Source organism: Thalassococcus arenae (genome assembly GCF_019104745.1).
GTDB lineage: Bacteria > Pseudomonadota > Alphaproteobacteria > Rhodobacterales > Rhodobacteraceae > Thalassococcus_B > Thalassococcus_B arenae.
Map to the genome: position 1 here is coordinate 1 of NZ_JAHRWL010000001.1, position 57037 is coordinate 57037.

Annotated in this window: 50 protein-coding genes and 1 tRNA gene (1 of these 51 cut by a window edge); 21 read left to right on the plus strand and 30 right to left on the minus strand. The window is 64.7% G+C overall.

The features are described from left to right. The first annotated feature begins 131 nt into the window (after positions 1-131). The 6 genes from KUH32_RS00005 (at position 132) to KUH32_RS00030 (ending at position 6890) form a co-directional block, all read left to right on the plus strand. Entirely contained in the window at positions 132-812 is a 681-nt protein-coding gene (locus KUH32_RS00005; RefSeq protein WP_217778185.1) for an adenylate kinase, read from the plus strand. A gap of 59 nt (positions 813-871) precedes the next feature. Beyond that, positions 872-1150: a DUF4212 domain-containing protein gene (locus KUH32_RS00010; protein WP_217776030.1), complete on the plus strand. Its 279-nt coding sequence runs from the start codon at positions 872-874 to the stop codon at positions 1148-1150. Positions 1151-1154: 4 nt separating this feature from the next. Next, positions 1155-2936 carry a sodium:solute symporter family protein gene (locus KUH32_RS00015; protein WP_217776031.1) on the plus strand — a complete coding sequence of 594 codons (1782 nt, stop codon included), beginning with the start codon at positions 1155-1157 and terminating at the stop codon, positions 2934-2936. A 136-nt stretch (positions 2937-3072) separates the two neighbouring features. Further along, positions 3073-4896 (plus strand): DUF294 nucleotidyltransferase-like domain-containing protein, encoded by a 1824-nt coding sequence (locus KUH32_RS00020; RefSeq protein ID WP_217778187.1) that lies wholly within the window; start codon positions 3073-3075, stop codon positions 4894-4896. A gap of 82 nt (positions 4897-4978) precedes the next feature. Continuing rightward, on the plus strand, positions 4979-5479 hold the full coding sequence (locus KUH32_RS00025) for a hypothetical protein (protein ID WP_217776032.1): 501 nt from the start codon (positions 4979-4981) through the stop codon (positions 5477-5479). 1 nt (position 5480) lies between these two features. Beyond that, entirely contained in the window at positions 5481-6890 is a 1410-nt protein-coding gene (locus KUH32_RS00030; protein WP_217776033.1) for a 3'-5' exonuclease, read from the plus strand. A 6-nt stretch (positions 6891-6896) separates the two neighbouring features. Here the strand turns inward: KUH32_RS00030 and KUH32_RS00035 are convergent, their stop codons facing one another. Genes KUH32_RS00035 through KUH32_RS00060 form a run of 6 tightly spaced genes read right to left on the minus strand, consistent with a single transcriptional unit; the run spans position 6897 to position 16679 of the window. Further along, positions 6897-8543 carry a thiamine pyrophosphate-binding protein gene (locus KUH32_RS00035; RefSeq protein WP_217776034.1) on the minus strand — a complete coding sequence of 549 codons (1647 nt, stop codon included), beginning with the start codon at positions 8541-8543 and terminating at the stop codon, positions 6897-6899. A 59-nt stretch (positions 8544-8602) separates the two neighbouring features. Then, positions 8603-9424: a metallophosphoesterase gene (locus KUH32_RS00040; RefSeq protein WP_217776035.1), complete on the minus strand. Its 822-nt coding sequence runs from the start codon at positions 9422-9424 to the stop codon at positions 8603-8605. A gap of 10 nt (positions 9425-9434) precedes the next feature. Continuing rightward, positions 9435-10973: a trimethylamine methyltransferase family protein gene (locus KUH32_RS00045; protein ID WP_217776036.1), complete on the minus strand. Its 1539-nt coding sequence runs from the start codon at positions 10971-10973 to the stop codon at positions 9435-9437. Further along, entirely contained in the window at positions 10970-11800 is an 831-nt protein-coding gene (locus KUH32_RS00050; RefSeq protein ID WP_217776037.1) for an isocitrate lyase/PEP mutase family protein, read from the minus strand. The genes KUH32_RS00045 and KUH32_RS00050 overlap by 4 nt, the downstream gene beginning before the upstream one ends. Further along, on the minus strand, positions 11797-14235 hold the full coding sequence (locus KUH32_RS00055) for a GcvT family protein (protein WP_217776038.1): 2439 nt from the start codon (positions 14233-14235) through the stop codon (positions 11797-11799). Before KUH32_RS00055 ends, KUH32_RS00050 begins: the two co-directional genes overlap by 4 nt. After that, positions 14232-16679, minus strand: a complete 2448-nt coding sequence (locus tag KUH32_RS00060; protein WP_217776039.1) for a GcvT family protein — start codon at positions 16677-16679, stop codon at positions 14232-14234. Before KUH32_RS00060 ends, KUH32_RS00055 begins: the two co-directional genes overlap by 4 nt. A 105-nt stretch (positions 16680-16784) precedes the next feature. Between KUH32_RS00060 and KUH32_RS00065 the strand changes: the two genes are divergently transcribed. After that, complete coding sequence (locus tag KUH32_RS00065) at positions 16785-17642, plus strand: LysR family transcriptional regulator (RefSeq protein WP_217776040.1); 858 nt, start codon at positions 16785-16787, stop codon at positions 17640-17642. A 23-nt stretch (positions 17643-17665) separates the two neighbouring features. Here the strand turns inward: KUH32_RS00065 and KUH32_RS00070 are convergent, their stop codons facing one another. Continuing rightward, complete coding sequence (locus KUH32_RS00070) at positions 17666-18610, minus strand: NAD(P)-dependent oxidoreductase (RefSeq protein WP_217778189.1); 945 nt, start codon at positions 18608-18610, stop codon at positions 17666-17668. 225 nt (positions 18611-18835) lie between these two features. Between KUH32_RS00070 and KUH32_RS00075 the strand changes: the two genes are divergently transcribed. Then, positions 18836-20233: a selenium-binding family protein gene (locus KUH32_RS00075; RefSeq protein ID WP_217776041.1), complete on the plus strand. Its 1398-nt coding sequence runs from the start codon at positions 18836-18838 to the stop codon at positions 20231-20233. Positions 20234-20314: 81 nt separating this feature from the next. Further along, positions 20315-20896: a hypothetical protein gene (locus KUH32_RS00080; protein ID WP_254899023.1), complete on the plus strand. Its 582-nt coding sequence runs from the start codon at positions 20315-20317 to the stop codon at positions 20894-20896. Positions 20897-20928: 32 nt separating this feature from the next. On the opposite strand, the gene KUH32_RS00085 is transcribed toward KUH32_RS00080, so the two are convergent. From KUH32_RS00085 to KUH32_RS00095, 3 genes are all read right to left on the minus strand, one after another. Beyond that, entirely contained in the window at positions 20929-22320 is a 1392-nt protein-coding gene (locus KUH32_RS00085) for a UbiD family decarboxylase (protein WP_217776043.1), read from the minus strand. Then, positions 22307-24754: an efflux RND transporter permease subunit gene (locus tag KUH32_RS00090; protein ID WP_217776044.1), complete on the minus strand. Its 2448-nt coding sequence runs from the start codon at positions 24752-24754 to the stop codon at positions 22307-22309. The genes KUH32_RS00085 and KUH32_RS00090 overlap by 14 nt, the downstream gene beginning before the upstream one ends. A 77-nt stretch (positions 24755-24831) precedes the next feature. Continuing rightward, positions 24832-25728: an outer membrane lipoprotein-sorting protein gene (locus KUH32_RS00095; RefSeq protein WP_217776045.1), complete on the minus strand. Its 897-nt coding sequence runs from the start codon at positions 25726-25728 to the stop codon at positions 24832-24834. A gap of 379 nt (positions 25729-26107) precedes the next feature. Between KUH32_RS00095 and trpF the strand changes: the two genes are divergently transcribed. Genes trpF through KUH32_RS00120 form a run of 5 tightly spaced genes read left to right on the plus strand, consistent with a single transcriptional unit; the run spans position 26108 to position 30897 of the window. Continuing rightward, positions 26108-26773 (plus strand): phosphoribosylanthranilate isomerase, encoded by a 666-nt coding sequence (gene trpF, locus KUH32_RS00100; RefSeq protein WP_217776046.1) that lies wholly within the window; start codon positions 26108-26110, stop codon positions 26771-26773. Next, entirely contained in the window at positions 26773-27585 is an 813-nt protein-coding gene (gene trpA, locus KUH32_RS00105) for a tryptophan synthase subunit alpha (RefSeq protein WP_217776047.1), read from the plus strand. The genes trpF and trpA overlap by 1 nt, the downstream gene beginning before the upstream one ends. Continuing rightward, positions 27582-28442: an AfsA-related hotdog domain-containing protein gene (locus tag KUH32_RS00110; protein ID WP_217776048.1), complete on the plus strand. Its 861-nt coding sequence runs from the start codon at positions 27582-27584 to the stop codon at positions 28440-28442. Before trpA ends, KUH32_RS00110 begins: the two co-directional genes overlap by 4 nt. Then, positions 28442-29749 (plus strand): protoporphyrinogen/coproporphyrinogen oxidase, encoded by a 1308-nt coding sequence (locus KUH32_RS00115; protein ID WP_217776049.1) that lies wholly within the window; start codon positions 28442-28444, stop codon positions 29747-29749. Before KUH32_RS00110 ends, KUH32_RS00115 begins: the two co-directional genes overlap by 1 nt. Further along, entirely contained in the window at positions 29746-30897 is a 1152-nt protein-coding gene (locus tag KUH32_RS00120; RefSeq protein WP_217776050.1) for an MFS transporter, read from the plus strand. The genes KUH32_RS00115 and KUH32_RS00120 overlap by 4 nt, the downstream gene beginning before the upstream one ends. Before the next feature lie 70 nt (positions 30898-30967). Here the strand turns inward: KUH32_RS00120 and KUH32_RS00125 are convergent, their stop codons facing one another. The 18 genes from KUH32_RS00125 to KUH32_RS00210 form a co-directional block, all read right to left on the minus strand. Beyond that, positions 30968-31315, minus strand: coding sequence for a response regulator (locus KUH32_RS00125; protein ID WP_217776051.1), 348 nt, complete (start codon positions 31313-31315; stop codon positions 30968-30970). Positions 31316-31389: 74 nt separating this feature from the next. Then, positions 31390-32097, minus strand: coding sequence for an indole-3-glycerol-phosphate synthase (locus KUH32_RS00130; RefSeq protein WP_217776052.1), 708 nt, complete (start codon positions 32095-32097; stop codon positions 31390-31392). Then, the gene (locus KUH32_RS00135) at positions 32094-33137 is read right to left on the minus strand and encodes a hypothetical protein (RefSeq protein WP_217776053.1); all 1044 of its coding nucleotides are present in this window, start codon (positions 33135-33137) and stop codon (positions 32094-32096) included. Before KUH32_RS00135 ends, KUH32_RS00130 begins: the two co-directional genes overlap by 4 nt. 32 nt (positions 33138-33169) lie before the next feature. Beyond that, entirely contained in the window at positions 33170-33427 is a 258-nt protein-coding gene (locus KUH32_RS00140) for an acyl carrier protein (RefSeq protein WP_217776054.1), read from the minus strand. 46 nt (positions 33428-33473) lie between these two features. Next, complete coding sequence (locus KUH32_RS00145; protein ID WP_217776055.1) at positions 33474-35009, minus strand: AMP-binding protein; 1536 nt, start codon at positions 35007-35009, stop codon at positions 33474-33476. Between the two features lie 16 nt (positions 35010-35025). Continuing rightward, the gene (locus tag KUH32_RS00150; RefSeq protein ID WP_217776056.1) at positions 35026-36207 is read right to left on the minus strand and encodes an acyl-CoA dehydrogenase family protein; all 1182 of its coding nucleotides are present in this window, start codon (positions 36205-36207) and stop codon (positions 35026-35028) included. Further along, the gene (locus tag KUH32_RS00155) at positions 36207-37427 is read right to left on the minus strand and encodes a beta-ketoacyl-[acyl-carrier-protein] synthase family protein (protein ID WP_217776057.1); all 1221 of its coding nucleotides are present in this window, start codon (positions 37425-37427) and stop codon (positions 36207-36209) included. The genes KUH32_RS00150 and KUH32_RS00155 overlap by 1 nt, the downstream gene beginning before the upstream one ends. Beyond that, positions 37424-38350, minus strand: a complete 927-nt coding sequence (locus KUH32_RS00160; protein ID WP_217776058.1) for a beta-ketoacyl synthase N-terminal-like domain-containing protein — start codon at positions 38348-38350, stop codon at positions 37424-37426. Before KUH32_RS00160 ends, KUH32_RS00155 begins: the two co-directional genes overlap by 4 nt. Before the next feature lie 51 nt (positions 38351-38401). Next, on the minus strand, positions 38402-38782 hold the full coding sequence (locus tag KUH32_RS00165; protein ID WP_217776059.1) for an ectoine synthase: 381 nt from the start codon (positions 38780-38782) through the stop codon (positions 38402-38404). A 296-nt stretch (positions 38783-39078) separates the two neighbouring features. After that, complete coding sequence (locus KUH32_RS00170) at positions 39079-39771, minus strand: transglutaminase-like domain-containing protein (protein ID WP_217776060.1); 693 nt, start codon at positions 39769-39771, stop codon at positions 39079-39081. 1 nt (position 39772) lies between these two features. Further along, entirely contained in the window at positions 39773-41080 is a 1308-nt protein-coding gene (locus KUH32_RS00175) for a sensor histidine kinase (RefSeq protein WP_217776061.1), read from the minus strand. Further along, positions 41077-41784: a response regulator transcription factor gene (locus KUH32_RS00180; protein WP_217776062.1), complete on the minus strand. Its 708-nt coding sequence runs from the start codon at positions 41782-41784 to the stop codon at positions 41077-41079. Before KUH32_RS00180 ends, KUH32_RS00175 begins: the two co-directional genes overlap by 4 nt. A 51-nt stretch (positions 41785-41835) precedes the next feature. Further along, complete coding sequence (locus KUH32_RS00185; protein ID WP_217776063.1) at positions 41836-43359, minus strand: hypothetical protein; 1524 nt, start codon at positions 43357-43359, stop codon at positions 41836-41838. A 49-nt stretch (positions 43360-43408) separates the two neighbouring features. Beyond that, positions 43409-44200: an outer membrane lipoprotein-sorting protein gene (locus KUH32_RS00190; protein WP_217776064.1), complete on the minus strand. Its 792-nt coding sequence runs from the start codon at positions 44198-44200 to the stop codon at positions 43409-43411. A 100-nt stretch (positions 44201-44300) separates the two neighbouring features. Further along, positions 44301-45683 carry an ABC transporter permease gene (locus KUH32_RS00195; protein ID WP_217776065.1) on the minus strand — a complete coding sequence of 461 codons (1383 nt, stop codon included), beginning with the start codon at positions 45681-45683 and terminating at the stop codon, positions 44301-44303. A 5-nt stretch (positions 45684-45688) separates the two neighbouring features. Next, on the minus strand, positions 45689-46435 hold the full coding sequence (locus tag KUH32_RS00200) for an ABC transporter ATP-binding protein (protein WP_217776066.1): 747 nt from the start codon (positions 46433-46435) through the stop codon (positions 45689-45691). A 254-nt stretch (positions 46436-46689) separates the two neighbouring features. Continuing rightward, on the minus strand, positions 46690-47205 hold the full coding sequence (locus KUH32_RS00205; protein ID WP_217776067.1) for an anthrone oxygenase family protein: 516 nt from the start codon (positions 47203-47205) through the stop codon (positions 46690-46692). Between the two features lie 249 nt (positions 47206-47454). Continuing rightward, complete coding sequence (locus KUH32_RS00210) at positions 47455-48219, minus strand: response regulator transcription factor (protein WP_217776068.1); 765 nt, start codon at positions 48217-48219, stop codon at positions 47455-47457. A 201-nt stretch (positions 48220-48420) separates the two neighbouring features. Here KUH32_RS00210 and KUH32_RS00215 point away from each other — a divergent pair, with 201 nt between their 5' ends. Then, positions 48421-49041, plus strand: coding sequence for a UbiX family flavin prenyltransferase (locus KUH32_RS00215; protein ID WP_217776069.1), 621 nt, complete (start codon positions 48421-48423; stop codon positions 49039-49041). Between the two features lie 41 nt (positions 49042-49082). Here KUH32_RS00215 and KUH32_RS00220 read toward each other — a convergent pair. Beyond that, positions 49083-49172: transfer RNA gene (locus KUH32_RS00220), tRNA-Ser, on the minus strand. Positions 49173-49387: 215 nt separating this feature from the next. On the opposite strand from KUH32_RS00220, the gene KUH32_RS00225 reads away from it, so the two are divergent. Genes KUH32_RS00225 through KUH32_RS00240 form a run of 4 tightly spaced genes read left to right on the plus strand, consistent with a single transcriptional unit; the run spans position 49388 to position 53285 of the window. Continuing rightward, positions 49388-50305, plus strand: a complete 918-nt coding sequence (locus tag KUH32_RS00225) for an SPOR domain-containing protein (protein WP_217776070.1) — start codon at positions 49388-49390, stop codon at positions 50303-50305. Between the two features lie 30 nt (positions 50306-50335). Beyond that, the gene (locus tag KUH32_RS00230) at positions 50336-51508 is read left to right on the plus strand and encodes a D-alanyl-D-alanine carboxypeptidase family protein (protein WP_217776071.1); all 1173 of its coding nucleotides are present in this window, start codon (positions 50336-50338) and stop codon (positions 51506-51508) included. Next, positions 51505-52131, plus strand: a complete 627-nt coding sequence (gene tmk / locus KUH32_RS00235) for a dTMP kinase (protein WP_217776072.1) — start codon at positions 51505-51507, stop codon at positions 52129-52131. Before KUH32_RS00230 ends, tmk begins: the two co-directional genes overlap by 4 nt. Continuing rightward, complete coding sequence (locus KUH32_RS00240; RefSeq protein ID WP_217776073.1) at positions 52128-53285, plus strand: DNA polymerase III subunit delta'; 1158 nt, start codon at positions 52128-52130, stop codon at positions 53283-53285. Before tmk ends, KUH32_RS00240 begins: the two co-directional genes overlap by 4 nt. A gap of 57 nt (positions 53286-53342) precedes the next feature. On the opposite strand, the gene KUH32_RS00245 is transcribed toward KUH32_RS00240, so the two are convergent. After that, positions 53343-54404 carry an Mrp/NBP35 family ATP-binding protein gene (locus KUH32_RS00245; RefSeq protein ID WP_217776074.1) on the minus strand — a complete coding sequence of 354 codons (1062 nt, stop codon included), beginning with the start codon at positions 54402-54404 and terminating at the stop codon, positions 53343-53345. Between the two features lie 108 nt (positions 54405-54512). Between KUH32_RS00245 and KUH32_RS00250 the strand changes: the two genes are divergently transcribed. Next, entirely contained in the window at positions 54513-54839 is a 327-nt protein-coding gene (locus tag KUH32_RS00250; RefSeq protein ID WP_348541063.1) for a DUF1127 domain-containing protein, read from the plus strand. A 400-nt stretch (positions 54840-55239) separates the two neighbouring features. Continuing rightward, positions 55240-57037: the 5' portion of a valine--tRNA ligase gene (locus KUH32_RS00255; protein WP_217776075.1), read on the plus strand. Its footprint extends 1268 nt past the window's final position; only the first 1798 of its 3066 coding nucleotides appear in the window; the start codon lies at positions 55240-55242; its stop codon lies off the right edge, out of view.

Below are 57037 nucleotides of genomic sequence, written 5' to 3' on the forward strand. Positions count from 1 at the left end.
AAGATCATGCGCCGCATCCTGCGCAAGATCGCCGAAAACGACTACGGCGCCCTCGGAGACACCTCGACACTCGCCGAACCCGCCGTCGTCGACGACCTCATCGAAAACAGAATGAACAGGGGCGAGGCATGATGGACGGCGCCGACACCCCTGCCCCCGTGCTGATCCTGCTGGGGCCTCCGGGCGCCGGCAAGGGCACCCAGGCGCGGATGCTGGAAGAGGCTTTCGGCCTTGTCCAGTTGTCCACCGGCGATCTGCTGCGCGCAGCCGTCGCCGCCGGCACCGAGGCCGGCCGGCAGGCCAAGGCGGTGATGGAAGCGGGCGACCTGGTCAGCGACGAGATCGTCATCGCCATCCTGCGCGACCGGCTGGCCGATCCCGATTGCGCCGGCGGCGTGATCCTGGACGGATTCCCGCGCACCACGGTGCAGGCGCAGGCGCTGGACGCGCTGCTGGCCGAGACCGGGCAAGCCATCAACGCCGCGATCAGCCTGGACGTGGACGATGCCGCGATGGTCACCCGCATCTCGGGCCGGTTCACCTGCGGCAATTGCGGTGAAGGTTATCACGACACGTTCAAGGCGCCGGCCAAGCCCGATGTCTGCGACAAGTGCGGCGGCACCGAGATGAAGCGCCGTGCCGATGACAACGCCGAAACCGTGGCATCGCGGCTCGAGGCCTATCACGCGCAAACCGCGCCGCTTATCGATTACTACGCCCGGACCGGCGCGCTGAAGCGCGTCGATGCGATGGGCGCCATCACCGACATCGCCGCCGAACTCGGCTCGATCGTTCGCCAGGCCACGGCCTGAGCGGGAGGGAACCGCCTGCCCGACGGGCAGGCAAACGGAGGAAGAGGAGGACCCGCGACATGGCGGACCAAACATCTCAAAGCGCAAGCGCCGAGTCCGACAAGGGCTATTGGGCGGCCAACGTGCGCATCATCGTCATCAGCCTGATCATCTGGGCGCTGGTGAGCTTCGGCTTCGGCATCCTGCTGCGGCCAGTGCTGTCCGGCATCAGCGTGGGCGGCACCGACCTGGGCTTCTGGTTCGCCCAGCAAGGCTCGATCATCGTCTTCCTGGCGCTGATCTTCTTCTATGCCTGGCGGATGAACAAGCTCGACAAAGAATACGGCGTCGAGGAGTAACGTCATGGATCAGTATACCCTTAACCTGCTGGTCGTGGGCGCCACCTTCGCGCTCTATATCGGCATCGCGATCTGGGCCCGCGCGGGTTCCACGTCGGAATTCTATGCCGCCTCGCGCGGCGTGCACCCGGTCACCAACGGGATGGCCACCGCGGCCGACTGGATGTCGGCGGCCTCGTTCATCTCGATGGCCGGCCTGCTGGCCTTCGGTGGCTATGGCGCGTCGTCCTTCCTGATGGGCTGGACCGGCGGCTACGTGCTGCTGGCGCTGCTGCTTGCACCCTACCTGCGCAAGTTCGGCAAGTTCACGGTGCCGGAATTCATAGGCGACCGGTTCTACAGCCCGACCGCGCGCATGGTGGCGGTGATCTGCCTGATCGTCGCCTCGGTGACCTACGTGATCGGCCAGATGACCGGTGTCGGCGTGGCGTTCTCGCGCTTCCTCGAAGTCGAGGTGTCGACCGGTCTGTTCATCGGCGCGGCCGTGGTGTTCATGTATGCCGTCCTTGGCGGCATGAAGGGCATCACCTACACCCAGGTCGCCCAGTACGTGGTGCTCATCACCGCCTACACGATCCCGGCGATCTTCATCTCGCTGCAGCTGACCGGCAACCCGATCCCGGGTCTCGGCCTGTTCGGCGACCACACCGCGTCGGGCCAGCCGCTGCTGGAACGTCTCGACCAGGTGGTGCAGGATCTGGGCTTTGCCGCCTACACCGTTCAGGATGGCACCCCGTCGGCCGTCATCAACATGACGCTGTTCACCTTCTCGCTGATGATCGGCACCGCGGGTCTGCCGCACGTCATCATCCGCTTCTTCACCGTGCCGCGCGTGGCCGATGCCCGCTGGTCCGCCGGCTGGGCGCTGGTCTTCATCGCGCTGCTTTACCTGACCGCCCCGGCGGTGGGCGCGATGGCGCGGCTGAACATCATGGACACGCTCTGGCCGAATGGCGTTCAGGGCGAAGCCATGGCGATCGAGGAAGCGCCTGACTGGATGGAAACCTGGGCCACCACCGGCCTGCTGGGCTGGGAAGACAAGAACGGCGACGGCCGCATCCAGTATTACAACGACGCCAATGCCGACATGCAGGCGGTGGCGGCCGAGCGCGGCTGGCAGGGCAATGAACTGACCAACTTCAACCGCGACATCCTGGTTCTGGCCAACCCCGAGATCGCACAGCTTCCGGGCTGGGTGATCGCGCTGGTGGCGGCGGGCGGCCTTGCGGCGGCGCTGTCGACGGCGGCGGGCCTGTTGCTGGCGATCTCGTCGGCGATCAGCCACGACCTGATCAAGGGTCAGTTGAACCCCGGCATCTCGGAAAAGGGCGAGCTTCTGGCGGCGCGGATCTCGATGGCGGTGGCCATCGGCGTGGCGACCTATCTGGGGCTCAACCCGCCGGGCTTTGCCGCGCAGACCGTGGCCCTGGCCTTTGGCCTGGCAGCGGCCTCGATCTTCCCGGCGCTGATGATGGGGATCTTCTCGACCCGCATCAACAACAAGGGTGCGGTCGCGGGGATGCTGGCCGGCCTGGTCTTCACGCTGGTCTACATCTTCCTGCACAAGGGCTGGTTCTTCATCCCCGACACCAACAGCTTCCCCGACACGATCTCGGGTTCGTTGCTGGGCATCCAGTCCACGGCCATCGGTTCGGTCGGCGCGCTGATCAACTTCGCGGTCGCCTACTTCGTGTCGAACGCGACCGAGGACACGCCGCAGGAGATCAAGGACCTGGTCGAAAGCGTGCGTATCCCGCGCGGTGCCGGCGCCGCGGTGGATCACTGAGACCCGCATGCCCCGGCTTGGTGCCGGGGCAACGCATCAACACCGGGCGGGGCGTCGCTGCGACGGCCCGCCCTCTTCATTTCACCACCCATCACGGGATAGGACGATGACGACGCGCCTTGATCCGGGGATTGCCATGCCTCTCGACCTGCCCGCCCTCAGCCGTTTCCTGAGCAGCGTTCACCCCTATGACGCGCTGCCCAGTGAAACGCTGGACAGGTTGTCGCCGCTATTCGAATCGCGATCCGTCGCGGCGGGCGATCCGATTTATCCGCTGGGCCAACCGCTCGAAGGGCTGTTCCTGATCCACGAGGGCCAGGTCGAGGTATCCGACGAGAACGGTGTGCCCGTCTCGATCCTGGGCGCCCGCAATTCCTTTGGCGAACGCGGCCTGATGCGCGACGGCCTGGCCATGACCTCGGCCCGTGCCCTCGCAGATACCCGGCTGCTGCTGCTGCCGGCCGCCGCGTTCCACGATCTGGTCGGCTCGGAACCCGCGGCGCGGCGCTTTTTCGACCGCACCCGCACGCCCAAGCCGCAAAAGGCCGACCTGACCACGACGCGGGTCGAGACACTGATGGCCGCCGATCCGCTGACCTGCCGGCCCGACACCCCGGTACAGGAGGCCGCGCGCAAGATGCGCGATCGCCGTGTGTCGTCGATCTGCGTGACCGAAGACGGCCGCTTGCGCGGCATCGTCACGATCCGCGATCTTTCGGGCAAGGTGGTGGCGGACGGGCTTTCGCTCAACACCGCCGCCGCCCAGATCATGACGCCCGATCCCGTCACCCTGCCGCCCTCGGCCATCGGCTCGGACGTGTTGCACATGATGATGGAGCGGCGCATCGGCCATGTTCCGGTGACCGAGGCCGGCAGGCTGGTGGGCATCGTCACCCAGACCGACCTGACCCGGTTCCAGGCGGTCAGCTCGGCCGAACTGGTGCGCGATATCGCGCGGGCCGGCACCGCCGAAGACATGGCCAAGGTCACGGCGCGCATTCCCCAGCTGCTGGTGCAGCTGGTCGGCGGCGGCAACCGGCACGAAGTGGTGACGCGGCTGATCACCGATGTCGCCGACACGGTGACGCGGCGCCTGCTGGCCCTGGCCGAAGCCGAGTTCGGCCCGCCGCCGGTGCCCTATCTGTGGCTGGCCTGCGGCAGCCAGGGGCGGCAGGAACAGACCGGCGTCAGCGACCAGGACAACTGCCTGATCCTGTCCGACGACCACCAGCCGGAGCATGCGGGCTATTTCGAGCGACTGGCCAATTTCGTCTGCGACGGCCTGAACACCTGCGGCTACGTCTTCTGCCCCGGCGACATGATGGCCAGCAACCCGCGCTGGCGTCAGCCGCTGCGGGTCTGGCGCAAATACTTCGCCGGCTGGATCGCCAAACCGGACCCCGAGGCACAGATGCTGGCGTCGGTGATGTTCGACCTGAGGCCGATCGGCGGCGCGATGGCGCTTTGGGGCGATCTGCAGGCCGAAACACTGGCCGCGGCCTCGAAGAACTCGATCTTCGTCGCACACATGATATCGAACTCGCTCAAGCACACACCGCCACTGGGGTTGCTGCGCGGGTTCGCGACGATCCGGTCGGGCGAACACAAGAACCAGCTCGACCTCAAGCATAACGGCGTGGTGCCGGTGGTCGACCTGGGCCGGGTCTATGCGCTGCAGGGCCGTCTGGCCGAGGTCAATACCCGCGCCCGGCTGCAAGCGGCCGTCGCCGCCGGGGTGCTGAGCGGATCGGGCGGACAGGATCTGCTGGATGCCTACGACCTGATCGCCGAAACCCGGCTGGAACACCAGGCGACGCAAATCAGGGCCGGCCGCGAGCCGGACAATTTCCTGGCGCCCGCCGATCTGTCGGATTTCGAACGCAGCCATTTGCGCGACGCCTTCGTCGTGGTCAAATCGCTGCAATCGGCCGTCGGTCACGGGCGCGGAATGCTGAGCTGAAGCCGCAAATTCCTGGGGAGGAATTTGCAAAACTCTTGCAAGAGTTTTGCGGACGGCGCGGGAAGGAATGGGAGGAGGAGCGATGCTTTTCGAATTGATCGGCGTATTCGTCGCAGGCTTTGCCGGGGCCGGCGCGATGATGCTCTTGCTGCGTCTGACGCGCAACCGCCTGCCCCGTTGGCTGATCCCGGTCGGCGCGGGCGCCGCGATGCTCGCGGCGACGATTTCCAGCGAATACAGCTGGTATTCCCGCACCTCGGCCGCTTTGCCGGACGGGCTGGTCGTGGCGCAGTCGATCGCCGACAGCGCGCCCTGGCGGCCCTGGACCTATGCCGTGCCGATGGTCGACCGTTTCGTGGCCGTCGATCTGGACCACCTGCGGCCCAACAGCCAGACCGAGGGGCTGTTCCTCGCCGATCTGTATTTCTTCGGACGCTGGAAACCGGTCCAGTCCGTCGAGGTCATGGTGGATTGCGCCGGCCTGCGCCGCGCCGATCCCGCGCTTGGCGACGGATCCGAACCGGTCTGGCGCGATGTCGGCGGCGACGATCCGGTCGTCGCGGCGGTCTGTGCGGAGGTCTGACATGATCACCCGTCTCAGCCTGCGTCTTCGCATCTTCCTGTTCTTCGTCCTGTTGGGACTGGGCGGCACGGCTGCGGCGCTGCTGGCGTTGTGGTTCGGCCATGCCCGCGCCCTGGACACCGGCGTCACGAACGGCTTCACCTTCGCTGCCGTGCTGTCGGCCCTGTTCATTCTCGCGCTGACCACCGGCGTCTGGCTTTTGTTCGACGAGAACGTCGCGAAGCCGATCGAGAAGCTGGCCACCGGAATGCGGGCCCGCGCCCATGCCGGGGTCGAGGCCAAAGTCGACACCCATGCCGCGCGCTACCTGGGCGATCTTGCGCCGGCGGCCTCGGCCGTATCGCGGCAATTGTCGGACAGCGCGATGGAGACCGCTCGGCGGGTCGCGCAGGAAACCGCGCGGCTGACATCCGAGCGCGAACGATTGACCGCTCTGCTGACCGAAATCCCCGTCGCGATCCTGATGATCGGTCCGGACGGGCGGATCGTGCTTTACGACGGTCAAGCCGCCGAGGTCTTGTCGCAGATCGGGGTGCCGCGTCTGAACGCGCCGCTGGTCGAGTATTTCGAGCCATCCAGCCTGGAGCCCGCGTTCGAGAAGCTGCGCAAGACCGGCAGGGAAGTCGCCTTTACCGCCGTGGGCGTGGATCACGCCCAGCACTACGGGGCCCGGCTGAAGCCGCTCGAGGATGGCGGCGCGATGATGGTGATCGACGACGCCGTGGCCGATATCGCCCCCGCCGCCGCGCGCCCGCTGGTCTACGATTTCGACCTGCTCGACCGCGCCGCCCCTGCCGCCATGGAAGACACTGCGCTGCGCAACCTCATCTTTTCGGTCTTCGACACCGAGACGACGGGCCTGCTGCCGCACAAGGACGAGATCGTCCAGATCGGCGCGGTGCGCGTGCTGAACGGGCGCATCGTTCCGGGCGAGATCATCGACCAGCTGGTCGATCCCGGCATGCCGATCCCGCCCGCCTCGACCGCGGTGCACAAGGTGACCGATGCGATGGTGTCGGGCCAGCCGGACATCGCGGTGGCGGCGCGGCGCTTTCACCGGTTTTGCCAGGATGCGGTGATCGTGGCGCATAACGCGCCGTTCGACATGGCGTTTCTGCGCCGTCATCAGACCCGGTCGGGCGTCACATGGGAACACCCGATCCTCGATACCGTGTTGTTGTCGGCGGTGATCTACGGCACCACCGAGAAGCACACGCTGGATGCGCTGTGCGAGCGGCTCGACGTCACCATCCCGTCCGAGCTGCGCCACACCGCCCTGGGTGACGCCCGGGCCACCGCCGAGGTTCTGGTGCGGCTGATCCCGATGCTCGAGGCCAAGGGGCTGGACACTTTCGGGAAGGTGATCGAGGAAACCCGCCGCCACGGGCGGTTGCTCGAGGACCTGAACTAGCCCCGGTTATCCGCCGGCCCGGATCTGGCTCAGCGTGGCGCGTGGGGTCAGCGCCTCCTTGTCCACGACCAGGTCAAGCAGCGCACCGTTCGGCGCCGCCAGCGCACGGGCGAAGGCATCGGGAAAATCCGCGGTGGCCTCGACCCGTTCGGCTTCCAGCCCATAGGCGCGGCCCAGCCCGACGAAATCGGGATTGACGATCTCGGTGCCGCTGATCCGGCCGGGGTAGTGGCGTTCCTGGTGCATGCGGATCGTGCCGTAGGTGCCGTTGTTGACGACCAGCACGACCGGCGCGGCGCCGGCCTGTGTGGCCGTTGCCAATTCCTGCCCGGTCATCTGGAAATCACCGTCTCCGGCAAAGCAGATCACCTGACGATCGGGGAAATTGACCTTGGCGGCGACCGCGGCGGGCACGCCATAGCCCATCGCCCCGGCCTGCGGTGCAAGCAGGCGGTGTTTGTGGCCGAAGCGAAAGAACTTGCCCGACCAGATCGCGAAATTGCCCGCGCCGTTGGTCAGGATCGCGTCGTCGTCCAGAACGGTGCGCAGATGCGCCATGACCGCGGCCATATCGACCGGGCCGGGCTGCGCCGGCACATCGAAGAACGCGTCATAGCCGGCCCGGGCCGCGCGGCACCAATCCTGCCAACCGCCCCGCACCCGTTGCGGCAGCGCCCGGGCAAAGGCGTTGGACCCCGCGTGAATGCCGATCGCGGGCTTGTAGACCTTGCCCAATTCGCGGTCGCTGACATGGACGTGGATCAGGTTTTGCCGCGGTTCGGGGACGTCCAGCAAGGTGTAGCCATCGGTGACGTTTTCGCCGAACCGCGTGCCGATGGCCAGCAGCACATCGGCCTCGCGCATCAGCCGTTTCACCTGGGGCGACATGCCGACGCTGGCATCGCCGGAATAGACCGGTGAGTGGTTATCGAACATGTCCTGATAGCGGAACGCCGCGATGACCGGGATGTCGCTGGCTTCGGCAAAGCCCTGCAGCGCCGCCTTGCCGTCTTCGGACCAATCGGCGCCACCGATCAGGATCAGCGGGCGTTCGGCCCGTTCCAGAAGCGCGACCGCTTCGGCCATGGCCGCCGGATCGGGTGACGGTGCGGCGATGCGCGGCGGTCCGGACAGGGGCACGGCCTCGGTCGCGGCGACAAGCATGTCTTCGGGCAGGGCCACGACCACCGGGCCAGGCCGTCCGGTAACGGCGGTGGTCCAGGCCCGCGCGACGATCTCGGGAATGCGCGCCACGTCGTCGATCTCGACCACCCATTTCGCCATGGTGCCGAACACCGCGCGGTAATCCAGTTCCTGGAAAGCCTCGCGCCCCTTCATCCCGGTCGCGACCTGGCCCACGAAAAGGATCATCGGCGTGCTGTCCTGCATCGCCGTATGCACACCGATCGCGGCGTTGGCGGCACCGGGGCCGCGGGTGACGAAACAGATGCCGGGCTTGCCCGTCAGCTTGCCCTCGGCCGCGGCCATGAAGGCGGCGCCACCTTCTTGCCGGCACAGCACGAAATCCAGCTTGCCCGCCCGGTCGTGCAGCGCGTCCAGCACTGCCAGATAGCTTTCCCCCGGTACTCCGTAGCCCCGTCGCGCGCCAAGCGCGATCAGGCAATCGGCCAGCAATTCCCCTCCGGTGCGCATTCAATCCTCCCCGACTGCGTCGCCTCTTGTCCCGCGAAGCGCGCACAGGCGCAAGCCAGTCAGTCGGCCGGTTTTGCCCAGGCGTCCCAATTGTTGGCGTGCTGCGTGACATGACCGTCGAAGGCGAAGGGAAACTGGTGCACCACCACGTCCTCGCCCCGCAGCAGCAGCACACGGTAGGACGGCTCGAGCGCCGCCATCGGGGATGTGTCGGACGGTGCGAGGCTGGGCAGGGTCTGGTGCAGCGTCGAAGGCACGCCGGAAAACGCGATACCGGCCAAGGTGCCCGACAGCGGTTCGTGCACATGGCCAAAGCACAGATGCACGATCTTGTGCGCATGGGTGATCAGGATCGTGCGCAACGCGGCCTGGTCGGCGTCGTTCAGCGACAGCATGTCCGTGGACGGGTCGCCCAGATGCAGCGGGTTGTGGTGGAAAAAGACCAAGGCCCGATCGCATCCGGCCAATTGATCGGCAAGCCAGTCGCGGCGTTGCGCGCAGAAATGGCCGGCATGGGTGCGCGGTTCCACCGTGTCGCAATAGATCAGCCGCAGCCCGCCCAGATCCTCGGCATGGTTGACAAAGCCCGCCCGGTCGCGCGGTTGGTCCGGGAAGGCGTTCAGGAACGTGGCGCGGTCGTCGTGGTTGCCGATCATCAGCCGCACCGGAACCGGAAAGCCGGTCAGCGCGGCATGCAGCGCATCATAGGCGGCGGGATCGCCCCAATGCGCCAGATCGCCGGTGATGACCAGCCGGTCGGCAACTGCATGGTGGTCGGCGATATGGCGCAACGCCTGCGCCAGCCGCGCATGGGGATCCAGCCCTTCGACCAGCGCGCCGGGCGGGCCGAGATGCAGGTCCGACAGATGCACCAGCCGCATCGCGCCCGGCTTAGAAATGGATCGGCCAGCGGGCGCGGATCGCGCGGTCCAGTTCGCGCGGCATCAGCGATCCGGTGCTGTCCAGGATCGCCTGCTTGCGCGCCACCGCATTGGCCAGCAGATCGGGCTTTTTCGCTTCCTCCCATTCCTTGGGGCTCATCCGGTTGCCGAGTTTGGGATAGGTATATTCGGTCTGCATCAGCGCCAGGGTCTGATCGGTGCCCAGGTAATGGCCCGGACCGCCAAGGCAGACCGCCTTCATCGCATCCAGGCTCACGCTGTCCTCGGTCACGTCGATGCCGCGCACCGCGCGCAGCGCCTGGCCCAGGATGTCGTCGCCCAGCACCAGGCTTTCCAGGCAGAAGCCCAGCAGCGAGGCATGCATGCCGACGGCCTCGTAGACCATGTTGAGCCCGGCCAGCCCCGCCATCACGTTGGTGATGCCCTGTTCCCAGCCCGCCTGCATGTCCGGCAGCTTGCTGTCGGAAATGCCGGCCGCCGCGCCTCCGGGCAGACCGTAGAACCGGTGCATCTGCGCGCAGCCCGCGGTCAGCAGCGCCTGTTCGGCCGACCCGCCCGACATCGCCCCGGTGCGCAGGTCGCTGACGAAGGGCCATGTGCCGAAGATCGCAGGGTGGCCCGGCGCGATGGAATTGACATAGACCACGCCGGCCAGGCATTCGGCCACCGCCTGCACGATGGCCAGCGCGATGGGCGCGGGCGCCGTCGCCCCCGCCTGCCCCGCCGACAGCAGCAGCACCGGCATGCCCGCGCGGATGCAGTGTTCCATCGCGACGCAGCTTTCCTCGGCGAATTTCATCGGCGGCACGACGAAGCAATTGGAATTCGAGATGAAGGGGCGTGCCCGCCAGGCATCCTCGCCGCCCGCGATCTCGTGGATCAGGTCCATGCAGGGTGCCACATGGGACGGCTCGGAAAAGGATGTGCCGATGTGTTTCGACGTGCCCGAGACACAGGCATAGACGGTGTTGAGGTCCATCTGCAGGTTGTCGGTGATGTCCCGGGCGACCATGCAGCGCTGAAAGAAATGCACGTTGTCCAGTTGTTCGACGATGCGCGCGGCATCGTAGAGATCCTGGATCGTGCTGTCGCGGTAGGTGCGGTTGATCGGATCGACCAGGTGCACGGCCGCGCCGGCGGTGCCGAAATAGACGCGGTTCTCTTCGAGCAGCAGGTCGTGCTTTGGGTTGCGGGCGTTCAGCGTGATGTTGCGCGCCGCCTTGGCCAGCATGTCCTCGACCAGCGCCCGGGGAAAGCGCAGACGGCCATCATCGCCCTGGATCGCGCCCGCCGCCGTCATCGCCTCGACGCCGGATTGCGGCGCCTGGCTCAGGCCGATCTCCTCGAGCGCCTGCAACGCCGCCTCGTGGATGCGGGCGACCTGGGCATCGGTCAGGGGCTTGTATTGCCCGCCCTTCATGCCCGGGCGGATGGGCCGGATCTCTTCGGCCAGCGGCGCGGCGCGCAAGGCGACGCGGGCGGACCGACCGCCCGAGCGGCGGGATTTCTGTTCGGTGGATATGTTCATGTCGGGCCTCCCCCCGTCAGAAACGCGTCGATCTCGTCGGAGCTGGCGCCTGCCTTCAACCCGGTGAAATCGCCTTGACCCAGGATCGTGGCCATCACGTCGCGAATGGCGGCATGGGTCACGTGTGCCATCTGGCTGCCCAGTGACACGCGACGCACGCCCAGCGACCGGAACGCGTCCAGCGGCAGGTCGCGCAGCGGCCCGGCGGCCAACGCGTTGACCGGCGCATTCACAGACTGGACGACCTTGGCCAGTTCGGCGCGCCCGGGCGGCACCGGCAGATAGAGACAATGCGCCCCGACAGCCTCGAAGGCTTGCAGGCGTCGGATGCCTTCGTCGAGATCGTAGACCTCGTTCATCACGCCATCGGCGCGCGCGGTCAGCACGAAGGGACGCCCGAGCGCCCGCGCCGCCGCGACCCCGGCGCGGATGCGCTCGACCGCAAGATCGAAATCATAGGCCGCCAGGTCGCCTTCGGCGCGGATGTCCTCGATCCCGCAACCAGACAGGCCGATCTCTCCCGCCAGCCGCACGGTTTCGGCCACGTCCTCGGGCGCGTCGCCGAAACCGTTTTCGAAATCCCCCGAAACCGGCAATGGCGTGGCCGCCAGGATTGCGGCGGCATGCGCCAGCGCTTCGTCGCGCGTCACGCCCCCCATGTCCAGCCGGCCAAGGGTAAAGGCATGCGCGGCCGACGATGTCGCCAGCGCTTGGGCGCCGAGAGCGGCCATCATCTTTGCCGAACCCGCGCACCAGGGGTTGGGCATCACGAAACAGCCCTGCCCGTGCAAGGTGGCAAAGCGGTCGTGGCGATCGGCAAGTGTCATGTCCGGATCCTTTCGGCCCTCGGATCGTAGAGCGGTTTCAGACTGGCCCTCGCGGCGTGCCGCACACCCGCCACCTCGATTTCATAGGTCGCGCCGAGAACCTCTTCGGCGCTCTGCCCCTCGCAAGGCACATAGCCCAGCCCGATCGCGCCTCCGAGCGCGTGGCCGTAATTGCCCGACGTGGTGATCCCGATGATCTGCCCGTCGCGCACCAGTGCCTCGTTGTGGAACAGCATCGGCGCGGGATCGTGCAGCTGGAACTGCACAAGGCGCCGCGCCGGGCCGGTCTGTTTCTTGCGCAGAAAGGCCTCGCGCCCGATGAAATCACCCTTGTCGGGTTTGACCGCGAAACCGAGACCGGCCTCGAGCACATGGTCCTCGTCGGTGATGTCGTGGCCGAAATGGCGGAACGCCTTTTCGATGCGGCAACTGTCCAGCGTGTGCAGGCCGCACAACGTGATCTCGGGCGCGGCCTCGATCAGCGTCTCGAACGCGTGGGCTGCCATGTCCGTGGAGACGTAAAGCTCCCAGCCCAGTTCGCCGACATAGGTCACGCGGTGGGCCCGCACGAGACCCAGGCCCAGTTCGATCTCGCGCGCCGTTCCGAACGGAAAGGCGTCATTGCCGAAATCGTCGGGGCTGACCTTTTGCATCACCGCGCGCGCTTGCGGCCCCATCAGGCAGAACACCGACTCGGCAGTGGTCATGTCGGTGATGACGGCGAACGCGTCCCCGACATGCCGTCGCAGCCAGGCCAGGTCGCGTTGCACCGTGGCGGCGGGCACGACCAGCAGGAACGCCGTTTCGGACAGGCGCGTCACGGTCAGGTCGCATTCGATCCCGCCCCGGTCGTTCAGCATCTGGGTATAGACGATGCGGCCCGCATCCACGTCCATGTCGTTGGCGCAGACCCGTTGCAGAAAGGCCAGCGCATCGCGCCCTTCGACGCGGATCTTGCCGAACGATGTCATGTCGAACAGGCCGACGCCTTGGCGCACTGCCATGTGTTCGGCGCGGTGGTTGTCGAACCAGTTCTGGCCGTTCCAGTCATAGCGGTATTCCCGCTCTTGCCCGTCGCGGGCGAACCAGTTGGCGCGTTCCCAGCCCGCCACCTCGCCGAAGACCGCGCCGCGCGCCTTGAGGTGGTCGTGGATCGGCGACCGGCGCACGCCGCGCGCGGTTTCGACCTGGCGATAGGGGTAATGGTCGGCATAGAGCAGGCCCAGGGTTTCGGTGACGCGCTCGCGCAGGTAGCGGCGGTTGCGCTGGAACGGCTGGGCGCGGCGGATGTCGACATCCCACAGATCGAAGGGCGGTGTGCCTTCGTCCATCCATTGGGCCAGCGCCATGCCCGCGCCGCCCGAGGATACGATGCCGATCGAGTTGTAGCCCGCCGCCACCCAGTAGCCCGACAGTGCCGGGGCCTCGCCTAGGTAATACCGGTCGTCGGGGGTAAAGCTTTCGGGACCGTTGAAGAAGGTGTGCACACCCGCGGTCTCGAACAGCGGCATGCGGCGCGTGGCCATGTCGAGGATCGGCTCGAAATGCTCGAAATCCTCGGGAAGGCTATCGAATTCAAAGGTTTCCGGGATGCCGTTCATACCCCAGGGCTTGGCCTTGGGCTCGAACGCGCCCAGCATCATCTTGCCGGCGTCGGATTTGTAATAGGCGCATTCGTCCGGCACCCGCAGAACCGGCAGATGTCCAAGCCCGTCAATGGGTTCAGTGACGAGGTAGAAGTGTTCGCAAGCGTGCAGCGGCAGCGTCACACCCGAGGCGGCGGCCAGGTCGCGCCCCCACATGCCGCCGCAATTGACCACAAGACCCGCCGTTATGTGGCTGATTTCACCGTTCATTTCGACATCGACGCCAGTCACCGCGCCGCGATCGTCGGTGACGCGGACAACCTTGGCGCCCTCGACGATCTGCGCGCCCTTCATCCGTGCACCCTTGGCGAGCGCCATGGCGATATTGGCCGGATCGCATTGGCCGTCGCCGGGCAGATGCACCGCGGCGACCACGTCATCCACATTCAGATGCGGATACATCGCCTTGACATCGCGGCTTGATACCTCGTCCACGGCAACGCCGAAGGCACGCGCCAGCGAAGCCTGGCGCAGGATTTCCTCGCGCCGGTGTTCGGTCAGGGCGACGGTCAGCGAACCCACCATGCGCATGCCGGTGGCGACGCCGGTTTCTGCCTCCAGTCGCTGGTAGAGTTCGGCCGAATACTTGGCCAGGCGCGTCATGTTCTGGTTGGCGCGCAGTTGTCCGATCAGTCCGGCAGCGTGCCAGGTGGTGCCGCAGGTCAGCCGCTTGCGTTCCAGCAGCACGATGTCGGTCCAGCCGCGCTGCGCCAGGTGGTAGGCCACCGAACAGCCCGAGACACCGCCGCCGATGATGACGACGCGGGCTTCACGCGGAAGCGCGGTCATGCCCGCAGCCTTTCGTTCTGCGGATCCCAGATCGGGCCGTCCGGCAGGATCTCGGCCTGGCGACGTTCACCGAAGATCTCGACCTCGACCGATCCGCCCGGTACGGCCAGGTCCGGCCGCAGCATGGCCAACGCGACCGAATGCCCGACCCGGTAGCCCCAGGCGCCCGACGTGGTTTCGCCCACCACGCTGCCATTGTGCCACAGTGTCGACATGTAGGGGGCATCGGCAGCGCCCGCGTCGACCTTGAGCGAGACGAAGCGCTTTTTCACACCACGCTGCTTTTCGGCCAGCAGCGCCGCCTTGCCGGGGAAATCCTGCGGCTTGTCGAAGCGGATGAACCGGTCGAGACCGCCCTCCAGCAGGGTATAGTCGGTCGACAGATCGCCTTTCCAGGCGCGGTAGCCTTTCTCGATCCGCAAGGCGTTCAACGCGTACATGCCGAAGGGCACGGCGCCGGCGCCCAGAACCGCCTCGTACAGTGCCGGGATGTCGGCATTGGCCGCGTGGATCTCCCAGCCCAGTTCACCGGCGAAGGACACCCGCGCCAACCCGCATTCCACCCCGCCGATCCGCGCGGTCTGCACCGACAGCCAGGGCAGCGACAGGTCGGCCTGGGTTCCGATGGCTTCGAAAAGCGTGCGGGATTTCGGTCCGGTGACGATGAGCGTCGAGAAGTCGCGCGTGCGGTCGGTGATCGTGACGGCGTCGGGCTTGTCGGCCAGCAGGATGTCGCGGTCGTGCCATTGCGCGGTGGCGGCGGTGATCAGCATGTAGTGATCGTCGCCATGTGCCATCACGCTCATCTCGGTCAGGATCCGGCCGCGGCTGTCGGGGAAATAGGCCAGCGTCATCCGGCCGGGTTTCGGCAAGCCCCCGGCGATCTTGCCCAGCAGCCAGTCGGCGGCGCCCGGCCCCCGAACGTCGAAACGCGAAAAACCCGGCAGGTCCAGCACGCCCACCCCGTCGCGCACCGCCTCGCATTCCTCGCGGATGCGGGCTTCCCACGGTCCCGCGCGATCCCAGGTCTGGGTCGCCTCTTCGGAGGTATCGTCGCCCGGCCTGGCGAACCAGTTGGCGCGTTCCCAGCCGTTATAGGCGCCCATCACGCCGCCCAGTTCCAGCACCTTGTCATGCACCGGCGACAGCTTGCGGTCGCGCGCTGCGGGCCATTCATGGTGCGGGAAATGCATGGCGTATTCGTGGCCATAGACCTCGATGGCCTTGTCGATGCAGTATTGCTGGTCGGTGTAATCGGTATACCGGCGCGGATCGGTGGCCCACATGTCCCACTCGGTCTCGCCTTGGGTGACCCATTCCGCCAGCACCTTGCCCGCGCCGCCCGCCTGGGTGATGCCGAAGGTGAACACACAGGCCTCGTAGGCGTTGGGCACCCCCGGCATCGGGCCAAGCAGCGGCAAGCCGTCCGGCGCGTAGGGGATCGGGCCGTTGATCACCCGGCCCACACCAGCCGTGCCCAGGATCGGGACGCGGGCCATGGCGTCTTCGATATACCATTCCAGGCGTTCGAGGTCGTCTGGGTATAGCTGGAAGCTGAAATCCTCGGGCATCGGATCATCGGGCGTGATCCAGTGCGCCTTGCAGTTTCGTTCATAGGGGCCAAGATTCAGGCCGTTCTTGTCCTGGCGCAGGTAATACGAGCTGTCGACATCGCGCAGCAGAGGAACCTTGCGGCCGTTTTCCCTGGTCCAGGCTTGCAGTTCGGGGATTTCCTCGGTCAGGAAATACTGGTGCGACATCACCGCCATCGGCACGGTGCGGCCGCCGAAGGGCTTGAACCACTCACCGACCCGCTGGGCATAATAGCCCGCGGCGTTCACGACCTTTTCGCAGCGGATATCGCCCTTGTCGGTATGCACGATCCATTCGCCGCCCTCGCGGCTGATGCCGGTGGCGCCGCAGAAGCGTTCGATATGCGCGCCCATCTGGCGCGCGCCCTTGGCAAGGGCCTGGGTCAGCTGGGCCGGGTCGATATCGCCATCGTCGGGATCCCACAGCGCGCCCGCGAGGTCGTGGGTTTCGAGGAACGGATAACGATCCTTGAGATCGCCGACCTGCATCATCTCCAGATCAAGCCCCTGGTAGCGACCCATCGACCGCGCGCGTTCGAATTCCATCATCCGCTCTCGCGTATGACCCAGGCGGATCGATCCGGTGACATGGTAGTTCATCGGGTAATCGACTTCGTCGGCGAGCCCCGCATAGAGCCGCAGCGAATAACGCTGCATGTTCATCACCGCCCAAGAGGTGCTGAAGGACGGGCAATTGCCGGCGGCGTGCCAGGTGGACCCCGCGGTCAGTTCGTTCTTTTCGATGAGGACGCAATCTGTCCAGCCCATCTTGGCCAGATGATACAGGCTCGACGCGCCCACCGCGCCCCCACCGATGATGACCACGCGCGCCGTACTGGGCAATCCCGCCATTGCGTCTCTCCCTGTTGGTTGTCGCGATATCTTTCCGCCCTTCCGCGCGCCGTTCAATTCAGTAGACTGGCGGTCATTGATCGGATTATCCGATTAGGAGCCGCGATGCAGATCGAGTTGATCGACACCTTTCTGGACCTGTGCGAGACGCGCAGCTTCAACCGGACCGCCGAACGGCTGGGGGTGACGCAGTCCACCGTTTCGGGGCGGATCAAGGCGCTGGAGCGGGCGGTGGGCGAAAGCCTGCTCAGCCGGTCGCGGGCGGGGACCGAGCTGACCACGGCGGGGATGCGGTTTGCGCCGCACGCGCGCCACGTCCGGCTGCTGTGGACCGAAGCGCTGCATGCCACGCGGCAAAGGGATGGCGGCGCGCTGACCATGCGCATCGCCATCCAGCACGATCTGATGGAGAACCACATCGCCGACTGGATCACCGCGCTGCGCGACAGCCTGCCCGGCAGCGCCTTTTACGTCGAAGCCGACTATTCGGTGCAGATGTGCCGCGACATGGTGTCGGGCGATCTGGACCTGGGCATCCTGTTCACCCCCTCGGGCCATCCCGACCTGCATTTCGAAAGCCTGGGCGAGGTGGTCTATCGCATGGTGTCGACCGACACCGACACGCTGGTCGGGGTTAAGGGCAATCGGTATATCCTGCCCAACTACTCGCCTGCCTTCGCCCACAGCCATGCCGAATTGCTGCCCAGGCTGTCGCGCGGCGCGGTGTCGAGCGGACAGGGCGGGGTGATCCGCGGACTTCTCAGCGCGCTTGGCGGCAGCACCTACCTGCTGGATGAGACCGCCCGCGCGCTGGTGGCATCGGGCGAGGCGCGGTTCGTCTCGGACGCGCCGCGCATCGCGCAAAGTGTCTATGCCGGCGCGCATCTGCGCTATCGCCACCGCCCGGCCTATCGCCGGATGATCCGGGTGCTGCGCGGTCAGGTCCGGTCGGATACAGGCTAGGCGGGCTTTTCCGCCCGACCGTCTCAGCGCCGTACCACCACCTCGTAACCCGGTTCCTCGGGTTCGTCGTCGACCAGTTCCATCGGAAAGCCCGGCGCGGTGACCGACAGGCCCGTCGCCTCTTCCAGCCGTTCTATCATCCGGTCCGATTGCGCGCGGTCGCCATAGCGTTTCTGGCCATCGCTCATCATCGCGATCATCAACGGCGAAATCTCCAGCGGCACGCCGCGCGCATCGGCGAGTTTCTGGAACAGGCCGATATCCTTCTGCACCAGGTCCATGGTGAAATTCACGTCGCGCGAGCCTGACAGGATCAGCTGGCTTTCGGTCTCGTGGACAAAGGAATTGCCGGAACTGAGCTTGATCGCCTCGTAGGTCGTGGCCAGGTCGATCCCCTCGGCCGCCATCACCGTCAGCGCCTCGCACAGCGTCAGCAGATGTGCGGTGGCCAGGTAATTGGTCATCACCTTGAGCTTGGATGCCGTGCCGAAAGGCCCGGTGTGCAGGATGCGGCGGCCAAGCTTCTGCATGAGTGGAAAGACATGATCGAACGTCGCCCGGTCACCGCTGACCAGAATCGAGATGTTGCCGGTGTCGGCACGGTGACAGCCGCCCGAGACCGGGCATTCCGCCGCCGCGCCGCCGCGTTCAGCGACCTGCGCGGCCTGGCGCTGGATCAGGTCGGCATCGGTGGTCGACATCTCGATCCAGGTCTTGCCAGGTCCGATCTCGGGCAGCATCTGGGCCAAAACCGCGTCCGAGGCTGCCGGGTTGGGCAAACAGGTGATGACGGTGTCACAGGCCCGCATCAGGGCCGCGGGGCTATCGGCCCGCCCGGCCCCGCGCGCCACGAAATCCGCAACGCGCCCGGCATCCAGATCGAACACCGTCAGGTCCGTGTCATTCCGCAAAAGGCTACCCGCCAGCTTGCCGCCGACGCTGCCCAATCCGATGAAGCCCACTTTCATGATCGTCACTCCGAAGTTTCCGTCACCGTGGCGCAGCATCGCCGTCATGCAAAGACCCTGGGGCGACAGATCGCGTCGCAAACGCGCATGGTTGCGCAGGCGAACGCGCGCGCGCCTTGAAATGTCTGCGCGGGTTTTCTTGCTCCGAATCTCATTGTTTGCCACCGTCGCCCGGTGCGCAGAACAAAATTCCAATCGCACAATCATATCAGGGAGGAAGTACTTATGAACCTAAGGCCCGACCCGACATTCTATCCCACGCCGAAAATCGCCATGGAGGCCCCGCCCGAGACGCTGGCCTTTACGTTGATGCTGAGCCCCGATGGATCGCAACCGGATGGATTGGCGGTGGTCGACGTGAACCCGAAATCCGAAAGCTATGGCAAGATCGTCCACCAGGTCATCATGCCGAACAAGGGCGACGAGTTTCACCATTTCGGATGGAACGCCTGTTCATCCTCGCTGTCGCCGCTGTCGGGCCATGCCTTTCTCGAACGGCGGTACCTGATCATCCCCGGCATCCGGTCCAGCCGCATCTACGTCATCGACGTCAAGGAACCGCTCAAGGCCAAGATCCACAAGATCATCGAACCCGAAGAAGTCTTTGCCAAAACGGGCTATTCCCGCCCCCATACGATTCATTGCGGCCCCGAGGGCATCTATGTCAGCACGCTGGGCGGCGGCGGCAAGGACGGCATGGACGGCCCCCCGGGCATCTTCATCATGGATTGCGAAACCTTCGAGATCCTGGGCCGCTACGAGATGGACCGGGGGCAGCAGGACAAGCACTACGATTTCTGGTGGAACCTGCCGCGCGACTACATGGTCAGCTCCGAATGGGGCCTGCCGCCGCAATTCGAGAACGGGATCGTGCCCGAGGATCTGTTGTCGAACAAATACGGCCACAAGATCCATTTCTGGAACCTGCGCCAGCGCAAGAACGTCCAGACCATCGACCTTGGCGAAAACCACCAGATGGCGCTGGAAATCCGGCCCGCGCATGACCCGGCCAAGGATTACGGTTTTGTCGGCGTGGTGGTGGACACGACCAATCTGCAAGGGGCGATCTTTACCTGGTGGCAGAAGGATGACGGCACCTTCGAGGCGAAGAAGACCATCACGATCGACCCGCAGCCGGCCGATGCCGACGATTTGCCGGACCTGCTCAAGGGTTTCGGCGCGGTGCCGCCGCTGGTGACGGATATCGACCTGAGCCTGGACGACAAATATCTTTACGTCGCCTGCTGGGGCCAGGGCGAGATGCATCAATACGACGTGTCGGACCCGATGAACCCGAAACTGGCCGGAAAGGTCGAAATCGGCGGTATCGTCAAGAAGACCAAGCACCCCAACGGCAAGGAGTTCGGCTATGGGCCGCAGATGGTCGAGATCAGTCGGGACGGCAAGCGGGTCTACTGGACCAACTCGCTTTATTCGACCTGGGACGACCAGTTCTATCCGGGCGACCGCGGCGCGGCGATGGTGATGGCCCGGAACGAGGGCGGCAAGTTCGCACTGGATCCCGATTTCTGGGTCGAATTCCCCAAGGGTTACCGCAGCCACCAGATCCGCCTGGAAGGTGGCGACTGTTCGACCGACAGCTTCTGCTATCCCTCCGTCTGAGGCGTGCAGGACGTGACATCGGCGACAGCCCTTTGGTGGGCTGTCGTCGCTTCGGGCATCTACCATGGCGTCAATCCCGGCATGGGCTGGCCGCTGGCGGTATCGTCGGCGCTGATGGAGCGCAGCCGCGGCGCGCTTTACAAGGCGCTGGCGGCGCTGGCGGCGGGACACATGCTGGCGATGGCGGCGATCCTGTTCCCGTTTGCCGTGCTGTTCGTGCTGGTCGACTGGCAGCGCGAGATCCAGATCGGCGCAGCGCTGCTGGTGATCGGGCTCGGCCTCTACCTGCTGGTCAACCGTCGTCATCCGCGTTTTCTGGCCCGCGTGCCGCCGTCGCGACTGGCGCTGTGGTCGTTCCTGGTGGCGATGGCGCATGGCGCGGGGCTGATGCTGGTGCCGATCTACCTGGGCATTTGCGCCACCGTCGAAACCGATGCCGGCCATGCCGCAGCCGATGCCCTGATCGGCGGCAACGCGGCAGTCGCGCTGGCCGTCGCGCTTGTCCACACGGCGGCCATGGCGCTTTCGGGCGGAATCTTCGCCGCCGGTGTGTACCACTGGCTGGGTTTGAAATTCCTGTCCCGCAGCTGGATCAACCTCGATGTCGTCTGGGCCTGCAGCCTGATCCTGGTCGGCGCAGTGGCTCTGGTGGCCACGCATTGATCCGCACCGGCGCGTGAAAACCTCTGGAACGGTCAAAAGCTGCGTTGTGCCGCGTTCTCCAATCCCGGCGGCACGGTCGCATCGATCCAGCACCGGGCTGGAGCGTGGCCGGTCGCCTCGACCCAGGCTTCGGTCTGGGACGGGTCCATGCGAAGGGGCGCCAGATCTTCGATCATGCCGACGGCGCGGGCCAGCGTGCAGCGTGTGGTCAGCGCCCAGAGCACGTCTTCGTCGCAGGTCAGGTCCACATCCTCGTCGACATAGATCACGGTCTTGGTGAACGGCATCACGGCCATGAGATGCCGCGTCAACGCCCCGAGATCGCAACGCGCGGTGGCGCCGGGGGCAAGAGCCGCGTACAGCAACAGCATTCCGCCACCGGCCGGGGCATAGCGCAGATCGCGCAAGGGCGTATCCGGTGGCAGGGCCAGGGCCTGCGCCAATGCCCCGCCCAATCCCAGGATCGCCGATTGTTCGCGCCCGGGCCCAAGCGTCGCCTGCAGAACGGCGCCGGGACGTTGGGTGATGGCGGTGACCTCGACCACCTGCAAAACGGCGCCGGCATGGCCATCGTAGCCCAGGAATTCCGGCATGGTGACGCCGGCCGGACGGTCGCCGATCGTTTCGTCGCAGGTCTGCGCGCTCAGCCGCCCGTGCAGAACGAATTCGCTGTCGGGCAGACAGGCTGCACCGGCCAATCCCGGCGCAACCGCCACTGCCTGCCCCGCAAGCGCGCCGGCCAGCGTCAGCTTGTCGAAGCGTTGCGGCAGATGCGCCGTCGCAGTGGCCGAGGCAACGGCGACGGCCGGGGAAACACCGATATTGATGCTGATGGGCAGATCCCGCCCTTCGGCCCAGGCGGCTTGTCCGAGGGCACGCAGCGCCCGGCTGGCCAGCATCGATATGCCCAGCCGCGTGTCGTCCAGCACCAGCATCCGGTGCGCCGACAGCGCCAGGTCAGCGCCGCCCTGCCCGGCGATGACGAAGCCCATGGTCACGTAGGGGCCGGCATCGCGCGGGGTGATCTTGGGAAACGGCAGGCGCGACAAGGCGACCCGTTTCCACTTTTCTTGGTCCAGCGGTGCCGGGCGCGGCGCGATCGGCTGCAGCTTTGCGACCGCCGACGGCCATCCGCCGGCTTCGAGGCCGGGCAGCCAGCCGCGCAGGCGCCGTTCGCAACCGTAAAGACCGAGCAGCAGATCGGGACCCTCTGGCTGGCGATACAGAACCGCCGGTTCCGACGCGCTGCGCGGCCTTGCAGGCACGGCCGCGTGGGCAAGGGCAAAGTCGCGGCAGGCCGCATCAGGAGACAGGCCCCGCTTGACCAACAGACGGCCCGGATGTTCCGGACCGTCTTGCAGCGTGGCGAAAGCCGTGCGCATGTCGCGCACGGCCTCTTTGATCGGGTTCTCAGGCCGTGGCATCGGCCAGAACCGGCTCGAACCTCGTCGGACGGGCAGCCGCCGCCTTGCGGATACGATCGTAGACGATCAGCACCGCCGGACCGATGAAGACCTCGGACAGCAGCGCCAGGGCCGCACCCGCCGCCATCAGCAACCCGAAGCTCTGGATGTTCGACATCGACGACAGTGTGAAAACCGCGAAGCCCGCCATCACGACGATGGTCGTGGTGAAGATCGCGCGGCCGATCTCGGACATCGCACCGCCGATCGCATCCTCCATCCGGGCACCGGCAGCCAGCCGGTCACGAACGTTGTGGAAGAAATGCAGCGTGTCGTCGACGATCAGGCCGGTGATGATGCCACCGATCAGCACGGTGAAGGTGTCCAGCGGGATACCGAGATAGCCCATGACCCCCAGCAGCACCGCGAAGGGCGCAACATTGGGCACCATGCTGACCAGGCCCAGACCGACCGAACGCAGCGCGACGGCCATCATCGCCGTCACCAGCACCAACGCCAGTGCATAGGACACCGTCATGCTGTCCAGAACCTTTTTCGACGTCTTGGCCAGCAGCGCGATCAGGCCGGTGCTTTCGACCGAAGCGGTGTCACCAAGCGCAGCTTCGAACCGGCTTTCGATGGTTTCGATGACATTGGTGTAGAGCTTGGCTTCCAGCCAGGGCGTCTGGAACGACACCCGGCCCGAGGAATAGTCCATCGACACGTAACGCTTCATGTCGTCGATGCCCTGCCCCTCAAGCAGCAAGAGCTGGTCCCAGATCTGTTCCTGGCCGGGAATGCGCAGTTCCGCCGGATCGCCGTCGTTGATGGCCTGGTTGGTCTCTTCGATGAACGAGATGATCGAGGTGTGCCGACCGATCGGGATAGCCACCGCATCGTAGGATTCGCGGGCCGTGGCCTCGACCGTCTTGAGCAACGTCTCGTCACGGAAATCCCGGCCTTCGGTCGGCGTGATCACCATTTCCAGGTTCACCGTGCCCATGAAATTCGCATCGATGAATTCGGTCGACTGGCGCGCCTGGTTGTCGCCGGGCAGCCACAGCAGCGAGTTGTGCGAATAGCTGAGGTTCGTGATGCCCAGTGCGGCCGTCAGAACGACGGCGCCGCAAACGGCAAGCGTGCGTTCCGGCCGCGTGGCGGCCAGCATCGCGCCACGCTTGAGAACCCGGGCGATAAGGCCCGGCGCGTCGGTTTGCTTGTTCAGATAGCGTTCCGGCAGCGTGCGGAAGACCAGCGTCGCCCAGATCATGGCCAACAGATACGACAGCCCGACCGACACGGTGCCGAACAGGCCCAGGGCAGTAATCGGCGCCAGCGGTGCGGCGGCCAGGCCGATCAGACCGCCTGCGGTCGTCAACGCGGTGAACAGGATCGGGGTGTTCGCCTTCCTGACGGCGATCGCCAGGGCCGTCCGCCCGTCAGGTTCCGATGCCCGTGCCTTGAGCAGCGTCGCGACGAAGTGGATATAGGTGCACAACCCAACCACCAGCGTCATCGGGATCAAGAGCTGCGTCGGCGGGGTCATCGCCGTGCCGGTCGCTGCCAGCGTCGCCAGCGTCGAGAAGATCGCCGTGGCAAAGGACAGGAAGGCACCGATCGCCACCAGGAAAGACCGGTGCAGGACCAGCATCGCCAGAACCGTGATGATCACGCAGGCCAGCGTGAAGCGCGGCATGTCGGTTTCCATCATCCGGACGATTTCCGTAGACAGAACCGGCGAGCCGGCGATGTGGATGCGGAAACCCTCGGTTTCATAGCGTGCCGCGATCTCACGCGCGACGGCGGTCATCTCGGCGTAGTGCGGTGCGCCAAGCAGGGCGCGCTCGGACAGCGGCGTGAATTGCACCGCGCAGGTCAGGCCTTGCGACGGGTCGGGGACGCAATCGGCATTGCCCGGAGCATAGCGATACGGCTCGATCACCACGGCCGCGGTGCTGCCATCGGCCGAAACGATGAAATTCCGGTAGAGCGGCGTGGCGAGAATGCGGTCGCGCAGTTCCTGCGGGTCGCGGCCGCGCGCCAGCATGTTGCGCACTAGCTCCTCGAGATAGACGCCACCGTCCTCATGCTCGATGAACGGGATGTTGTAAGGCGAAAAGATCTCGGACACGTAAGGCACGGTGTCCGCCAGTTCGCGGTGCATCCTGGAGAAGGTGGTCAGGAACTCGGTCGAAAAGACGTTGTCGGATTGCACCGCCACGACGAGGCGGTTGTCCTGACCGAATTCCCGGCGCATCGCATAATAGGTTTCGAGAGCCGGATCGCTTTCATGCATGAAAGCTTCGACGCGGCCATCCTTTTGCAAGGTCGGAAGTTGGGTCGCCACAAGGCCGAAAACGGCAGCAAGCAGCACGATCACGGATTTGATACGGTGGGTGTACACCGTCTGAAGTAGACGCGTCGTCAGGCTTTCGACACGGGAAAGCGGGTTCATGGAACGGGCTCCTGGAACGTCTGGAGGAAACGGGAAGTCGGTACGCGGCGGGATCGCCCCGCCGCGCCCCGCGCGGATCAGTTGATGATGTTTTCGCTGCGGAAGTCCTTGAAATCGCTGTCGGGGTTCGACAGGTCATCCAGCTCGAACCAACGGCTCGGAAGGCCGATATTGAACGCCTCGCCTTCGGTCTCGAAATCCGAGAAGGACACGACGCGGCCTTCCTTGATCGTCGACACGCGATAACGGGCCGGGGCGAAGACGCCGTCGACCCAACGCAGGTCCAGGGTTTCCAGCACGCGCTGTTCGTTCGGCGCGTCGGCGTTGAAGCTGGAGTAGATCGGCATGAAGGTTTCGGTATCGGCCCACAATTCGCCGTCGCGCAGCCCGAGGCGGATCACTTCGTCTTCGGTGCGCGGGTTGACGTAGATCTTGTACACCGGGTAGCCGCGGAATTCGCCCACGCCCAGCATTTCGCAATCGTAGTCGTCGGCCTGGCGGATCAGCATCTCGCCCACGGCCAGGTCCGAGCCGTAGAGACGCTGGCTGAGGTCCTCGGATTTGACGTCGATGATCTTGTCGGCCGAAGGCAGATAGACCCAGACCTTGTCCGGCAGACCCTTTTCAAAGCTGTCGCGGACCGAAGATTCGACGCCGGCCAGTTCCTCGGGATCGAACACATAGGACCGAAGCCGGCGGTTGATGCCGTCGTTCTTGTGGGCCGCGGCGATACGGCGGGTTTTCACGGCGCCGGTTTCATCGGTGATCTTCATGTGCACGATGCGCCAGCTGTCGTAGCCGTTGTAGCGGTTCTGCACGCCTTCCATGACGGCACGGCAATCGGTGATGACCGGCGAGGTCGGCGTCGCCGGGTCCAGCAGCGGCTTGCCGCCTTCGGCCTGGGCCATTCCGGCCAGCAGGGCAACCGAGGCGGTGGCGAATGCGAAAAGCGATTTGCGATTCTTGGGAAACATGTTCGATATTCTCCGTTCAGATTGGCGGTGGAACTGTGGTTTTTCATTCCAACGCCAATGTGATCTGAACCGCGCTCAAATAAAAACGGCGTTTGGTTCCGTATTCTGGACATTTCACACAGTGTATTCGCCTTTGTGGCGGAGAATGGCCCAGAGTGACCACCGACCCTTGTGATGCACAGGGTGTCGAGGCGATAATCTTATTAATTACAGATGCTTGGTCAGCTCACCTTACGCAACGTCACGTAATATTCCGTGACATGGCAGAGTGTGATGGTGGGAAAAAATCCCCGAAATTTTGAACACAACGTTACCTGGCAAATCAGTAGCATCAATGACGGAAAATACGCTCCAAATTGAGTATTCAGGAGAGATCAATATGGATTTGAAGATCTGCGGGATCACAAATCGGACCGAACTGGATATCCTGGAAGAGGAAGGCGCGCGCTATGCCGGACTTTGGACCGGGATCGACGGCCACCCCCGAAACCTGAACGACGCGCGCTTCATGGAGCTTGCCGAAAGCTGCCAGACGGTGATGCCCGTAGCGGTCTGCGTGAAACGGCCCGTGCGGGATCTTTGGTCGCTTCTGCGCATGACCAATGTCCGCCACGTGCAACTGCACGGTTTCAACCCACCGGGCGACATCGCCTATCTGAAAGACAAGGGCATGACCCTGATCAAGACGCTGCATGTCGACGATCACGGTGGCTGCCCGCTCGAACGGCTGATCGATTCCTACCGCGACGCCGGCAGCGACGTGTTCCTGATCGACCGGTTCGGCGGGCGCCAGGCCATCGGATCGAGCGGGGTCAGCCTGTGTTCGCAACAGGCCGACCGCTGGCGCGAACGGCTGAACGGGGCGCGGATCTGGCTGGCCGGCGGCCTGACCGCCACGCGCATCTGCGAACTTGCCGAAGACGAGCGGTTCGAAGCCGTCGATGTCGACTCCGCGGCCCGCCTCAAGGGCGGCGCCATCCACCGCAAGGCCGCGCGTCTGCTGGTCCTTGCTTCCTCTCCCTCCAACCTTTTCCAGGCTGCTTGATGAACCAGATATCCGAATGCATCGCCGCCGGACCGGTCCTGTCGCCGGGCCGCATCCTTCCACCGACGCTGTGCCCGCTGATCATGGCCGGCGATCCTTCGCTCGATGCCACCCGTGCCTTGCTGCGCGAATGCGTCCGTCTTGGGGTCGGCATGGTCGAACTGTGCCTGCCCTTCAGGAACGCGTTCACCGATGGACCCGCCTTGATCCGCGCCCATGAGCGGGCCTTGCGCGACGAAGCGGGGCCGGCGGCGGTGATCCGCATGGCAGCCGAATTCACGGCGGACATCCGCATCATCCTGCTGGCCGACAGCAGCCACACCTTGCGCCCCTTCGGGTTTGAAAGGCTGTTCACGATGGCGGCCGAGGCGGGCTTTGCCGGTGTGCTTCCCCACGGGCTGCCCCCGGTTCTGTCCCAGCGATTCCATTCCGCCGCGCAACTGGCAGGTCTGCCGGTCGTCGGCACGATCTACGCCAACGCGATGCCCGAGACCCGCCAGCAGGTCATCGCGCGGGCGTCGGCCTTCATCTACCTGGTGTCGACCTGGGGCCGGTCCGGCGGCGCCGTCGACCCAAGCGACCTGTCTTGCCAGATCGACGCGCTGCGCGCCCACAGTGCCTTGCCGGTGGCGCTTGGCTTCGGGTTGAAGACGCCCAGTGACGTCGGCCGCGCCTTCCGGGCCGGTTGCGACATCGCGATCGTCGGAAGCGCGGTGTCCGGCGTGATCGAGAACGCCCTGGAAACGGGGCAGGATCCGGTGGAACGCGCCGCTCTTTTCATCGCCGACCTGCAAGAGGAGACCCGGCCATGAGCGCGCTGGACCGCCGTCTGGATACCCGCAACACGGTTCTGACCTATTCCCCGGACGACCGTCCGGGCGCCGCCCGGCTGATCGTCGACAGGGACCATCCGTTCTTTTTCGATCATCCCCTCGATCATGTTCCCGGGCTGCTCCTGCTGGAAGGCGCCGTGCAAGCTGCGCAGGATTGCGCGCAAGAGCCGTGTTTCGTCAGCGCGATCCGGGCCGATCTCATCCGCTACGCCTTTTTCGACGACCCGATCCTGCTGGACACCCGAAGCGAAGACCGCAATGGCCGCCGGCAATGCACCGTCATCCTGACCCAGAAAGGCAAGCTGTGCGCGCGGATCGAGGTCGAACTGACCCGGCAGGTCTGTCCGGTCCGCGCGCGGCCCATCTGGGATGCCGACCCGGCCCGTGCCCTGCCGCCCTGTCCCGGTGAACCGCTCAACAAACTGCGGCCCGAAAACGTGCTGATCACCACGCCGGCGTTGGACGACCGACAGGTCGAAGCGCGCCTTCTGCCGATGTCCGGCACCTGCCTGTTCGCCGACACGACACAGACCGTGCACCCGCTCTACCTGCTCGAGGCCTTCATGCAGGTTCAGCGCTATCTCAACGCCACACAAGATGGCGACCGGCGCATGCGCGACATTCTCACAGGCGTCTCCATCGAGCAGACCGTTCCGCTATCCGACCTGTCAGAGGGCGTTTTCCTGCGCGGCGCGCGCGCTTTTCTACCCACCGGACCGGGGCGGATGTCGCGGAGCGCGTGGATCTACGCGGCACAGCGCCCGGTCGCCAAATGCACAATCCAGACCGCCCGCGTGACTGCCCGGTCGAAACCATCCGAAGGAGAGAAAAGCTGATGGACCCCGTTCACATCATCGGCGCAGGGGTGTCCGGCCTTGGCGCCGCGCATTACCTTGCCAAACGCGGCATACCCAGCGTCATCCACGAAACCGGCAGCCATGTCGGCGGCCGCGCCGCCTGCATTCGCCAGGGCGCGCACGCCTTCGAGATCGGCGGCAAGAACTTTTCCAGCGCCTGGCCACGGTTCAACGCCTTGCTGGACGAATTCGGGATCACCGAATTCGAGGATCAGCATCCGGGATTTCACATCGTTCTGCGCGACAAGCTGGTGGCGCTGGAGAAATCCAAGACACTGACCGGCGACCTGCGCCTGGCCTCGGCGCTTGGCCCGCGCGGTGCGCTGCAATTCCGCAATTTCCTGACCTATGCAAGGCAGAACGCGGATCGGCTGAACTATTCCTCGGGCCTGATCGAAGAGGTCGAACGCCGCTGGGACCACGCCACGATCGACCGACACTTCACCGCGCGCCTGAACGAAGGCCCGTTGCGCCTGTTCTCGATCATCATGGGCGGCGCCGAGCCGTCCGAGCTTCACCCGTCGCTGATGATGCTGTTCGCCTCGGGCTTCGGCAAGGGATCGCACCACGCAGTCGCCGGCGGCATCGGACGGTTCCACGACAGCCTCGCGGCGGGCAAGACGATCCGGTTCGGCGCCCGCGTCACCCGGATCAAGCTCTTCGACGGTCATGTCTCGGGGATCGAGGTGCAAGACGAAACGGGGACCCGCATGGAACCGGTGCGCCGGGTGATTTCCGCTGTTCCTGCCCACGTCTTGCGGCAGTTGATAGACCTGCCCGCCTATGGCCGCGTGGCCTTTGACCGGCTGCGCTACTACCCGCTGGCGTTGGTCAACGCGGTCTACGACGCGCCGGTTTTCCGCGACGGTGTACATTCGATCATGTTCGAACCCGGCGCGCCGCTGGGGCATTGCTCGGCCAACCGCCTGCATTCTCCGCATCACGTGCGCTACACGCTGTCGGGCAAGGCGGCCCGCGATATCCTCGACCGCTCCGATGCCGAGCTGGTCCGGATCGCCGAGCAGACCTTTTCCAAGCGGTTGCCGATCAGTGCCAAGCGCCTGCAGGTGCATGTCGCGCGCCATCCGGGCGGGATCTGCGGCTACGCGCCCTATTTCACTGCGGTCAAGCGCGACATCCTGCGCGCCGTGGACGGCATCCACGGCTTCGAGATTGCAGGCGACTACCTCGAAGGCCACACGATGGAGGGCTGCCTGACCTCGGCCGACCTTGCGGTTCAGCGGCTGGTGACTGCGCCGTCACAGAGCAGTGCGGCCGCGGCATGACCGGTATCGATCATCGCGCGGTGATCTGGGCCGCGGGCGCTTGCGGCGTCATGAGCGGCGCGGCCATCGCCCCGGCGATCCCGGCCATCGACCTGGCGCTGTCCGGTGCGGTGGGGGGCGGGTTCTGGGGGCGCCTGGCGCTCGTCCTGCCGGCGATCGTGATCATGGGTCTGGGCCCGTGGATCGGACGTCGGACAGCGGGTCTCGATCAGCGCAGGGGCTTTGCCGCCGCCCTTTGTGCCCTGGCTGGATTCGGGGTGCTGGGCGGGCTGGCCACAAGCCATGGTTGGCTGCTGGCCAGCAGGATCGGCCTGGGTGTGTCGACGGCCGCGGTGCTGTGTTTCGCCACTGCCGCGTTGGCAACGCTGTTCCGGGGACCGGAACGTGCGCAAGTGATCGATCGCCAATCCGCGATCAACACGTTGGGCGGCGTGGTGTTCGTGCTGGCCGGCGGCGTTCTGGCCCAGTTGGGTTGGCGCGTTCCGTTCCTGCTGTATCTGCTGGCCCTGCCCGTGGCCTGGCAAGCGGCGCGGATGGCCTGGCCGGCGCCCACTGCCCTGCCCGACAAGCGGCCCGATCTGGCGGCGATCCGTGCGCCGATCGTGACGCTGGGTGTCGCGATGACCGCGTTCTATCTCGTTCCCGTCCAGGCGCCTTTCATGCCGGCGTTGAGCGGCTTTCCTTCGTTGGCCGGGTTGACCATCGCCAGCGCCACGCTGATCGGCGGGCTGGTGTCGTGGAACAGCGGCGGGCTGAGGCAGGCGGCGTCGGACCGTGTGGTCGAGGCCGGCGGCCTGGCACTGTTGCTGCTGGGTTTGCTCGAATTCGGGCTTGGCACCTCGGTTCCCGCGCTTCTGCTGGCCGCGGGCATGATCGGGGCGGGTTTCGGCGCGCTTCTGCCGCTGACGGTGCAACGCATCCTTGCACAATGCGGACCCGACACCGCCCATGCCGCCGCGGGGTTGATCGCCTCGGCGCTCTATGCCGGTCAGGTCGGTGCATCGGCACTGGCCTTCGGCTTTGGCATCGGCGGGCCTCGGCTGCCGTTCCTGATCGCCGCCGCCGGGCTGGGTCTCGGGCTCTTTCTCTGGGTCAACCGGCAGCAGCTTGGTCCCTGGCGGCACTGGATCGTCGAACACATGGCCTGACCGGACAGTTTCGGACAAACATCGAAGGGCCCGGCAAATCCTGCCGGGCCCTTCGGTGTTCCCGGAACGTTCAGACCAGAGTCGACCCGGCCGGAAACAGCTTGCGCCAGGCGATCGTGCGCAGCGTCCTGAGAAGGCCGTCGATCCGCAGGGGTTGTAGAATGAAATGATCGGCGCCGCATTCCAGCAGATCGATCCCGCTGTCGCGGGTGGCGTCGTTCAGGACGGCGACCACCGGGGTCACTCGGTTGCCGAGACGCAGATCCTCGCAAAACGACAAGGCGGCGGGCACGGGCAGGCTGTCCATCAGAACGAAGGCCGACGCGAGCGACCAGTCGCTGAGGTTCAGCGCTTCGCGATGGCCGGTAACGAGGATCGGCAGATAACCACGACGGCTCAGGCACTGGAACAGTACCAAACCCGGCCTTTCGGGCGTTCCGTATATCGCGATGGTTTCTCCCCCGACCGGCGGGGGGACCGGAATGGAGGATCTCAAGCCGGAACCGCCCTGCTGTTCGTTGCCTGCAGGAACCGCCGCACGGTCATCCCGACCGGGTCGGGTCCGGACAAAAGCGCCGTGCCGACGAGAACGCCGTCGAAACCGGCGGCCATGGCACGCTCGACGTCGGAGGGTTTCATGAAGCCAGAGGCGCTGACCAGCAGACCGGCATGACGGCTGCGCGCGAGAGAAAACAACTCTTCGCTTTGCTCGACCCCGCCATCGTCGGTTTCCTTGCCGCGGATGTTGCGGTTGTTGATTGCCAGGATCGCGCCATCCGGCAGGCTCAGCCCGTCGAGTTCGCGTGCGCTGGCGGCCTCGACGAAGGGGGTCAGGCCCAGGCAAAGCGCGGCATCGGCCAGCCGCACCAGGTCGGCCCGGCGCAGGAGCGTACAGGTCAGCAGCACCGCCGCGGCCCCGGCCGCGCGGCTTTCCTCGAGATGTCTTTGCGACGTGATGAAATCCTTGCGCAGCACCGGCAGACCGGTGGCCGCCATCTCGGCGATCATCGCCGGGTCGCCGCCGTGCCAGGCGCCGGTGGTTACCGACAGGCAGCCCACCCCCGCCGCGGCGTAGTCGCGCGCAATATCGGCAACGCGCCGACCCGCCAGAAGCGGGCCGGTCTTGGGCGAGTGTGGTTTGATTTCGGCGATCAGCGGGGCTGCAGCATTCGCCAGCGCATCGTGAAACGACGGGCTCATGCCACGCACTCCACCCTGGGGGCTTGCTGTTTCAGGAAGGCGCGGGCCTGTTCCAGCTTGGCGTAGGGCGCACCATCGGCCAGGCAGGTCAGTGCCAGCTGCGTTCCGGCTGCAAGGTCGGGCGCAGCACCGCCCGCATAAAGCGCGGCGCCGGCGTTCAAAGCGACGGTCTGGGTGGCCACCACCCCCGCCTTGCCTTTCAGCAGCGCGGTCATCAATGCGATGTTGGTCTGCAGGTCGCCACCGGCCAACGCATCCGGGGTTCCGGGTTGCAGGTCCAGTTCGCGCGGGTCCAGCAACGACGGGCTGGGCCTGTTGCTCCACTGGCAGGTGTTGGGGCAGATGCTGAGCAACTCGTCGACGCCCAAATGCGCGTGCACCACGAGCGCGGGAATATCCAGAGAGGCCGCAACCCCGTGAATTTGCCGAAACAGCGTCGGCGTCGCGGTCCCGATCACGTGCGCGCGCATCCGGTAGGGTGATATGAGCGGACCAAGCGCGTTCACGAAACGCCCGATCACCTTGAAGTTCAGCGGCATCGCCGCGATCGCCAGCCTTTTGCAGATGGGTGCGTACCGGCCCTGCGCCGCAAAGGCCAGTCCGGTTTCGGCGAGCATGGCATCGGTCACGTCATCCGACTTGGCGCCAGACAGGCCGAGCGCGTTCAGAATGTCACCCGATCCCACCGAAGACGAATAGGCCGACGACCCGGACTTCAGGACCTGTCCACCGGCGGCCGCGACGACGAAAGCCGCGCTGGTCGAGATGTTGAAGGTGGATATCCCGCCACCGGTTCCGACGATGTTCACCGCCTGCCGCGCCGAGCGCAGCGCGACCGGCGGCGCGCTGTCGCGCACATATTGCACGAAGCTGCGCATGAGGCCGGTATCCGATGGTCGGGCCGAAAGCGCGGCCAGCACGGCCACGGTTTCGGCCCGGGGGCGAAGACCCTCGTCGGTTGCCCGCCAATACGCGCGCATCTGCTCTTCGGTCGGTATCTGGCCCGCGATCAGATGCGCGGCGGTGCGTTCCGGCGTCATGGTCTTCACTCCTTTGATGATCGGGCCTGCCGTCAGGCGGCTGCAGCCGCGTCGCGCTTGGACGCAACCAAGGCTTCGATCTGTCCGATGCTGCGATAGAGATCGGCATCCAGCTCGTCGGGCGTGATGGTCAGGTCGTATTCGCCTTCGAGAAAAGCGATCAGCTTGAGCACGCCCAGGCTGTCGACGATGCCGGTCTCGATCAGGTCGAGATCGGGGGTCAGCCGGTCGGCGGGGATGTCCAGCGCGAATTCCTCGGCGATGAAGATGCGCAAGGCTTGGAATGACATGGGGTGGTCTCCTTGTGAAAAGATATTGGTCTGTCTGGGAATGCCGTCATGCGGCGGCGGGGTCGCAGTTCTGCGCCAGAAGACGCCTGCAGGCTTTCCCGTTGGAGTTCCGCGGAACCGCCAGCAGGGAAATCGTGAAATTGCGGGGGATCGCGGCGGCAGGAAGCGTTTTCATCAGGTGCAGACGCAGATCGAGGCTGTTCAGTTCGTCCGACTGGGTGGTCACCCAGGCGTTCAGAACCGTCCCGTCGCCCGAGCGCGTGACGAAGCACAGCGCCTCGTCGACGCCGGGATAGGCGGCCAGCGCCTGGTCGACTTCGTTCAGGTCGACGCGCACACCGCTCAGTTTGACCACGGTGTCGATCCGTCCGACGAAGTGGATCATCCCCGCGGCGTCGCGCCGTACCAGATCACCCGAGCGGTAGTATTGCCGTCCGTTCAGACAAACCAGCGCGCGTGCCGTCAATTCCGGGTCGGAGTAGCCCCGCATCATCGTCGGGCAATGCACCCACAATTCGCCCTCGCCCGCGCCGATGATTTCCCGGTCCTCGGCGTCGACCAGCAGGAAGTCGACGTAAGGCAGCTTGCGGCCCAGCGGCAGCGGGTCCGGAGTGGCTTGGCGCGGCACCTCGTAAAAGAAGGTGTCGTTGGTTTCGGTGCAGCCGTAGATGTTCAGGAACCGCGCATTGGGGAATATCGCGAACAGCCGCTTCAGCACGCGGGCGGGCATCGGTTCGCCGGCGAACAACACGCAGCGCATCCACGGCATGACCTGGTCGCCGGCGCTTTCGGCCAGCAGTTTCAGTGCCGACGGTGCCGAATGCCACACGGTCACGCCGGCCTGTTCCATCAACTGGCACAGCCTCGCGCCGTTGCGCGCGGTGCGGGCATCGGCCAACACGAGGCCGGCCCCGGCCATCAGCGTGGCATAGATGTCGAGAAAGGACAGATCGAAGGCGAAGGGCGCGTGGCTGAGCACGCAATCGTCGATGCGCAGGCTCAGTTCCTCGACCACCCAATCCTGGAACAGGTTCAACGCATGCGCCTCGATCTCGACCCGCTTGGGCTTGCCGGTGGAGCCGGACGTATGCAACAGCGCGGCCAGATCCTGTTGCGCGACCGCGACGGGGCGGATCGGCGTCGAGAATTCCCGCTCGGGCATGCAGGACAGATCGACCAGGGGGATCTGTTGCGCGCGTGCCCAGGGCGCGATCATGTCATGGGTGCTGGCATCGACGATCACAGCGCCGGGCTGCAGATCGTCGAGAATCGTCGTCAGCCGGGCAACCGGGTGCGTCGGATCCAAGGGCGCATAGGCTTGGCCGGTGCTCAGCACCGCCAGCACCGCGGCCAGGCAATCGGGGCTCTTGGCGGCGCAGATCGCAATGCTTTCCTCGGCCTTCCGCCCCGGTCCGGGCAGGCGTTCGCGGATCAGGTCGGACCGGTCCAGAAGCGCTGAATAGGTCATGGCACTGCCATCCGAGCCGTGCACCACGGCGTGCGGCATGTGGCGCATTTCCGCGCGCAGACGGCGATAGAACGCGTGGGTGCCGTGGATGTCGAAGGTGTTCTTCTGCAACATGGGTCGGGTCCTCGGGTCAAAGGCCAAGCATGGCGGCGATGCGGTTTTTCTGGATGTCGGAGCTGCCGGAGTAGATCAGCCCTCCCACGGCGTTTCGCAGGTGGCATTCGATCCCGGTCTCGGTCATGTAGCCGGAACCGCCATGCAGCGTTATCGCGTCGATGGAGTTGGCGACGTGGGCCTCGGATATGGCCAGTTTGGCCGAAGCGATTTCCAGCGATGCCTGGCCGCCGCCTTCCATCGCGCGCACCATCCGTGCCAGCCAGCTACGCGCCGATTGCAGGCGCATGTGCATGTCGGCGACGCGATGGGAAATCGCCTGGAAACTGGCGATCGGCGCGCCGAACTGCCTGCGCTCCTTGGCATAGCGGATACAGCGGTCAAGCTGGCGGCGCATCTCGCCGACCTGCAATGCGAAGACGCACAGGATTTCCCACCGCATCACATGATCCAGAATCGCAAAGCCCTGCCCTTCCCGCCCGATCAGGCGCGTCGCCGGCACCTTGACCTCATCGAAATAGAGATCCGCCATGGGCGCCGTGCGCAGACCCATCTTGCTGCGTTTCTTGCCGATGGCGAAACCGGGACTGTCGCAATCCACCGCAAAGGCAGAAAACCCGCCCAACGCACCCTTTGTCGGATGTGTGCGGGCATAGACGACGCAGATATCGGCAATGGGCGCGTTCGAGATAAAGCATTTCTCGCCGCTGAGAACGTAGTGATCGCCGTCCCGCGTGGCGGTCGCCTTCATCGCAAATGCGTCCGAGCCGCTGTCGGGTTCGGTGATCGCATGCGCCCCGACGCGGTCTGCCTGCGCCAGCAAGGGCAGCAACTCGGCCCGCATATCGGCGCTGCCGAACTTCTCGACCGGCAGGCAGGTGCTGCACAGATGCGTGGCAAGCGAAAATCCAAGACCGGCATCCTCGCAAAGATAGCCCAGCGTCTCCAGCAACTCGGTCAATTCCTGAACCGACAAAGCCAGGCCGCCGAAATCCTCGCTGGTGACAAGGCCGGTCAACCCGGCCTCGACCAAGGCCCGCCAGCGGGCCTCGCCGAAGCTGCCGGTCTCGTCGTCCTCGCGCCACCCGGCATTCAGCGCCGGCGCCCACTGTTCCAGCGCTTCGAGCAACGGTTGCATCAAGTCGGACCGATAGGACGATCCGGCCCCTGCCGGCAAAAGGCTACGGATCGCGCGCATCACGGCTCTCCCATTTCGAGACGTTCAAGGATCAGGCTGCCGTTCAAGCCGCCGAACCCCAGCGAGTTCTTCATCGCCACCTCGCCCGAGATGCGCCCATCCGATTGCAAGACCGGCAGCCGAAACCCGATATCCTCGGGCTCTCGTGTGGTGGCCATGACCGGGGTGTCGCCCTTGGCCAGCGCCAGAATGGTCGCGACCGTTTCGATGGCGCCCGCGGTTCCAAGCAAGTGACCGGTCGCGCCCTTGGTTGAACTGACTACGGGCCGCGGCACACCTGCGGGAAAGACCTGGTTCAGCGCGTCGGCCTCGGCGGCGTCGTTCAGCGGCGTGCCGGTGCCGTGGCAATTGACATAGCCGATCTCGTTCGGGCGTCGTCCGGTCAGCGCCAGCGCCTGTTGCATCGCACGGACAAGGCCGCGGCTGTCCGGACTGGTGATGTGGTGGCTGTCGAGCGACAGGCCAATGCCTTCGAGACGCACCAGCGGCCTTGCCCCACGGGCGCGTGCGTGATGTTCGTCTTCGATCACCAGCATGGCCGCACCATCGCCGATCATCATGCCCCGGCGGGTCTTGTCGAAGGGGCGGCAGCGGTCGCGATCCATCGCGCGCAACGCGTTGAACCCGGCGAAGTCGGCTTCGCGCATGCGGTCCGATCCGCCGACCAACATGATATCCGCATCGCCGGAGGTGATCCGCGCCATGGCGTAGGACAAGGCGGCAAGCGACGACATGCAGGCGCAGGAGAAGGCGCAGACCGGCCCCGACAAGCCAAAGACCCGTGACAGAACCTGCGCCGTGCTGGCCGGTGTGACCAAAGCGCCGTCGCCGCGCCGGTTGTCGTCCAGCGCATCGCTGAACCGGTCCATGAGCCCGCCCGACGTGGTTGCCACGGCGCACCCCATCCCGGTTCGCGGCGAACTGGCGAGGCCGGCTTGGTCGATGGCTTCGAGCGCAGCCAGCAAGCCATGCCCCGCACAGGCGATCTCCGGTTCTTCGAGCGGCGGCAACCGCCCGGCGGACAGGGCGGTGTAGAGTGCCGCGCGCGTCGTATCGGGGTCGGTTGCATGCGCGCGGCGGGCGCGGAAGCGCTCGGTATCGAATTGCTTCGGCGCGTCCGGCTCTGATCCGCCGCGATCGAGCAGCTGCTGGAATTCGGCAAGGCAGGCGGCGTCGCGAGTCACCACGCCCAGCCCGGTCACGACGACAGAACGGGTCATAAGCAGTCTTCCATTTGTCCAATCCCGATGCCGGCGGCCACGCCGCTGACGCCTTGGGCGGCCGCGGCGATGCGCCATTGCACCCGACCCGGCTGGCCCGCAGCGGGGCTGTTCAGCAGGTCGTGCAAGGCCAACAGGCCACCGGCACCGAGAAAGTCGAGATTTCTTGGGGCAAAGCCCTGAGTTGTTTCGCTATCCGCCCGAACCGAGAGACCCGGCTTGGCCGGCGGCACGGTGCCGATCGACGTAAGAACCGGCAGATCGGTCCGGCCCCGGGCGGCCGCGGCCCGTGCGGTTTCGAGAAGCACGACGACCATCGCTTCGCCATAGCCTTGCCCGGAGCAGAGATGCGGCCGCGCGCGACCGGCGAGGTGGTCGCCGGTTGGCGAGGCAAAATCTTCGTAGGCGGTGACCAGCACCCGCGTGCAGCGCCCGGCCCGAAGCCAGTCATGCGCACATTGCAGAGCGTCCAGCCCCGCGGTTTCGGCATTCAGAATCGAAAGGCACGGACCTTCGATCCCGTATTCGATGGCGCATGCCGAAACCGGATAATTGTGGGTCGCCTGGGCAAAGCGGACCGCATCGACACCGCGCGGTCCGAACCGCTTGAGACGCCTGTGCATGTCGTAGACTTGCGAACAGCCATAGACAGAGCCCGAAACGATACCGCATGACGAACCGGCCAGCGCCTGCGGCGCCAAACCGGCACGATCGAGCAGCCGCGGCACCAAGGACGACAGGCGGTGCGACACCCGCGTGTGACGGCCGCGCTCGGCCGGCGACGCCGTTTCGAAAGCGGTGTGGTCCAGGCTGAAAACCGAAAAAGTGCCAAAGGGTGCTGCCGCCGTCTGTCCCGCGGATGGGAGGAGGGCAGGAGACGCGACATCAGCGCAACTCGCAGAAATCACGATGCTGTCATTCATGGCGGTGCAACCCTTTGGTCAGTCGGGGAGTGAGTGGGGAAGTGGGTCGGATCAGTAGGCCGAGCTATCGCCGCCAAGCGAGTGGCGCTCGTGGCCTTTCAGCGGCGGATTGAACACGCAGACCAGGCGCATCGTCTTGCTGGCCTTCAGCCAATGCTTGTCGTGCTTGTCCAGGGCATACATCGTGCCCGGCACGATCTTGTGCGTCTCGCCGGTCTGTTCGTCGACGACTTCGCCTTCGCCTTCGATGCAGTAGCAGGCCTCGAGATGGTTCTTGTATTCCAAAAGCGAGGCGGTACCGGCATTGACGACCGTATCGGTCAGGGAATAACCCATCTGATCTTTTTCGATCAGCAGCCGCCGGCTTTTCCCGTTGCCCCAGTCGACATCGCGGTCGGTCGTGGCGATCTTTTCCAGAGAATTGATAATCATGGTTTCCTCGTTTCCAGTATTCATTTGCCGGTGACCGTCGCAGGATTTCGAATTTCATCCGGCATGATTGGATCATAGACCATTCATCCCAAGGATAGTTTGTTGTTTTGTTCAGAAACATCCTACTAAGACACAGAGTTTTTGACGCCCTACGCGTGTACGACCCGAAGCAAGACACAATGTGGCGCTGTTTTTCGACATCGTGGCGGCACCTTTATGGTATTGACACAACGAAAAAAGGCGTCGATGCCTCGACGCCCACAAGCCCAGCCGACCAGAGTAAAGGAGTTGGAGCGCTACGCTATATCAGCAAGCAGAGAACCCGACTTGAATCGCGTGCTTGTCTTGAAAAGACTTGCGTGCTTTTTTCTCAGACCCGCCATGACAGTATCATATGGAAGATCGTCAAACTCTCCATGATCATTCATAATTTCCATATGTGCACGCCCTTGCAGATCATACGCGTGGTGTACGCAATCGGAATAACCATCGAACTCCAATGGTGCCATTCCGTATAATTGGCAAAGACGGGCGTTGAATACCGGCGTTGCCTTGTACCATCGCCCGTCCAAACGAAGACTGACCAGGGCGTGGTAGTGAAAGATCTTGGTGCCCATCAGCCGTTCCAGCTGCGGCGAACAGAGGTGGTTTTTCACATCCGTCAGCCAAAGACGCGACGGTATTCCGGCATGTCTCAGCAAGGCCGCGTAAACCAGAGACTTGTGGATACACAGGCCCGACCGTCGCTTGAGGATCGCGCTTGCCTTCATCGAACCGCGCGAGAAATCCGCGTTGTAGATTTCGTAGAACAGGCCATCGCGCACCGCGTAGAACAATGCCACGGCCTGTTCGCGCGGGTCCGGTCCGCATTGGGCCAATATTTTTTCGGCAAAGGCGGCAACGGACGGATCGTCGTGATCCAGGAACTCGGTCGGCGCCAGCAATGGATCCGCGTTCTGGACCGGGGCGGCGTGGGTCGTCGGGGGCATGTCAGAATTCCTCCAGAGTGGTGCACAAGGCATTCGGCAGAACAGCTGTGATTTCAGTGCCTTCGCCCAGTTTGCTTTCGATATCGATGCGTCCGCCCAGGCCGTTCGTGATCGTCCGGCACAGGTAGAGACCAAGGCCATAGCCACCCGACGCCCTGCCCCGGGATTCGTCGGCGCGCCAGAACGGCTCCATCAGATAGCGCAGTTGATCGGGGGCGATGCCGATGCCCTGATCGCGCACCGACATGCGCATGTCGCAGGAATTTTGACCATCCGCCGAGAAAATCACCTGGATCGGTTTGCCCTTGCCGTAGCGAACCGCGTTGCTGACGAAGTTCTTGAGAAGGACGCTGGTCAGAAAACTGTCGAAATAGGCGGTCTTTTGTCCGGTCTTGTTCTGGATCGTGATTTCCACGCCGGAATGCACCATTTGCGCGATCTGTTCCTCGGCATACGGTTCGATGTCGATGAAATCGGCCGAAGTCGTTCCCGCGCTGCGTTTTTCCGCAGCTAGGATCGAAGACAGGATTTCCTCGACCACCGAGATGTCTTTGCTGATCTGCGCACGCAGGTCCGGGTCGTCGACCATGTCCTTTCGCACTTTCAGGCGCGACAGCGGGGTCAGGATCTCGTGCGGCAGCGCCAGAAGCATGTGGCGCCGGCTTTCATGGATCCGCTGCAGCTCGGAAACCATCTTGTTGAAGCCTTCGGCGAAGGTCCGGTATTCGCCAAAGGTGTTTTCCAAAGGGATCTGGTAGCTCAGGTCGCCCTCTTCGACCTTGCGGATGCCCGCGGTCAGCACGTCGAAGGGCAGCGTGAGCCGGCGGATCAGCAGATAGATCGCAGTGATCGCGAAAAGCACCGACATGATCACGACACCGACCAGAAACAGCGCATAGGTGGATATTTGCCGGCCGAACTGGGGAAGCACCGCCACCGTATCGCCGCGCACGGAAACAGCCGCGTAGTGATCGCCCAGCCGGCGGATGGCGATGCCGTCGAGATCGTCCAGCGCGTCCTCGTAGATCGCCGCAAAGCGCGAATTCGCGGCCTCTTGCGGGGTCATGAGAACCATCGGCGCTTCGCCGATCACGGACACCGCTTCGCCGGGGTTCAGCGCGCTTTCGGCGAAGGCGTCGAACAACGCGCGCGCCAGGTATCTGCGGGGGTGTTCGTCGGCGACCCGCTGAAGCGAGAGGATCAGGACCAGGCTCAGAAGCGTGGTCGAGGCCAACGTCGCCCACAATAGGTGACTGAAGACGGATCGCGTGCGGATCCAAAGCTTTGCGCGGTCGAGAAAGTCGGTCATTTCGCCTGCTCTGTCTTGATGCAATAGCCCTGTCCACGCAGGGTCTTGATGAAGTCGAACTTCAGCCCCTGTTCGCGGAACTTCTGTCGTATCCGGTAGATGATCGTATCGACCATGGCCGGATCGCTTTGCGTATGGTGGCCGATGCGTTCGAGGATCTCGACCCTGCTCATGATGGCGCCTTCTGCTTCCTTCAGGCATTGCAGGATGCGCAATTCCAGTTCGGTCAGGTTGACCGCGTAGGGGCCGTAGACCGCCGACATGTGTCCGGGGGACAGGTGCAATTCGGTTGCGGATTGGGATTCGGCCTGGGCCGGAGAGGTATTGCCGGCATCGCGCTTGCGCCGGACCACCGCGCCGATCCGCGCCACGAGTTCGCGCATTTCCACGGGTTTGGCGACGAAGTCATCGATTCCGCTTTCCAGCGCGACGATGCGATCGGTCAGCTCGGCCCGCGCGGTCAGGGCGACGATGGGGATTTCGGCGAACGATTTGCCGCTTGACCGGATCGACCGGCAGACGGACATCCCGTCCAGTTCGGGCAACATCATGTCCAATAGCATGACATCGAAACCTTCGGCGCCCAGCATGTCGAAAGCCTGCGATGGCGTGAACGCCAGTGTCAGCTCCATCCCGTATTTCGCAAGAACCGGCTGCATCAAGGCGCCCAGTTCTTCGTCGTCGTCCAGCATCAACACGCGCACAGTTGTATCCTCATGCCTCGGCGTTATCGGGCGTCTTGGGGCGCCCGTGTTTCAGAACGTGTAGGTAAAGCCCATCTGGACCGAGCTCTTGTTCGGATTGGCCCCGTAGATCGAGGTATCATCTCCGAACGTGCTTATCGCGCGCAGGTTGAAATTGCCATTCTGACCGACCGGAATGTCCAGCGACAATTGCGCCAGCCCGCTGTGATCCGCCGGCACGTAGAAGGCCAGCAGGGACAGGTCGGCATCTTGCACGGCGTCGTTCCAGGCGATGCGGGTAAAGACCTGTTCGCGCGCCAGCGGATCCTGCCTGCGGTTGGCGACGCCATAGATGGCCGAGGCCGCCAGTCCGTCCAGACCGGTTGCGCCGGACAACGCAGCGATCTGTCCATTGCTCAGGCCGGCTTCGTTCAGGTGGTATTCCAGCGTGATCGAAATGTCCTCGGCGCCGACCAGGCGCTCCGGCAAGGCCCAGTTCAATCCGAGCGCGGCTTGCAGGTACCATTCCTTGCCTTGACCGGCGCCGACGCCGTCGCGGAACGCGGCAGAACCCAGGGTGTCGCCCAGGGCCTCGTCGACCAGCGACAGCCGTTTCTGGGCCATGGCCTCGCCATAGAGAACCAGATTGTCGCCGAGTGTTCCGCTGAGTTCGAAGCCCAGGCCGGGATCGTCATCGATCAGAACCGCGTTGGCGGTAAAGGAAAGGTTGTCGTTGATGCGTGGTGTCATCTTCAGGAACCACGCTTCGGACGGATTGGTGCGGTCCAGTCCCATGCCGAACACATCGGCGTCGGTCCAGACGGTATCGGGGTCGGCATCGATCTCGGGGCGATAGCCCAGTTGCACGAGGGTCTGACCGATCGTCGTCGTCGCGGTCAGCGCAAGCACGCCCAGCCGTTCGTTGCGCCGGTCCGCCGGAGCGGCGCTGCCGGTCAGCACCAGGCTGTCGTCGCGGAACCAGTCGGTCGGGTTGAAGCCGGTGGCGACTCCGTTGCGGATATTGATGCGCCCGAACTGCAGGCTGGTGCCGGGGGTCACCGCGTAGGACAGGTACAGTTCCTGAATATCGATGGCGAAGTCGTCGCCAAAGTCATAGTCCCGTCCCTCGGCGATCTCGGTTCGCGCCCGCAAGTTGAAGTTCAGGCTGGTTTTTTCTCCGATGGCCCAATTGCCGAAATAGTGGGCCTGAAAGCGCAGGGCGGTATCGGTGTCGCCGTCCAGATCGGTATTGGCGAAGACGCGGCTTTCCAGTTCCAGCGTGGCCGACAACCCGTTTCCGGCGATGCCGGCCGGTTGGACCTGCGCGACGCTCGGCGCTTCGGCGAGAACGGGAACCGCCGTATCGGGCGGCAGTTCCAAATCCGCATCGCCCTCGGACAGCACGGGGCCGGTATCGGCAGCAGCGGACGGGTCTTCCGACGCACCCGGCGCCAAGGCGACATCGTCTTGGGGGAGGACGGTTTCGCCTGGCAGTCCCGGAAGATCGGGCGGCAGGTCGAAATCCTGCGCCATGGCCGGAACGGCGAGTTGAAAGGCGAGTGTCGCGGCGACCGAATGCGTCAGAAGGCGTTTCATGTCGGGGTCTCCTTTTCGGCAAACGTTGAAGGGAAGCCGACCCGAAGGGTCAGGCCTTGAAGTTCGGCAGCCATTCCTTGCTGAACCAAGCCTCGGGGATGTTCTTGGCGCGGTAGTTGGACATGCGCATCAGCGTCACCTTGTTGGGGTCGAACCCGTCGGCGATGACGATCTCGGTCGGACGGCTTGCACCCATCTGGTTGCGCAGGTTGCGATACCAGGCGACTTTGATCAGCTTGCCCGAGTCGGTGTAGTACTTGCCCTTCACCGGCTGACTGTTCGAGGCATCGACCCAGAACTCGACCGCGCTGTAGGGCGCCGAACTGGAGGCCTGGGTCAGGCGCAGCTTGTGGCAGTTGCGGTTCTTCTTGTCGCCGTCGGCGATGGTTTCGGTGCCTTCCATGCTGGCCTTGTAGTCGCCGACGAGGTTCGAACTGACGACATCGCCGTTCGACGCGTTGCCCAGCAAACGCTGGCGCGGCGAGATCCGTACGGACGCCTTGGAAGACGGGTCGTAAAGCCACAGGATGTTGCCGTTGCGCAGCAGGATCTTGCCCCGGTCCGCGGCCGGCGCGTTGATATGCACCAGCGTCTGGAACTGGTTTCCGGTGGCGCGGGAATAGGTGGTGACGCTGGTCTGTTCCTTAACGCGCCCGCGTTCATAGTTGATCAGGTCGACGTCAACGGCGAACGAGGTTTGCGGGTTGCGGATCGCATCGGCCTTCTTCAGCACCGAACCGGCGCTTTCGGCGGCCGCGCTCGGGAGACCGAAAGAGGCCAGCCCGGCTGCGGTCATCCCGCCGAGAAGAAGCCGGGCGAATTCGCGACGATCGAGTTCCATGGTCTGTTCCTTTCGAATGGCAGAGTTGTGGGTGTCGGGTCGTTTGCTGGGGTCTTCCGGCCCCGCGATCGAACACGGGACCGGCCATGGCAGGGCCGCATCAGGCCCGTTGCAGGCTTTCGACGATGTTCAGGCGCGCGGCCTTGAACGTGGGCAGCACCGCGGCCAGCAGCGCGAGGGCGATCAGGGCGCCAACCACGCTGGCGGCGAAGACCGGGTTGTCCAGCACCATCAGTTGCACCGTGAGCGGTGTGGCGTTGGACGGCGGGGTCCATTGCAGACCAGCCGCGTTCACCAGGTTGGCCACAGCCAGCGCACCGCCCAGGGCAATCGCCGCACCGATCACGCCGATCAGCGTGCTTTCGGTCAGGAACAGCGTCTGGACAAAACCCTTGCGGAAACCAAGCGCCCGGATCGTGCCGATTTCCTTCACCCGCTCGACGATGGTCATCGAGATCGTGTTGACGATGGTAAAGGCGATGACGATCGACAGCACGAAGGCGATGACCACGAACATGAAGCTGAACATCCCGAAGATGCGCTCGAAGGTCGGGTCGACTTCGGTGAAGTGGTAGACACTCAGGTCCAGCCCGGCACCGGTCAGGATCTCGGCGACGCGCGCCTTGACTGCGTCGACCTTGGCCGGATCAGCGACTTGCAGCATCAGCGTCGTGGCTTGCTGGCTGTCGCCGTAAAGCAGACTGCGGGCCTGTTCGAAGTGCATCATGACAAAGCTGTTGTCGACGGCGCGCACCGCCTGCGCCTGTGCGGCTTCGATGCTGACCCGGGCGATGTTCGGCACACCGGCAGAGGTTGCGGCCATGACGTTGAGCTGCGGCTTTTCGCTTCCCGCGCTCTGGTCGGACAGCCCGCCTTCCCCCGCGACGAGCGAAGTGAAGTCCTGTTCCTCGACGACGAGGTCCTCGGCCGCAACCGGCGCGTCCTGGCAATCCGGCACGGACAGGGCGGCACACATGCCCATCATCCGGGCCATGCCGAGACCGACGATCACGCTGTCAGAGCCACCGGCGGCAAGGCCCGTCGCCGGCGCGACCTGGCCGATTTTCCAGCCATCCCAGCCGCGCATTTGGTCCACTTGCGCGGGCACGATGCCGGTGCCGATGAAGGTCTTGGAATTGCCGGTTTCGTTGTTGCCTGCCACGCCGGCCAGATCGATCCGGGGTGTGATCACCGCAAGGTTTTCGGCCAGCATCGGATCAGCAGCCAGAAGGGCCGCGACCTGATCCCAGTTCTCGATCGTATAGGCATCGGGATTGGCGGCGCCGAATTCCAGATAGCCGTTGCGGTAGACCTGCAGGTTCCCCTGCTCCTGGATCATCGAGGTCTGCACCCCGTACCAGATCGAAGTGACGAAGCCGCCGAACAACAGAGCGGCAAGCCCGCCGACACCGATGGCCAGCGCCGTCGTCGTCGAACGCCGGGCGTTCTTGAAGATGTTGCGCAACGCGATTTTCCAGATCATGGCCCTTACTCCTCTGCGGTCTGGCCGTCGATGATGTGAATGACCGCGCTGGCCGGCGTGATCAGGTCGGTGTCGTGGGTGCAGATCACCACCGATGTGTTCAGTTCGGTCCGCACGCGATCCATGAGCGCGACGATCTCGCGCGAAGTCCGGCTGTCCAGGTTCGCGGTGGGTTCATCGGCGATGACGAGGCTCGGTTCGCTGACAAGAGCCCGGGCGATGGCGACGCGCTGCCGCTGGCCGCCCGAGATTTCTCCGGGACGACGATTGACCAGGTCGGCCAGGCCGACCGCATCCAGGTAATCCATCGCGCGGGCCTTGCGGGCCGCGCCGCTCATCTTGCGGTTCAGCAGCGGGAATTCGACGTTCTCGCGCAGGCTGAGCACCGGGATCAGGTTGAAGCTCTGGAACACGAACCCGATATGGCGGGCCCGGAAATCCGCAGCGGCGCGGTCGGACAACCCGGTAACGTCTTCGCCCAGAACGGTCAGTTCACCACCCGTCGGTCGGTCGAGCAGGCCCAGCAGGTTCAACAGCGTCGACTTCCCGCTGCCCGACGGTCCGGTGATGAAGGTCGTTCCGGCACGATCGATCCGCCCCGAGACACCACGCAACGCGGGAACGTCCACCCGGTCCATGCGGTAGGTCTTGGACAGCTTGCGGAAGCGCACCGCCGGTTCGGCAGCCGCGCTACCGGCCAGCGCCTGTGTTTGGTCGTATTGAAACGACTTTGGGTCAGATACTGTGTTCACGGTTTCAGTCCTCGCAAATTGGTCACTTTGTCCTGACGCAATTTACGAAACTGGAGGCACCAAACTCAAACAACAAAGAATGCTTTTTCGACGCCGTTTGAAGATGACCATGTAGAGAAAACAAGCCTGCATGACAGAAATATCATGCTCAATCATATTGCTGCCATAAAACAACAACATGCCGGATCGCGAAAAAAACCTATTCCGCCGGCCTTTTCGGACCGGCGGGCAAGTTGATCGGAATTTCGGTGCGCTCAGAGGGTTGTGGCGGGTTCGCGTGCGACCGAGTGCATCGCCGCGCCGGCCAAGGCCAGCCCGACCAGCGCCATGATCGCGCGAACGCTGTTCCAGAAGGTCCAGTCCGCGCTGTAGGCCGTCCAGGCGCTGGTGGCCTCTTCGATCGACAGGCGCGCCGGGTCAAGCGCTTCGATCGCGTGGTTCATGGGTACGCTGATATTGACTGTAGGCAGGAAGGACCCGCCGAAGTAAACCGCCGTGGCTGCCAACAGCAACAACGCCGCCGCTTGCCTCCCCTTGAAATACAAAATCGCCGCGCATCCGAAAGCGATGATCGGTGTGAACAGGAACGTGAACAGGAAAACCAGGTTGCGTGTGCCGCGGTTGAGTTCCTGCATGGCGCGAATTGCATCGATTTCCGGCAGGTTGTTCAATCCCTGCATGACGGATACCGAATAGGCATAAAAGAACCCACCGATTGCGCCGAATAGCACGAGGGGTGTCAGGACGAGAAAAAAGCTCAGGCGTTGCATGGCGATATCCCTTTCGGGAGACAAGAGAGAACAACACCAACATACGCCTATTTCCTAAAAAGGAGAATAGGGTCCAAAATATCTGCACAAAACTCTGTATATGAGAGTTTATTGGCGAAATCTGTTTTTGAATGACGAAAAATGTCACAAAAGTTTGCGGACCGTGGTTCGGCCCGTGACCCCGTGTCACAAAACTCGCCTTTTGAATGTATTCCCCAGGCCGCTTCCCGGCTGGCGGGTGTCGCGGTGCTATGCGCCGTTCAGCTGGTTCACCTGTCCAACCAGCGAATAGCCCCGTCCACGGACAGTGCGAATAAAGTCGACCGTAGCTCCGGCTTCCTTGATCTTGGTGCGCAGCCGATAGATCAGCGCGTCGATGCTGCGGGTATAGATCACGGTCGTGCCGTGAACCTCGCCCAGCAGGTCATCGCGATTGAGGATCTCGCCCGGCCGTTTCGCCAGCGCCGCCACCAGCTCGAATTCCATCGACGTGGTGATAAGCTTGTTTCCGTTGACCAGGATCTGGGCGCGTTGGGTTTCGATCTGCAGGGTGTCGCCGTCCAGGGTGATCTCGCAACTCAGCCCGGACTTCCCGCCAGAGGCGACGGGCTCGGCAGTCGCGTTCTGTGCGGTGTTTTCGGATTGCGGGGTTTTCGTCCGGCGCAGAATCGCGTTGATCCGGGCCACCAGTTCGCGCGGTTCGAAAGGCTTCTTGACGTAGTCGTCGGCACCGGTCTCGAGACCCACCACCATATCGGTCAGTTCGGTCCGGGCCGTCAGGATGATGATCGACACATCCTTGTAGGGTGCGTTGGAATACCGGATCTTGCTGCACATCTGCAGGCCGTTGACTTCGGGCAACATGACGTCGAGCAGCACCAAGTCATAGGTCTTGGCCTCGAGAGCAGCGAACCCTTCGCTTGGGCTGTGCACGGCATCCAGTTCGATGCTGTAGTTTTTCAGGATGTCGTGCATCAGCTCGGCAAGCTCGACATCGTCATCAATCAAAAGCACGCTTATCATGACAGTCTAATCACTTTTTCCATAAAAAAACATATGCCTGCGCGGCACCCAAGCAGTAACCTGACCGTTGACGAACCATACTCTTGGCGGTCCTTGTCATGCACAAGCTTCCCTAGGGTCAACTTACCCGGCGCTCTCCTTAAAGGAAACCCCCGGCGCTGTCCACAATCATTAAGGGATCGATATCACAACATGTCCCCTCTGCGCCCCCCTCGCGTCGCTGTACCGCAGCATGGCCGCTGCAGAATAACCGTCGGGTTGTCCGGCGCATCCGGTATGCCCTATGCGCTGCGACTGCTCGAAGTGCTTCAGGGTCTGTCGGTGGAAACGCACCTGATCGTGACGAAAGCGGCGGTTCAGACCCTCGCCGTGGAAACCGAAAACGGCTACGAGATGGCCCGTTCGCTTGCCGATCACGTCCATTCCAATTCCGATATCGGCGCTTCGATCGCGTCAGGTTCCTATCCCGTGCAGGGCATGATCATCGCCCCTTGCAGCGTCAAGACGCTGGCCGAGATCGCCAACGGCATCGGCAGCAGCCTGCTCAGCCGCGCTGCTGACGTTACGCTCAAGGAAAGACGCCCGCTGGTTCTGGGAGTGCGCGAAACACCCCTTCATCTGGGGCACTTGCGCAACATGACCGCGGTGACCGAGATGGGCGCGGTCGTGGCGCCTCCGATGCCGGCCTTCTACACGCGCGGACAAACGCTGGACGATCTCGTCAACCACCAGGTCCAGCGCTGGCTGGATGCCCTCGGCATCCACACGGCACTGGCGCCCCGTTGGGCCGAACCGGCGCATACGCTGTGCTGACGGGCCGGATGTGACGCTCGGAAGCCACGCAAGGCAGGCTGTGGCGGAGGCTGTGGGATTCGAACCCACGGGACGCTTTCACGCCCAACGGTTTTCAAGACCGCCGCATTCGACCACTCTGCCAAACCTCCGGTGCCGTCCAGCCTTAGCGAGCAGGCTGCGATTCTGAAACCCGGGCGATGCGGGAAAATCCGCGCATTTTCGACTGCGGGCTTTCCACAGCGCCGCGAAGCGGTTACTCTGCCCCGGAAGGCGCGGCAAAAGCGCTCACACGAGGCATGCCAGAGCGGGACATCACCCCCGATCGGCAGCGCGCAAGCGCATAGAGACAGGCAAGGGACACGCCATGAGCAAGGCTTTCTCGACTTTTCGCGGCAGGACGCTGCACGGAATGGTGCTACTCGCAGCTATGACGACCTTGACGGCCTGCGCCGATGGCCAGATACCCGCATTCCTGCAACCGAAGACAGCTTCCGGTGGCGAAGAAACCGTGGCCCGCGCTGCAACCAGCGGCGGGCGCACGACAGAACGCGACGTCGAAGCCCCCGAGATCTTCCAGGCCACCGAGGCCGGGCTTTGGGATGGCCGGCCATCGCTTGGCGGCGTCTGGGTCGCTCATCCCGACGTCAAGGATCCCGAACGCGCCATCATCCGCAACGAAAAGAACGGCCAGTTCGTCATCGGCGCGCTGTTCCGTCGCGAACGCCAAAGCCCCGGGCCACGCCTGCAGGTGTCGTCGGACGCGGCAGCGGCGCTCGGCATCCTGGCCGGTGCGCCGACCAATCTGAACGTCGTCGCCCTGAAGCGCGAAGAAGTGGTGGAGCCCAACGCTGCACCCATGGACGAAAACATGGCCGCGCTCGACGAAGCGATGCCCGTCGCACCCGAGGTCAGCGAAGGCGCGCTGGAGCCGATCGCTGCCGTTGCCGCGTCCGCGCTGGACGCCGCACCGCAGCCGGCCGTGGCGACCGACCTCGTACCGGCCCCCGAACCGGCCGCCGCCATCGCTCCGGCGCCGGCGCCATCCAAACTGGCCAAGCCATTCATCCAGATCGGCATTTTCAGTGTCGAGCAGAACGCCGAAAACACCGCAACCGCGATGCGGCAGGCCGGCATGGTGCCCACCGTCAAACAGCAAAGCTCGAACGGCAAGACGTTCTGGCGGGTGCTGGTCGGACCGGCGCAAACCAAGTCGGAACAGGCCACATTGCTGAAAACCATCAAGGGGACGGGCTTTACCGACGCCTACGCCGTCACGAACTGACGCCCGACCATACCAGGACAGGAGCTGCCCATGATCCCTGCCCTTCGCCGCCTGCTTGCCGGCGCCGCCGCCGCGGCGCTGCTTGCGTTCCAGGCGCAGGCTTTCGATACCCGCGCCCAGGCGGCCTATGTGCTGGACGTCAAGACCGGCACCGTTTTGATGGCCAAGAACGCCGATCAGCCTCTGCCGCCGGCCTCGATGTCCAAGCTTATGACGCTTTATGTCGCCTTCGAAGCGGTGCGCGACGGCCGACTGCGGCTGGACGAGGAACTACGCGTCTCGCAGCATGCCATGGATTACGGCGGCTCGACGCTGTTTTTGAAGGCCGGCGAACGGGTCAGCGTCGAGGACCTGATCCGCGGTATCATCGTATTGTCGGGCAACGACGCCTGCGTGGTTCTGGCCGAGGCGCTGAGCCCGGACGGAACCGAAGCCGGTTTCGCCCGGATGATGACGTCACGCGCCCAGCAACTGGGCATGACCAATTCGACCTTCAAGAACTCGAACGGCTGGCCCGAGGACGGCCATGTCATGTCGATGCGCGACCTGGCGTTGCTGGCGCGCCTGCTGATCGAGGATTTTCCGGATTACTATCCGATGTTCGCCGAGACCGAATTCCTTTTCGACGAGAAGGAAAGCCAGAACCGGTTCAACCGCAACCCGCTGCTGGGGCTGGGGATCGGCGCCGACGGGCTCAAGACCGGCCACACCCAGGAAGCGGGCTACGGTCTTGTCGGATCGGCCAAGCAGGGCGACCGGCGGGTGATCTTTTCGATCACCGGTCTGGACAGCGCCAAGACCCGCGCCGAGGAATCCGAGGCGATCGTGAACTGGGCGTTCCGGCAATTCGCCGAGAAGACCATCGTCAAGCCCGGCGTGCGCATCGCCGAGGCCGAGGTCTGGATGGGCGCGTCCGACCGCGTGGGGTTGGTCGCCGAGGCCGAGACCACGCTGCTGTTACCGCTGGCCGCGGCCACGCCCTACACGGCCGAAGTGGTCTATACCGGCCCGATCGAAGCGCCGATCGCCGAGGGGCAGCGCCTGGCCGAACTGATCATTCGCCCGGACGGTCTGCCCGAACATCGCGTGCCGCTGGTGGCGGAACAGACGGTCGAAGCCGGTGGTTTCGTGAACCGCATGCTTACCGTCAGCCAGGTCTTGCTCAAACGCATGCAATCGGGCGGCGCAGCGGAGGCAATGTGAGCCGCAAGGGCCTGTTTCTGAGCTTTGAAGGCATCGACGGATCGGGCAAGTCCACGCAGGCGCGGCGCCTGGCCGAAAGCCTGCGCGCCGGCGGCCGTGACGTGGTTCTGACCCGTGAACCGGGTGGCAGCCCCGGCGCCGAGGAAATCCGCGCGCTTGTGCTGCAGGGCGATCCCGACCGTTGGTCAGCGGAAACAGAGCTGCTTCTGTTCACTGCGGCCCGCCGCGATCACCTTGAACGCACCATTCGGCCCGCGCTGGACGCCGGCAAGGTGGTGATCTGCGACCGCTTTGCCGACAGCACGCGCATGTACCAGGGGCTCAGCCGCGGCGATCTGCGCGCCAAGGTGGACGCGCTGCACGACCTGATGATCGCGACCGAGCCGGACCTCACGCTGCTGATCGACATGGACCCCGCCGCCGCCTTGTCCCGCGCCAAGGCCCGTGCGACCGAGGAAGAGCGGTTCGAGGATTTCGGGATCGGCCTGCAGGAACGGATGCGCGCAGGGTTCCTCGCGCTGGCGGCCGAATTTTCCGACCGGTTCCGGGTCATAGACGGCAACCGCGGCGAGGCCGACGTGGCACGGGACGTCGCCGCCGCAATCGCGCCGCACCTGCCGTGACCGACACCGCCGACATTCCCGATCCGACGCAGCTCGACGGCGCACCGCATCCGCGCGAAACCGCGCGGCTGCTGGGACAGGGGCAGGCCGAAGCCGGTTTCCTGGATGCCTTCGCGACCGGGCGGCTGCATCACGGCTGGCTGCTGACAGGTCCGCGCGGGGTGGGCAAGGCGACGCTGGCCTGGCGCATCGCACGGTTCCTACTGGCAACGCCGCTGGAACAGGAAGACGGGCTGTTCGGTGCCCCTCCGCCGCCGAACTCGCTGGACATTGATCCGGATCATCCGGTCGCCCGCCGCATCCGCGCGCGATCCGAACCTGGCGTCTTCCTGCTGCGCCGCTTCGGCAAGGGGCCGGACAGCAACCCCGATCTGCGGTTGCAGAATTTTCAGAAGGGCGATTTCTCCAGCGAAATCCGGGTTCCCGAAGTGCGCGAGATGGCGCGCTTCCTGCACCGCTCGGCTGCCGATGGGGGTCGCCGCGTGGTGATCGTCGACGATGCCGATGCGCTCAACACCAATGCGGCCAACGCGTTGCTCAAGCTGCTCGAAGAGCCGCCGGCCGATACCGTGATGCTGCTGATCAGCCATCAGCCGGCGGGCTTGCTACCGACAATCCGGTCGCGCTGCCGGACCCTTCGGCTCGCCAGCCTTTCGGCCGAGGACATGGCGGCAGCCCTGGAACAGGCGGGCGCCCAGATACCCGTCGAAGAGACCACGGCACTGTCCGCACTGTCCGGTGGATCGGTGGGGTCGGCATTCCAGTTGCACGAGGCCGGGGGATTGGCGCTGTATGCCGACCTCGTGTCGCTGCTGGGCAGCCTGCCGCGGCTTGACCGCCCACGCCTGCTGGCGCTCGCCGAAAGCTGCGCGGGACGCGGCAAGGAAGCCCGCCTGGACCTTGTGCTGAGCCTGACCGACCTGTTGGCTGCCAGGCTGGCGCGGTCCGGCGTCATCGGCGCACCGCCCGAACACGAAGCCGTCCGAGGCGAATCCGAAGTGCTGCGGAGGCTGGCGCCCGATCCCGCCACCGGACGCCGCTGGGCCGAGGCGGTGCAGGTCGCCGGTGACCGCGCCCGCCACGCCCGCGCTGTCAACGTCGACTCGGCCGCACTGGTGACCGATCTGTTTCTGACATTGTCGCGCGCCGTCTGAACCCCGCGCAAAACCCTCGCCAGGGTTTTGCAAATGCCTCACAAGGCATTTGGCGGCTCAGACGATCCCGCCCTTGATCAAACGGTCGGCCAATTGCGCATAGGCCCGCGCCATGTCCCCGTCGCCCGCCGCGACGGGCGTGCCGGCATCGCCTGCCACCCGTGTCTCCAGATCGATCGGCAATTGCGCCAGAAGCGGTACGCCCAGCTTTTCCGCCTCGGCCGCGACACCGCCATGACCGAAGATGTGGCTATCCTTGCCGCAATGCGGGCAGGTAAAGACCGCCATGTTCTCGATAAGGCCCAGAACCGGCGTCTTCAGCGTGGCGAACGCATCAAGCGCCTTGCGCGCATCCAGCAGGGCCACATCCTGAGGGGTCGAGACCACGATTGCACCCGCCACCTCGGACTTCTGGCAGAGCGACAATTGCACATCGCCCGTTCCCGGTGGCAGATCGACGATCAGCACGTCCAGATCCCCCCAGTCGACCTGCATCATCATCTGCTGCAATGCGCCCATCAACATCGGCCCACGCCAGACCACGGCCTTGTCCTCGGCCAGCATCGACCCGATCGACATCACGGTCACGCCATGCGCCCGCAACGGGATGATCGTCTTGCCGTCCGGGCTGGCCGGACGTTTCGTCAGACCGAACATGCGCGGTTGGCTGGGTCCGTGGATATCGGCGTCGAGCAACCCCACCCTCTTGCCGGCCCGCGCCAGCGCCACCGCCAGGTTGGACGAAACGGTGGACTTGCCCACCCCGCCCTTGCCGGACCCCACCGCAAGCACCGTCTTGACACCTGCGGGTTTCATTACACCGGTCTGCGGCTGGGCATGGCCTCCGATTTTCAGTGATGGCGGTTTGGGTGCGGGGCCGTGCGCCGTCAGCGCGACCTGGACATTGGTCACGCCGGGCAATTCCGAGACAAGCCGTTCCGCCGCCTGGCGCAAGGGTTCCATCTGGCGCGCCATGTCGGCATTGGGGGCCTCGATCACGAAACGCACCGCGCCGCCGTCGACGCTCAGCGCTCGAATCATGTCGCGTGAGATCAAGTCGCCGCCATCCGGCAAAACAAGCCGTTTCAAAGCGCTTCGGATCGCGTCGGAGTTCGTCATCTGCCGGTTCCTTTCGTTCTCTGCCTGAGCAAGTGGCAGTGACGCCGCGGCAATCAAGTCGAAGCGCCGGTTTTGTATCACAATGACGCTTTTTCAAGCAGTTATCATATGCATTTGCTGCATAGCAGCATTGCCGGAGAGAGCATTGTGCAAGTGCAGCATTTGTCCCATCTTTGCTTCAACGAAACGCACACAGGTGCAAGAGGCAAGAATACGATGGCAAACGTGACCGACAGTTTTTCTCGCACGCAAGGTGGTCTGGGCGGCCGGTTCGCAGCGTTGGTCGTTGACCTTCGCGCACGCCTTGCGCGGCGCCGGATCTACCGGGAAACCCTTCGCGAGCTGAACACGCTGAGCGAACGTGAATTGAACGATCTGGGTCTGAACCGCTCGGTGATCCGCCGCGTGGCCTGGCAGGCCGCATACGAAGTTTAAGCGATACGGCAAAGGCTCCTCCTCCCCGAGCCTTCCGTAACAAGGCGGTGATGCGCTCCTCCTCCCTAGCATCACCGCCGCAAACACCGGGGCAATGCGCCCCAGACATGCAGGAACCCTCCTCCTCCCTTCGGGTTCTTGACATTGGCGGTGGCACCGCTCCTCCTCCCTAGGTGCCACCGTTCAGAACATCGAAGCGCGTGACGCTTCACCGATATTCGGTCCGCCTCTCCTCCTCCCTGGCGGCCGATGACCTGAACGGCGGCGCCTCTCCTCCTCCCTGGCGTCGCCGTTTTTTCTTGCCCGGGTGCGGGCATTCCCATCGCCAAGCCTTTCCCTTCCCTGCCCCATTCGCTAGGAGAGCCGGGACCAGACAACCAGGCACGAGGGACATCCCGCGATGGCGATGGACAAGACCTTTGACGCAGGCGCGGCCGAGCCACGGATCACCGCCGCATGGGAACGGGCCGAGGCTTTTCGGGCCGGCGCCAACAAGCGGCGCGACGACAGCTTTTGCGTGATGATCCCGCCTCCCAACGTCACCGGTGCGCTGCATGTCGGCCACGCGTTCAACAACACGTTGCAGGACATCCTGGTGCGCTGGCACCGGATGCGCGGTTTCGACACGCTGTGGCAGCCGGGACAGGACCATGCCGGCATCGCCACGCAGCTGCAGGTCGAAAAAAAGCTGATGGCCGAAAGCAACCTGCGCCGCACCGACCTGAGCCGCGAGGCGTTCCTGGACAAGGTCTGGGAATGGAAGGGCCAGTATGGCGGCACCATCGTCGAACAGCTCAAGCGCCTGGGCTGTTCCTGCGACTGGGAGCGCAACGCCTTTACCATGGCCGGCGCTCCGGGCGACCGGCGCATCGGACACGAGAACTCGGCCAATTTCCACGACGCCGTCATCAAGGTCTTCGTGGACATGTACGAAAAGGGCCTGATCTACCGCGGCAAGCGGCTGGTCAACTGGGACCCGCATTTCGAGACGGCGATCTCAGATCTCGAGGTCGAGAATGTCGAGGTCGCCGGTCACATGTGGCACTTCAAGTACCCGCTCGCGGGGGGCGCCACGTATGAATATGTCGAAAAGGACGAGGACGGAAACGTCACCCTGCGCGAAACCCGCGACTACATCTCGATCGCCACGACCCGGCCCGAAACGATGCTGGGCGACGGCGCGGTGGCGGTGCACCCGTCCGACGAACGCTATGCCCCCATCGTCGGCCAGCTCTGCGAAATCCCGGTCGGCCCCAAGGAACACCGCCGCCTGATCCCGATCATCACCGACGAATACCCCGATCCGACCTTCGGCTCGGGCGCGGTCAAGATCACCGGCGCACATGATTTCAACGACTACCAGGTCGCCAAGCGCGGCGGCATCCCGATGTACAGGCTGATGGATACGCGCGGCGCCATGCGCGACGACGGCGCGCCCTATGCAGAAGCCGCGGCGATCGCGCAAGCCGTCGCGCAAGGCAAGCGGACCCTGACCGAGTCCGAAGCCGACGCGCTGAACCTCGTGCCCGACCACCTGCGCGGGCTCGACCGGTTCGAGGCGCGCGAGAAGGTGGTCGAGGAGATCACCGCCGAGGGGCTGGCGGTGATGACGCGGGCGGACGATCCGGTTCTGGGCCGCAAACTGGGCGACGACGACGACCCGGCGGCGCTGGTCCCGCTGGTCGAAGCCAAGCCGATCATGCAGCCCTTCGGTGACCGGTCCAAGGTCGTGATCGAGCCGATGCTGACCGACCAGTGGTTCGTCGATGCCGAAAAGGTGGTCGGCCCGGCGCTGGAGGCGGTGCGTAACGGCGATATCAGGATCATCCCCGAGAGCGGTGAAAAGACCTATTACCACTGGCTTGAGAACATCGAACCCTGGTGCATTTCGCGCCAACTCTGGTGGGGGCACCAGATCCCGGTCTGGTACTATCCCGGCCCCGAAGGCGAGCCCTATCACGTTTGTGCCGCGACCGAGGAAGAGGCGCTCCGGGAAATCGCCTATCGCTTTCCAGACGGCACGGATTTCCGGGTGGTCGACACGATCCACGATGCCGTCGACCTGTTGGGCGACGATCTGCACAACCTGCATGTTCGTACCGAAGGCCGGATACAGCAGCCTAGCGGTCCGGTTGTCGTTCCTGTCTGGCGCGACCCCGACGTGCTCGACACCTGGTTTTCTTCCGGTCTCTGGCCCA

What these genes read in the sequence shown, in the direction of transcription:
- KUH32_RS00215 (WP_217776069.1), top strand. Translation starts at nt 48,421, where the DNA reads ATGTCCCCTCTGCGCCCCCCTCGCGTCGCTGTACCGCAGCATGGCCGC.
- KUH32_RS00145 (WP_217776055.1), bottom strand. Translation starts at nt 35,009, where the DNA reads ATGTTGCAGAAGAACACCTTCGACATCCACGGCACCCACGCGTTCTAT.
- KUH32_RS00135 (WP_217776053.1), bottom strand. Translation starts at nt 33,137, where the DNA reads ATGACGCCGGAACGCACCGCCGCGCATCTGATCGCGGGCCAGATACCG.
- KUH32_RS00120 (WP_217776050.1), top strand. Translation starts at nt 29,746, where the DNA reads ATGACCGGTATCGATCATCGCGCGGTGATCTGGGCCGCGGGCGCTTGC.
- KUH32_RS00005 (WP_217778185.1), top strand. Translation starts at nt 132, where the DNA reads ATGGACGGCGCCGACACCCCTGCCCCCGTGCTGATCCTGCTGGGGCCT.
- KUH32_RS00190 (WP_217776064.1), bottom strand. Translation starts at nt 44,200, where the DNA reads ATGGAACTCGATCGTCGCGAATTCGCCCGGCTTCTTCTCGGCGGGATG.
- KUH32_RS00230 (WP_217776071.1), top strand. Translation starts at nt 50,336, where the DNA reads ATGATCCCTGCCCTTCGCCGCCTGCTTGCCGGCGCCGCCGCCGCGGCG.
- KUH32_RS00160 (WP_217776058.1), bottom strand. Translation starts at nt 38,350, where the DNA reads ATGAATGACAGCATCGTGATTTCTGCGAGTTGCGCTGATGTCGCGTCT.
- KUH32_RS00140 (WP_217776054.1), bottom strand. Translation starts at nt 33,427, where the DNA reads ATGTCATTCCAAGCCTTGCGCATCTTCATCGCCGAGGAATTCGCGCTG.
- KUH32_RS00245 (WP_217776074.1), bottom strand. Translation starts at nt 54,404, where the DNA reads ATGACGAACTCCGACGCGATCCGAAGCGCTTTGAAACGGCTTGTTTTG.
- KUH32_RS00070 (WP_217778189.1), bottom strand. Translation starts at nt 18,610, where the DNA reads ATGAAAGTGGGCTTCATCGGATTGGGCAGCGTCGGCGGCAAGCTGGCG.
- KUH32_RS00185 (WP_217776063.1), bottom strand. Translation starts at nt 43,359, where the DNA reads ATGAAACGCCTTCTGACGCATTCGGTCGCCGCGACACTCGCCTTTCAA.
- KUH32_RS00155 (WP_217776057.1), bottom strand. Translation starts at nt 37,427, where the DNA reads ATGACCCGTTCTGTCGTCGTGACCGGGCTGGGCGTGGTGACTCGCGAC.
- KUH32_RS00170 (WP_217776060.1), bottom strand. Translation starts at nt 39,771, where the DNA reads ATGCCCCCGACGACCCACGCCGCCCCGGTCCAGAACGCGGATCCATTG.
- KUH32_RS00085 (WP_217776043.1), bottom strand. Translation starts at nt 22,320, where the DNA reads ATGCCACGGCCTGAGAACCCGATCAAAGAGGCCGTGCGCGACATGCGC.
- KUH32_RS00040 (WP_217776035.1), bottom strand. Translation starts at nt 9,424, where the DNA reads ATGCGGCTGGTGCATCTGTCGGACCTGCATCTCGGCCCGCCCGGCGCG.
- KUH32_RS00015 (WP_217776031.1), top strand. Translation starts at nt 1,155, where the DNA reads ATGGATCAGTATACCCTTAACCTGCTGGTCGTGGGCGCCACCTTCGCG.
- KUH32_RS00250 (WP_348541063.1), top strand. Translation starts at nt 54,513, where the DNA reads ATGCATTTGCTGCATAGCAGCATTGCCGGAGAGAGCATTGTGCAAGTG.
- KUH32_RS00165 (WP_217776059.1), bottom strand. Translation starts at nt 38,782, where the DNA reads ATGATTATCAATTCTCTGGAAAAGATCGCCACGACCGACCGCGATGTC.
- trpF (WP_217776046.1), top strand. Translation starts at nt 26,108, where the DNA reads ATGGATTTGAAGATCTGCGGGATCACAAATCGGACCGAACTGGATATC.
- KUH32_RS00055 (WP_217776038.1), bottom strand. Translation starts at nt 14,235, where the DNA reads ATGACCGCGCTTCCGCGTGAAGCCCGCGTCGTCATCATCGGCGGCGGT.
- KUH32_RS00075 (WP_217776041.1), top strand. Translation starts at nt 18,836, where the DNA reads ATGAACCTAAGGCCCGACCCGACATTCTATCCCACGCCGAAAATCGCC.
- KUH32_RS00195 (WP_217776065.1), bottom strand. Translation starts at nt 45,683, where the DNA reads ATGATCTGGAAAATCGCGTTGCGCAACATCTTCAAGAACGCCCGGCGT.
- KUH32_RS00130 (WP_217776052.1), bottom strand. Translation starts at nt 32,097, where the DNA reads ATGAGCCCGTCGTTTCACGATGCGCTGGCGAATGCTGCAGCCCCGCTG.
- KUH32_RS00020 (WP_217778187.1), top strand. Translation starts at nt 3,073, where the DNA reads ATGCCTCTCGACCTGCCCGCCCTCAGCCGTTTCCTGAGCAGCGTTCAC.
- KUH32_RS00010 (WP_217776030.1), top strand. Translation starts at nt 872, where the DNA reads ATGGCGGACCAAACATCTCAAAGCGCAAGCGCCGAGTCCGACAAGGGC.
- KUH32_RS00095 (WP_217776045.1), bottom strand. Translation starts at nt 25,728, where the DNA reads ATGTTTCCCAAGAATCGCAAATCGCTTTTCGCATTCGCCACCGCCTCG.
- KUH32_RS00045 (WP_217776036.1), bottom strand. Translation starts at nt 10,973, where the DNA reads ATGAACATATCCACCGAACAGAAATCCCGCCGCTCGGGCGGTCGGTCC.
- KUH32_RS00065 (WP_217776040.1), top strand. Translation starts at nt 16,785, where the DNA reads ATGCAGATCGAGTTGATCGACACCTTTCTGGACCTGTGCGAGACGCGC.
- KUH32_RS00050 (WP_217776037.1), bottom strand. Translation starts at nt 11,800, where the DNA reads ATGACACTTGCCGATCGCCACGACCGCTTTGCCACCTTGCACGGGCAG.
- KUH32_RS00205 (WP_217776067.1), bottom strand. Translation starts at nt 47,205, where the DNA reads ATGCAACGCCTGAGCTTTTTTCTCGTCCTGACACCCCTCGTGCTATTC.
- KUH32_RS00025 (WP_217776032.1), top strand. Translation starts at nt 4,979, where the DNA reads ATGCTTTTCGAATTGATCGGCGTATTCGTCGCAGGCTTTGCCGGGGCC.
- KUH32_RS00060 (WP_217776039.1), bottom strand. Translation starts at nt 16,679, where the DNA reads ATGGCGGGATTGCCCAGTACGGCGCGCGTGGTCATCATCGGTGGGGGC.
- KUH32_RS00080 (WP_254899023.1), top strand. Translation starts at nt 20,315, where the DNA reads ATGGGCTGGCCGCTGGCGGTATCGTCGGCGCTGATGGAGCGCAGCCGC.
- KUH32_RS00225 (WP_217776070.1), top strand. Translation starts at nt 49,388, where the DNA reads ATGAGCAAGGCTTTCTCGACTTTTCGCGGCAGGACGCTGCACGGAATG.
- KUH32_RS00110 (WP_217776048.1), top strand. Translation starts at nt 27,582, where the DNA reads ATGAGCGCGCTGGACCGCCGTCTGGATACCCGCAACACGGTTCTGACC.
- KUH32_RS00090 (WP_217776044.1), bottom strand. Translation starts at nt 24,754, where the DNA reads ATGAACCCGCTTTCCCGTGTCGAAAGCCTGACGACGCGTCTACTTCAG.
- KUH32_RS00115 (WP_217776049.1), top strand. Translation starts at nt 28,442, where the DNA reads ATGGACCCCGTTCACATCATCGGCGCAGGGGTGTCCGGCCTTGGCGCC.
- KUH32_RS00175 (WP_217776061.1), bottom strand. Translation starts at nt 41,080, where the DNA reads ATGACCGACTTTCTCGACCGCGCAAAGCTTTGGATCCGCACGCGATCC.
- KUH32_RS00030 (WP_217776033.1), top strand. Translation starts at nt 5,481, where the DNA reads ATGATCACCCGTCTCAGCCTGCGTCTTCGCATCTTCCTGTTCTTCGTC.
- KUH32_RS00035 (WP_217776034.1), bottom strand. Translation starts at nt 8,543, where the DNA reads ATGCGCACCGGAGGGGAATTGCTGGCCGATTGCCTGATCGCGCTTGGC.
- KUH32_RS00150 (WP_217776056.1), bottom strand. Translation starts at nt 36,207, where the DNA reads ATGCGCGCGATCCGTAGCCTTTTGCCGGCAGGGGCCGGATCGTCCTAT.
- trpA (WP_217776047.1), top strand. Translation starts at nt 26,773, where the DNA reads ATGAACCAGATATCCGAATGCATCGCCGCCGGACCGGTCCTGTCGCCG.